Genomic DNA, 40,666 nt, shown 5'->3' with positions numbered 1-40,666 from the left:
ACACACCCGTTCCCATACCGAACACGGCAGTTAAGCTTCTCAGTGCCGATGATACTTGGCTGGTGACGGCCCGGGAAAGCAGGTCTCTGCCAGATTTATATCAGGCCTCCATGCATTAAAGCGTGGAGGCCTGTTTTTGTGCGCTTTTTTATATTATTCAAAAAAACCGTATCTTATTATGCACATTTACTGCTTACCCATATACACAGTCAAAACAATAATGTTGATAGACTCTCATAAAGACGTTATTATTTAATTGTTAGATAATTAACAATGTTCGTACGAATACGAAGATTATTGTATACAATATGCATTATAGACATTCGAGAATGTAAGCATATAAGTGTTTTGGGAGGCTTAATTATGTTGGTAAAGCAGGGAATGAAGAAGGTTGACGAAATAATAGAGATGTATGAGGGAAGGAAATCTGCTCTTATAGCTGTTCTGCAAGAGGTTCAGAAGGAATACAGATATCTTCCCGAGGATATATTGATGTATATATCGGAGGCTATGGATATTACTCCTGCAAAGGTGTATAGCGTAGCGACGTTTTATGAAAATTTCTCATTGGAGCCTAAAGGCAAGTATGTTATCAGGATTTGTGACGGAACGGCATGTCATGTGAGAAAGTCAATACCAATACTTAATGCGCTCAGAAAAGAGCTGGATTTGAGTGATAAGAAGCACACAACCGATGATTTGACGTTTACGGTGGAAACGGTATCCTGTCTCGGTGCGTGCGGGCTCGCGCCGGTTATTACTATAAATGACAAGGTTTATGCTAAGATGACACCTGAAGAGACTATAAAAATATTGAAGGAGATTCGTGAGGGGGAAGCAAAATGACAATAGCTACAATAGAACAATTACATCAGGCTTCCGAAAAGTACGGTGCTTTGTTGGATATGCAGCACAAAAAAGTGCTGGTGTGCGCCGGCACAGGATGTGTGGCAGGCGGCTCTATTGAGATATATAACAGGATAAAGGAACTGATAAGTGAAAAAGGGCTTCTTACTGAGATAGAGCTTGAAGAGGAAAAGCCCGGTATAGGTATTAAAAAAAGCGGCTGTCATGGATTCTGTGAAATGGGACCGTTGATAAGGATAGAACCGTATAACTACCTGTATCTTAAGGTGAAAATAGAGGATTGTGAGGAAATTGTTGAGACAACCCTTATAAAGGGGCAGCCTGTGGCAAGGCTAATGTATAACTGGCAGAATAAGGTTTATGAAACTCAGGAGGAAATACCGTTTTATAAAAAGCAGACTAGACTTGTGCTAGGCAACTGCGGGCATATTGATGCCGAGTCTATAAGAGAATATATAGCCAACGACGGCTACAAGGCGTTGGGGAAGTGCATCCTTGAAATGGAGCCTGAGCAGGTGTGTAAAACTATTTCAGATTCCAACTTAAGAGGCAGAGGGGGCGGGGGTTACCCTGCCGGCAGAAAATGGGCTCAGGTTGTGGCCCAGAGCAGTGACATAAAATATGTAGTATGCAACGGAGACGAGGGTGATCCCGGCGCATTTATGGATAGAAGCGTTATGGAGGGAGATCCCCATAGAGTAATTGAGGGCATGATTATTGCAGGCTTTGCTACTAAGAGCCATCAGGGCTATATTTATGTGAGAGCGGAGTATCCGCTTGCCGTAGAGAGGCTTAAGGCCGCCATTACTCAGGCAAGGCAATACGGACTGCTTGGAGATAATATACTGAATTCAGGATTTTCTTTTGACATAAAGGTAAATCAAGGGGCCGGAGCCTTTGTATGCGGTGAAGGAAGCGCCCTGACTGCCTCTATAGAGGGAGAACGGGGAATGCCCAGAGTAAAGCCGCCCAGAACGGTAGAGGCAGGATTGTGGGCTAAGCCTACAGTACTTAACAATGTAGAAACCTTTGCAAATGTACCTCAAATAATTATTAACGGAAGCGAATGGTATAAGTCGATAGGTCCTGAGAAAAGTCCCGGAACAAAAGCCTTTGCCATAACGGGAAATGTTAATAACACAGGCTTGATCGAGGTTCCGATGGGAACAACGCTGAGAGAGGTGCTGTTTGATATCGGCGGAGGAATTAAAAACGACAGAAGGTTTAAAGCGGTGCAGATAGGAGGCCCGTCGGGAGGATGCCTTACAGAGGAGCATCTGGATCTCGCCCTTGACTTCGATTCATTAAAAAAGGTAGGCGCTATGATTGGTTCCGGCGGACTGGTTGTAATGGATGAAGATACATGCATGGTAGAGGTTGCAAGGTTCTTTATGAACTTTACTCAAAATGAGTCGTGTGGTAAGTGCGTGCCTTGCAGAGAAGGAACAAAAAGGATGCTTGAGATTTTGGAGAAAATAGTTGCAGGCAAGGGTACTGTTGAGGATTTGGAGCTTTTAGAGGACTTGGCAGATACAATAACTGAAACGGCTCTCTGCGGTTTGGGAAAAACAGCCGCCAGCCCTGTTATAAGCACTCTCAAATTTTTCAGGGATGAATATCTTGCACATATTGTGGATAAAAAATGTCCTACAAAAAACTGTAAGGCTTTAAATTCCATAGAAATAGACAAAACGCTCTGCAAGGGCTGCAGTAAATGCTCAAGGGTATGCCCTGTGGGGGCTATAACAGGAAAGATTAAGGAACCCTTCAGTATAGATCAAAATAAATGCATAAAGTGTGAGGCATGCTTGGACTCCTGTCCGTTTGCTGCAATAAGGGAGGTATAATGTTTATGGGTCAAATGCTTGTAGATGGACAAAGAATAGAATTTTCCGATGAAAAAAATATACTTCAGGTCATAAGAAAGGCCGGAATAGAGCTTCCTACATTTTGCTACCACTCAGAGCTCAGCATTTACGGTGCTTGCAGGATGTGTGTGGTTGAGGATAAATGGGGAGGAATAAGCGCTTCATGCTCAACACCTCCAAAGAATGGAATGGAGGTTTATACAAACACTCCAAAGCTTCAGAAGCATAGAAAAATGATTCTTGAGCTGCTGCTGTCCGCTCATGACAGGGACTGCACCTCATGTGAGAAGAATGGAAGGTGCAAGCTTCAGGAGCTGGCTATAAGATTCGGAATTAAAAATATCCGGTTTGGAGAGAGAGAGGAAAATCTCCCTATAGACGATAGCAGCTGTGCGATTGTCAGAAATCCTAATAAATGCATTATGTGTGGAGACTGTGTCAGAATGTGTGAAGAGGTTCAGGGAATTGGGGCTCTTGGATTTGCATACAGAGGTTCGAATATACAGGTAGTTCCTGCTTTTAAGAAGAAGTTAAAGGATGTTGACTGTGTGAACTGCGGACAATGCAGAACGGTATGTCCTACGGGAGCGCTTATTATAAGAAATGATACGGCAAAGGTCTGGAAGGATTTAAATAACAAAAAGAAGAGGGTTGTTGCGCAGATAGCGCCTGCGGTAAGAGTGTCAATAGGAGAGGAGTTCGGCATGGCGCCCGGAGAAATTACAATAGGCAAAATTGCGGCGGCTCTTAGAAAATTAGGGTTTGACGAGGTATATGATACCGGTATTGCGGCGGATCTTACAGTAATTGAAGAAAGTAAGGAATTTATAGAAAGGCTTGAAAAGGGAGAAAGGCTTCCCTTGTTTACCTCGTGCTGCCCCGGGTGGGTGAGGTATGCCGAATTGAAGTTTCCTGAGCTGAAGGATAATATTTCAACCTGCAGATCGCCTCAGCAAATGTTTGGTGCCGTTATTAAGGAGCATTATAAAAAGTCTGACGCAGAGGACGGACGCGAAACTATTTCAGTTGCAATTATGCCGTGTACGGCAAAAAAATATGAGGCCGGCCGGGAGGAGTACTCCAATAACGGAGTGAAGGATGTGGATGTTGTAATAACAACACAGGAGCTTTGCCTGATGATAAAGCAGGCTGGAATTATGTTTGGAAGGCTTGAGGAGGAAGCGCTCGATATGCCCTTCGGGCTTGCGAGCGGCGCAGGCATTATATTCGGAGTAAGCGGGGGCGTATCGGAGGCAGTGCTTAGAAGATGCTACAGCCAAAAGACGTCATCTACTCTTAAGGAGATATCCTTTGTCGGAGTAAGAGGAATGGACGGAATAAAGGAAACGGTAGTAAATATTAATGGAAAAGAGATAAAGATGGCTATTGTAAGCGGGTTGAAAAATGCCGGCGAGCTTATAAAAGCAATACAAAAGGGTGAAAAAAACTATGACTTTGTCGAGGTAATGGCTTGCCCAGGAGGATGTATAGCAGGAGCAGGACAGCCTCTTCCCAGCTCCAAGTCTGTAACAAGGCAGAGAGCGGGAGGGATCTACAAGGCCGACAGCTCTTCCCAAATCAAGAGGTCGGAAGAGAACCCCATGGTTATAGCGTTATATAACGGACTTCTTAAAGGAAAGCATGGACTGCTTCACAATCATTGTGCTTGTAATAGCCACTCAAATGAAAAGGAGAGTTGATAATGCTTAACATTTACGTTTGTGTTGGAAGTGCCTGCCATATCAAGGGTTCATACAACTTGATAAGTACTATTCAACAAACTATTGACACAAGGAAAATAAGTGACAGGGTCACGGTGAAGGCTGCTCTATGCCTCGGAAATTGCACAGGAGCTGTTTCAGTGAGGGTAGATGACGAAGAGGTTCTGTCTGTGGAGGAAAAAGACATAAAAGATTTTTTTAATAAGCATATTATGAATAAATTATAAGGAGGAGAGGCGTTATGCTTAATTGCAAATATTGCAATTATTTTAAATGTGCTTCTGAGGCCGGAGAGGTCTTAAGCAGGTTTGGCTACACTAATTTTTCTATGGCGGACTCGGGGGAGCCCACGGGAGTATGTGATTACACAGGGGTCATTTTCGACAGGGAAATTGAAGAGCTGGATATTGAGTACCCCTGTAACAGCTTTGAGGCTAAAAGGTTTCCTCTCCCCGTGAAAGTAGAAGAGGCATATTGGAAATATAATTACATCAAAAATCATAAAAAAGCAGAAACTAAAAGAGTGAGTAAAATAGCGTGAACAGTTTACTAAATTATAGAGAAAGGATGTGAAGGATAATGGCAAGATTTACACTGCCAAGGGATATTTATTTCGGCAAGAACGCCATGGAGGAGCTAAAAAACCTTAAGGGCTTTAAGAAGGCTATTATAGTGACGGGCGGAACGTCAATGCAAAAGTATGGGTTTATAGATAAGCTTGAGGCCGTTCTTAAGGAGGCAGGCATAGAAACCGGCAGATTCGAAGGCGTTGAGCCTGATCCGTCGGTGGAAACTGTTATGAAAGGCGCAAAGGCAATGCAGGAGTTCCAGCCCGATATAATTATATCAATAGGAGGGGGTTCCCCCATTGACGCCGCAAAAGCAATGTGGGTATTTTATGAGTACCCCGAATTAACGTTTGAGGATATAAAGACACCCTTTACTATGCCCGGATTAAGGAAAAAGGCCATATTTGTCGCAATACCGTCTACCAGTGGAACGGCTACAGAGGTTACCGCTTTCTCTGTTATTACCGACTATTCAACCAAAATTAAGTACCCTTTGGCGGATTTTGAGATAACACCTGACATTGCAATTTTAGACAGCAGTATACCTATGACAATGCCGCAAAAGCTGGTAGCCCATACAGGAATGGATGCTCTCACACATGCTGTTGAAGCATATGTCGCGTCTGCCAGATCAAGCTTTTCAGATCCTCTTGCAATGCAGGCAATTGTCATGATATTTGAAAATATCATTGATTCATATAACGGCGGCGAGGATGCCCGTGGGGAAATGCATATAGCCCAATGCCTTGCAGGTATGGCCTTCAGCAATGCGCTTCTTGGAATAACGCACAGCCTTGCCCATAAGATAGGCGCCCAGTTTGAAATACCCCATGGCTGCTGCAACGCGATACTTATGCCTTATGTAATAAAATACAATTCCAGAGATTGCATGGACAGGTATGCAGAAATTGCACGCAGGTTAGGGCTGTCCGGGCAGACGGATAAGCAGCTTACCGATTCTCTTATAAGGGCTATTGAAGAATTAAACGATTATTTGATGATTGCCTCTACTTTAAAGGAAAGCGGTGTAAGTGAGGATAAGTTCAACTCGACGGTGGATTTTATTTCGGAAAACGCTGCGCTTGATCCCTGTACAGGCTCAAATCCGAGGAAGACAACGGCAGCGGAGATGAAAAAAATTCTGGAATGCGCCATGTACGGAAAGGCAGTAAACTTCTAATGTAAGGGGACACACCTCTCGTAAAGCTTTGTCCTTGCAGAGAAACAGCGGAGGAATCTTGGGGACGGATTAATGTGAAAACAAAGAAAAATCCGGGTAAAGAATTAACTCACCCCCGGCCCCTCTCTTTTCAAAAGAGGGGAGCTAATTTTTACCTATACTTTTTCCTGTTTGGAGCTTCCTTTCTCCCCCTCTTTTGGAAAGAGAGGGGGCAGGGGGGTGAGTATAAAAAAGTGCAAGTACGGCTAATGTGAAAACAAAGATTTTCATGCATTCTTCTGTGTCAAAAAGTCATGGTTGTTCTTATGCTTCCGTAGCGCAGCGTAGGACTGAAAGGAAAGCAGAAGAACCGTACCCCATGATGCCGCAGCGGTGGCAGGCTGCAATTTTCCAAACAATTTTAGAGTATTCACACAGCCTGACGCCCCCTGTGGCGTTCCGCTCCCATGACGTTGCCGCTTTATTTTCAAGCCAATGTCCCCAGATGGTGTCTTCTGGACATTGATAAATTTTACTCTGATTGCTAGAAAAAATGATTGACAATTATTTAACAAAGTGGTAAACTGATATTGTTAAATAATTGTCAATGGTATTATTTAAAGCGGAGGTACAATGTGTTGCAGGTATATATATGTGTTGGAAGCTCCTGTCATTTAAAAGGCTCCTATTACGTGATAAAAACCTTTCAAAGGCTTATAAGGGAGAATAATCTTGATAATAGGATTGAAATTAAAGCGTCATTTTGTCTGGGGCATTGTACTAAGGGTGTTTCTGTAAAAGTAGGGGAGGATTTTATTGAAGACCTTACGCTTGCGAACATTGAGACAAAGTTCAAAGAATGCATTATGGACAGGTTGCAAGCTTAGGGCTTGAGAAATAATAATTATCCTTCCGGGAAGTGTTTTTTAAGTATGGGGTGTAAAAAGCTATAGTTTTTATGGGGGAACATTATTATGAGCATTATACAATTTAAGGAAGCTAATTGCAAAAATTGCTATAAGTGTATAAGAAGCTGTCCTGTTAAGGCAATTGCTTTTAATAATGAACAGGCCCAGATTGTACAGGATGATTGTATGTTGTGCGGGAGGTGTCTTACTGTATGTCCGCAGAATGCCAAAAGTGTTAAAAGCGATGTCCATAAGGTCAAGTCCTTTATAAATAAGAATGAAAAGGTTTATGCCAGTATAGCACCATCCTTTATTTCGGCCTTTTCCGATTCGGACGCAAAAAAAATATTTGGAATTTTAAAAAGACTGGGATTTACAAATGTTGAGGAAACAGCTATAGGAGCTGTTCAGGTTTCGCTTGAATACGACAGGCTCATGAGAGAAAAGAAGATGAAAAATATTATTACTACTGCCTGTCCTTCAATAGTATTTCTGGTTCAGAAATACTACCCGGAATTGATAAACCAGCTGGCACCGGTAGTTTCTCCAATGATAGCTCATGCAAAAATGATGAAAAACATTTACGGTTCAAGGATAAGAGTGGTATTTATAGGACCCTGCATTTCCAAAAAAGAGGAATGCAGTGATTTACAAAATGACGGAGTTGTAGATGCTGTTATAACTTTTGAGGAGCTTGAATGGTGGATGGAGACTGACGGTGTCGGCTTTGATATAGATGATATCAGTGACATAAACAGGATAAAAAATTCAACGGCACGCTTTTATCCTGCTCCCGGAGGCATAATAAAAACTCTGGACATAGAGGCAAGAAAGAACTACAGATGCATCAGCATAGACGGAGTGGACAGATGTATAAGCATACTTGATTTTATAAAAGAAGGAAGCATAAGCAATTATTTTGTGGAAATGAACAGTTGTACGGGAGGATGTCTTGGAGGCCCTTGCATAAGGTCTTTAGACGGAGGCTTTATCGAATCAAGAGACAGGCTTATAGGATATGTAAAAAAGGCTCCAAAGGACGGGGGCTCTGAGATTGTAGAGGATGCAAGGGTTTCTCTGAGTAAAAAATTTATACCCAGAACGAGAAAATATTCTATCCCGGATGAGGAAAAAATCAGAGAAATTTTAAGCGCAATAGGAAAGGTTGACAAAGACAGGGAGCTAAACTGCGGCGCATGTGGGTATTCTACCTGCAGAGACAAGGCAATAGCTGTATATAACGGCAAAGCCGAACTGCACATGTGTCTTCCTTATATGAGGGAGAGGGCGGAGTCTTTTTCCAATATAATAATTAATTCAACTCCAAACGCCATAATAGCAATGGATACAAGCCTTGCAATACAGGAGGTAAATGCCTCTGCAAAAGAGTTATTCTATCTCAAGGACACTGACGCGGTAGGAAAAAGCATATATAAATTTTTGGAATGTCCTGATTTTCAGACTGTCTGTGAAACAGGAGAAAATATAATTGATAAAAAGTACTACTATGAAAGGTATGATAAAACAGTAGAGCAGTCGGTTCTTTTTGTAAAAGAGCATAAAATTATTATTGCAGTAATTAAGGATATTACTAAAGAGGAAAATCAGCAGCAGCAAATGTACAAGGTGCGCTCGCAGACAGTGGAAATTGCGCAGAGCGTAATAGAAAAGCAAATGAGGGTGGCGCAGGAAATAGCAAGCTTACTGGGAGAGACGACTGCGGAGACAAAAATGATTTTGACCAAGCTCAAAAAGTCAATACTGTCTGATATGGGTGAGATGAAATGAGCTTATTTATAGATGCAAGCTACGAAAGCATAAACAAATACAATGAGGAGCTGTGCGGAGACAAGGTAGAAATCTTAAGGGATAAGGATTCAGTAATAGTAGTGCTTGCCGATGGGCTTGGCAGTGGAGTTAAGGCAAATATTCTTGCAACTCTTACAAGCAAAATTATAGGCACTATGCTTATGAAGGGATCGGGCATAGAGGAGGCTGTGGAGACAATAGCCAGTACTCTGCCGGTATGCAAGGAGAGAGGGATCGCATATTCCACCTTTTCAATACTTCAGGTGTTTAATTCCGGGGAGGCATATCTGGCAGAGTTTGACAATCCCTCGGTGCTGTGCGTAAAAAGAGGAAAGGTTTTTGAAATTCCCACACAGGAGAGAGAAATAAACGGAAAGCTCGTAAAGGAAAGCAGATTCATTGTTAATGCCGAAGATATGTTTATTATGATAAGCGATGGTGTAATACATGCCGGAATAGGGGGAATACTTAATCTTGGATGGCAGTGGGAGAATGTGTCGGAATATGTCCAGAGGACATATAACAATGGGCTTACCTCAAAGAACATGACAAAGCTTTTGCTGTCGGTCTGTGAAAACCTTTACATGCAGAAGCCCGGTGACGATACAACAGTGGTTTCGGTCAAGATAAGAAAGCCCTTGAGAGTAAGTGTAATGGTGGGGCCTCCCGTTGACAGGGCGGATGACGGCAGGGTAGTGGAAAAATTTATGGACTGTGAGGGCAAAAAGGTGGTTTGCGGAGGAACTACATCACAGATATTAAGCAGAGAGCTTGGGAAGGAAATATCTACTAACTTTAATTATTTTAACCCATCCATACCTCCAACGGCCGAAATAGAAGGTATTGATCTCACTACAGAAGGAGTGCTGACGCTTGGAAGGGCTTTAGAATATATGAAGAAGTGCCTGTCTTTAGAAGGGACAATACAGGATTTTCTCAAGCTGAATAAGGAGGATGGGGCATCAAGGCTTACAAGGATACTTCTTAATGAAAGCACAAACATAAGCTTTTATGTGGGAAGGGCTATGAATCCCGCTCATCAGAACCCCGAATTTCCTCTCGCGCTTAGTATTAAGCTGAAGCTTGTGGAAGAAATGGCCGAGTGCCTGCAAAGCGTAGGCAAGCAGGTAGAAATTGAGTATTATTAAATAATATACTCACCCCCCGCCCCCCTCTCTTTTCAAAAGAGGGGGAGAAACAAAAACCTTGTTCCCCTCTTTTGAAAAGAGAGGGGCTAGGGGTGAGTTAATTACTTGCTGGAATTTTTTCTTCAATTTTATTATGTGTACGCTTTAGTATTAAAAAATAATAAATCTGCTTGTGTTAAATAATTAGCAATCATACAATGAAGGAGGATCATAATTATGACTGGTAAAAATGTTGAAAATGTAAAACAGGAAAATGTAAAAGCCACTATAGACGCTCTGGTGGCAAAAGCGCAGGTGGCTCTGGACAAATTTATGGATATGGATCAGGAACAGGTGGACAGGATAGTAAAGGCAATGGCAATGGGCGGGCTGGATGAGCACATGATGCTTGCAAAGATGGCTGTTACCGAAACGGGAAGAGGAGTATACGAGGATAAGATTACTAAAAATATATTCTCCACCGAATACGTGTACCACAGCATAAAGTACGACAAAACCGTAGGTGTTATTAATGAGAATGAATTCGAGGACTATGTGGAGGTGGCTGAGCCTGTAGGAATTGTTGCTGCTTTGACTCCCGTAACAAATCCCACATCCACTACTATGTTTAAATCCATAATTTCAATAAAGACAAGAAATCCTGTAATATTTGCATTTCATCCCTCTGCTCAGAAGTGCAGTACCGAGGCGGCGCGAATTGTAAGGGATGCCGCTATAGGGGAGGGAGCACCTGAGAACTGTATACAGTGGATAGAAGTTCCCTCGCTTGAAGCTACACGGCTTTTAATGAATCACCCCGGAGTAGCGCTTATCCTTGCAACGGGAGGAGCGGCAATGGTGCAGGCGGCATACAGCACAGGAAAGCCGGCTCTTGGCGTGGGACCTGGAAATGTACCCTGTTATATTGAAAAAACATCGGATGTAAAGAGAGCTGCGACAGATCTTATGCTTTCAAAGACCTTTGATAACGGCATGATATGTGCGTCTGAGCAGGCTGTTATTGTAGATAAGGATATTTCAAAGGAATTCGAGGCCTTCATGAAGGAGAATAAGTGCTACTTCCTTAATAAGGATGAAATCTCCAAGGTCGACAAGCTGGCAATAGATGAAGCGAAGTGTGCGATGAACCCTGCCGTTGTAGGGCAATCTGCCCATGTCATAGCCAAGATGGCGGGAGTTGATGTGCCGGAGGACACAAAAATACTTCTGGCGCACTTAAAGGGAGTGGGACCTAAATACCCTCTTTCGCGCGAAAAGCTGAGTCCCATTTTAGCCTATTATACCGTTGAAAATTCAGCGGAGGGAATAAAAAGGGCCGAGGAAATGGTCGAATTCGGGGGAATGGGACATTCTGCGGTAATTCATTCTCAAGATGAAAAGGTTATTGAGGAATTTTCAAAGAGGATTAAAGCGGGAAGGCTGATTATTAATTCCCCTTCAACGCATGGAGCCATAGGGGACATATATAATACAAACATGCCGTCGCTGACTCTGGGCTGCGGCTCATTCGGAAGAAATTCTACAACTGCCAATGTATCTGCCGTAAATTTGATAAATAAAAAGAGAGTGGCAAGGAGAAGAGTTAATATGCAGTGGTTTAAAATTCCTGAAAAAATATATTTCCAGTACGGTTCGACTCAATACCTTGAAAAAATGCCCGATATTTCAAAGGCATTTATTGTAACCGATCCATTTATGGTGAAGCTGGGCTATGTGGACAGGGTGCTGTACTATTTGAGAAAAAGACAGGAGTACGTACACTGTGAAATATTTTCAGAGGTTGAGCCAGATCCTTCTGTAGACACTATTATGAGGGGCTGTGACATGATGAACAAATTCAAGCCCGATGTAATTATTGCACTCGGAGGGGGATCGGCCATGGATGCGGCTAAGGGAATGTGGCTTTTCCATGAGCACCCTGAAACCGATTTTAGCTCTTTGAGGCTGAAGTTTATGGATATAAGGAAAAGAGTATATAAATTCCCCAAGCTCGGAAACAAGTGCAAGATGGTAGCCATACCCACAACCTCAGGCACAGGCTCAGAGGTTACCTCCTTTGCGGTTATAACCGATAAAAACAAAAATGTAAAATACCCTCTTGCGGATTATGAGCTTACCCCCGATGTTGCTATTATCGACCCTGATTTTGTAAAGAGCGTTCCGGCATCGGTGACAGCGGACACTGGAATGGATGTTCTCACACATGCAATAGAGGCATATGTATCGGTTATGGCCTCCGACTTCACGGACGGGCTTGCTATTAAGGCCATTCAGTTGGTTTTTGAATACCTGCCAAGAGCTTATAAAAACGGGGATGATCTTGTAGCCAGAGAAAAAATGCATAACGCCTCATGCATAGCCGGTATGGCGTTTACAAATGCATTTTTGGGGATAAATCACAGCCTTGCGCATAAGCTTGGAGGAGAGTTCCATATACCGCACGGAAGGGCTAACGCAGTGCTTTTACCCCATGTAATAGAATATAATGCATTAAAGCCTTCAAAATTTGCGTCATTCCCCAAGTATGAGACGTTTATAGCCGACAAAAGGTTTGCGGAGATTGCCAGAGCTCTGGGATTACCCGCAGCTACCCCGGAGGAGGGTGTAAGCAGCCTTGTAAAGGCAATAAGGGATTTAATGACGGAGGTTAATGTGCCGATGACCATAGCTGCCTGCAAGGTAGATAAGAATACATTTATGAGCAAGGTTGCCGAGCTTGCCGACAAAGCCTTTGAGGATCAGTGCACCACTGCCAATCCCAAGCTGCCTCTGGTTAAGGAATTAGAAGAAATATATATAAAGGCATATGGCCAGAAATAAACAAAGAAATGGAAATGGAGGCAGAGGAGTGAGTTAATATGGCTATGCGCACAATAACTCTCAAGCTTCATAAGCCCGGCAAGAGAAAGTCGGGAATTATTGATGAGGCTATGACAAACTATACTCTTGCCTATCAATTCCTATTGGATAAGGCTTATGGGCAGATTGACGAGATGCAGAAAAAATACAGGGATGCAAGAGGAAATTACAGAGCATCGAATATACAAAAATGGGTGGATAAGGATATAAGCAAGGAGCTTAACCGGTTTGGAGTTGAGTGCTTTAAGGACTCTTTAAAGATGGATTTCGGAATGACTATGGCAAGCTATCTCAGACTTAGAGAAATACAAAATGATGCCGGATATCCTGTCGCCTATTTGGACCCCTGTGCGTCGGAGGAGAGGTATAGCCTTATTATGCGGCAGCTTACCGAGGGAAAAAAGACGCTTGAGGAATGTGAAAAGGACATTGATAAGCTAAGTGACAAGACCTCTCTTCTAAAGCCTGTTTTTTTCTGCAGATATGCCTTAAACAGAGACTATTGCCTGCTTTATGACGCTGAAAACAACAGGTACTTTGCGAAATTCTACATGATGAATGTAAAAAGCAATGACAGAGCGGTTACAAACACCAATAAAGAAAGGAAATTGCAATACATTCATAAGAGTGAAGAGATATATGTGGGTACAGGAAGACCTGAAAGGTTTATACTGGTTCCTCTTTCCTTTGGGAGATGGCAGGAGGAATATCTTAAAAGAGCAGTAAATAACCCAGGTATACTTAAAACGGCGAGGCTTATGAAAAGAAAAAATGAGTATTTCCTTTCCATAAGCGTAGACATCGGTTGTATGCAAAGGATAAAGCCTGCTTCATACATGGGTGTGGCCAGGGGCATAAAACATGCAGTCAACTATACCGTGGTAAATCTTAAGGGAGATGTTCTGGATTCAGGGAGTATAAATGGGGATGTGCGGCATGAAAAAACAGGAGATATAATACCCGGTGATATTCATAAAATAGCAAATGCTATTGAAGGGATTGTATTGAAGAATTCCTGTCAGCTAATAATGCATACATTTACAAATAAGGGAGACAAACTTCAATGGGTTGACAGCGAAGGCTTGGGGCATGTCCCGGCGATGAATTGCCGGAGCTATAACAAACTGTGTGAGATATTAAAATACAAGCTGGTACACAAGGGATTTTCCCCTCCTGTGCAAACGAGTCCAGTGGGTCTTTTCTATACCTGTCCCGAATGCGGATTGAATTCTCTTGGAAACAGGCTGTCGGAGAGCATGTTTATATGTATTGCCTGCGGTACGGCAATGGATATTGAACAGCTTGGAAGCATTAATCTTTCAAGGAGGTTAATTAAGTATAATAAAGCAGGGATAGAGGTAAAGCTTGAACGTACCGAAAGCGGAATAAAGTTTATAAATGAGGATCTTGATTTGGATTTTACTCCTTCAGACCCATTAAACTGTATAGAGGAGTTTAAAAATGAAATCAAGAGAATAATAGAGGATTTTTATAGGAATATCCCTAAGAAGCAAAAAGATAGAGATTTCAATAAAAAATATGGTATAATAAAAAGGATTGACCGAGCAGAGGATTTTATAAAGCTCATTAAGATAGTCGAGTAGAGCGGTTTTATATGGCGTTATTTGCTGCCACACCATGATCTGGGGATGCGAGGATATGATCCTGCCTTTGGATTGAAGCTTACAGAGTAAGAATGATATTTTAAGCTATCATTAAGGTGCAGCTATCTTACAAAAATTCTTATTGATGCTATAATAAAAAGCATTCTGTTTAGCCTTAGACAGAATGCTTTTTTGTTAGTGTATACCCAAGGAAGCCTGCATATGCTATAATGATCTAAAATGTTTTGATTTAACATGAATTGTAATGCAGCCTCATTCTTAGTATTTTTATGTAACAAAAAGAGGATTTTTGTTTATAAATGCAGAATATGCATGTATAAGTATTAAATATAGCGGTTTGGAAAGCTTTATGTAGATTTGTGCGGAAGCAAATGGCATTAATAAAGAATATAAGCCTTTATATGGCCTAATTGATAATAAAAGTAGGATGTGATAAAATTATACAAGTACAATTTTGGGGGAAAGGTGTTTTCGTAAAATGAGATTAGATTTTGCTATACTTGAAGATGAAAAAGACTTGCTTAGGTACTATAAAAGTGAAATTGAAATTTTATTAAAGAAAAACGATATGGAAGGCAAGGTAGTTTGCGCTACCGTGAACCCAAATGAGTTTGTGAATTTTGTCAAGTCGTGTGAGGTAAATGTATGTATCATTGACATAAATCTCAATGCGAACATTAATGGAATGTATATTGCAAAGGAGATTAGAAAGCTGAAGATTCCTACTGAAATAGTGTTTGTTACAGGACATCTTCAATATATGAAGGATGCATTTTATGTAAGGGCTTTTGATTACCTTGAAAAGCCTGTTACCTCAGAGGAGCTGGAAAAATGCATAAAGAGGCTTAATAAGGAGATGGACATTAATTCCCTTTTAAAGCAGGAGGTAATCAAAATAAAATCGGGGACTGTTGTTTACCATATCCCCGCAGATGATATTTTATATATTGAGCACTTTGAGTTTAAGTCAATAGTGGTAACAAACAACAGAAGGATTGAAACATATGAATCTCTTACAAATTTAGCAAAGCAGCTTCCAGCAGGCATTTTTAAGCAGTGCCACAGGGCAGTGTGGATAAATGTAAACCATATAGACTTTGTAGATCCCAACAAAGGTATTATTATGTTGAAAAACGGCAACGGATGCAGTCTCGGGAAAACTTACAAGAAGGAGTTTTTGCATTATGCGATTTGATATGTTGACTGCAAATATACTTTTTACTGCTGTTTATGGAGTTATGCTGTTGCTCCTCGTAAGGATTTTCTATTCCAGAACCTTTACAGTAAAGGATGTAGCCTTCTTTTTGACGGCATTTGCAATAATAAACGGTGTCGGATCGCATTTCGCAAGATATTTAAACCCGGAATTGGGATTTATAAAAACAATTATTTTATTTTCCACCTCGGTTTTTTTGTTAAGGTATGTAATAAATACAGAATATAAAAAAAGCTTCATTTTGTTTGGGATGCTGGCAATAATTCTGGCAGTGTGTGAGGGAATATCATACTTGGTGCTTAAGAATGTAAAAATGTTTGATATGAGCAATATACTGTTTGCGTCTCCTAATGACTTCATTGCGTTTGTTTCTTCAAATTTAATTATCTGTGCAATGAGCTTTGTTATGTTGATTATTCTTAAATACTTTAAGGTGTATATATATCTTCCTAAAAACGTTAAGCCTATAATAATATCTATTGCGACAGCCTGTGTTATTGTTGCTGTCATTATGTGGTTTTATATATTTAATGTAGGGCTGGAGACAAGGGCGCCCGCTTTTGTGATATTGATATTTCTGATAGCCGCATACCTTATATACATGATTTATAATATTAATATGAGCTCCAAGTTTGAAAGGCAGAGAATTGAGCTTGAGCAGCAGAAATTTTATAATAAATCATTGGATAAAACCCTTGATAATTTAAGAAGGTTTAAGCATGGCTACAACAATAATTTAAATGTGTTATATGCTCTGGCTAAAATGGGCAAGTATGACAGGCTTATGGAGTATTTTAATGAGGTGATGGAAACAAATAATAAGCTTAACGACACCACCGCGCTTAATATAAAAAATGCAGGGCTTTATGGAGTAATAGCTTCAAAGGTGGAGTATGCGGAGAGTCTGGAGGTTAAGTTTAAGATAGATGCCGATAGCGAGGTTGAGGATATTAAAAACATAAGGATGTATGATTTATATGAGATTATGGGAATATTGCTGGATAATGCAATAGAAGCTGCCGCAGAGAGCAATGGGAAATATGTCAATTTAAGCATAGAGGAAAACGAGGAGTATATAAGAATAGTAATTAAAAATACTTTTTCACAGGCCCCTGATATTGTGAAGATTTTTGAAAAAGGGTATTCTTCAAAGGGTCAGGGAAGAGGAATGGGCTTATGGATTGTGAAGGACAGGCTGAAAAACAATAAATTTGTTTTAAATAACGCTCATTTAGAGGGAAAGCTGTTCCAGCAGGAGATTATAATAAAAAAGGGCTTTTGAGCCCTTTTTTATTAGTCCTGCTTAATCAATGAGGCCGGGCACTTGGGCTGGTGAGCAAACCAAAGGAAGCAGGCGGAGCTGGAATAAGCGGCCACAAGCATGGCTATGGCAGAAACCAGAGTTAAAAAAGGGATTTTTGTTTTACTGAGTATTTTGTTCGACATATTTAATTGACCTCCTTTCCTCCATATTCATTACCTGTTATTCTATAAACCATGGGGAGCATGGTTATACACTCTGCAACACTGACAAAAATCAACACTCTGGCGTAAACCTGCGGAACTATCAAGGCTGCCGCAAAAACCAGAGACATAAATATGAATCCGCCTGTACGAAGTCTTTTTCTTTGCTTTTTACTGACTACAGGCTTATTTAAAATATCGGCGGGAGCATATATATAAATTATTATCATACAAAACAGAAATGAGGGAGGAAGCAAAATAAATTTATCAATTTCGACAAGCAGAGAAGCGTACACGGCACCCAGCATTATGCCGGAATGCATGAGAAAGCATCCTATATGTGTTTTGGCATGGACTCCGCCGATAAAACTGCGGTGTGTTCCAAAGATTACCGTGGCTAAAATCACATACTGGAATATGCCTAAAAAAAGAGATATAATAATCAATATGGAAAGCTTTATGACCTCTGAGACAGCCATATAAATTCCATATTCAATTTGCTCTGCTTTTGTATCATCAATAGTAATGTTTCTTTTTATAGCGGCTGTTACAGCTTCACTTATGTAAGTTATTTTAATCATAAACATCACCTTATATAATAATATTACAGTTTTATTAAAAAAGCTATTAATTTTTTCTAAAACATAAAAATTATTGCTAAATATGTCGATATAAACTTTAGATAATAGAAATAAGCATTTAAATGAAAAAAATATCAAAATTCTATTGACATATAATTACAAGATGTATACTATTATAATAAAAATAAGGTTTATATGGGGTGAAATCTGATTCTTTATAAATATTATACATTTTTTTAAGTATATAATATAATAATTTTTGAAATCGAAGTATTTTGGGAGAGGTATGATATGGAAATTAAAAGAGAAAAATTGCGCGAACTGATGAACACCTATTGCGACGACAACTATAACAGGTTTGCCAGAGAGCTGGATATTAATCCTTCACAGTTATACCGGGTCATGAATACAGGCGTTGGCGGAGGCAAAAAGGTGGTTGGAGCTGTCATGAAATTTTGCAGGATGAGGGGACTGGATTTTAACACCTATATAGATATTTAGTACAGTACGATAGACCCTTTTTTTGGAATGCAGGTCACTTTGATTTGCTTCCGGAATTTTGGTGAACGGCTTTAAGAATAGATATGTCATAGGGGGCAGCATGTTTTTACTATATGCTGCCGCTTTTCTTTAAGGCAACAAAGTCTTAACAAAGTATTCATAGATTTTTCATCAAATCTTCATAAAAATTTCCTATAATAATATTAAAATCAAGATAAGATAATAGAATTAAAAAAGGTGCCTTGTCAAATATGCAAGGTGCTTATATAAGGAGGTTTTGTATATGAACGGGTATAATAATTGGGAGTATAATAATTTCAGGCCGAGACAAAGGAGAGGCCCCAAAATTTTTACTTACATATGCTTAATGCTTATTACCTCTCTGGTTACGAGTGCTGCTGTAGGTGGAGCTTTATATTCCAAATTTTCAGGTGAGCTGGAAGAGGTCAGGAATACTGCTTCGGCAAGTGCATCAGGTGTGACAAAGGTGAGCAATCCCTCGGGAAATATTGCCCTTAATGATGTTCTTTCGCAAGGCTCCTCCGTTACCTCAATAGCCAAAAAGGCCAGTCCCTCAATTGTAGGAATAAGAACGACGGTAGCAAGCCAGTCGAGCAGATTTTATGATATACCGTCATCTTCGGGAGAGGGCTCGGGGGTTATTATAAGCGAGGATGGCTATATAATGACAAACTATCATGTGGTATCCAATGCAGACCCTAAAAGCGGAATAAGCAATAGAACAACTCTCGAGGTATTTCTCCACGATAAAAGACAGGTAGAGGCAGAGTTTATAGGGGGAGACAGCCAGAACGATCTGGCTGTGATAAAAATCAATCTGGACGACATAACCCCAGCAGAGCTGGGGGACTCCTCTAAGCTTCAGGTAGGAGAGCTCGCCGTGGCAATAGGCAATCCGCTGGGAATAGAGTTTATGGGTTCGGTTACATCGGGAATAGTAAGCGCCATGAATCGTACTGTTACGATAGGAGATAACACACTTACGCTTATACAAACCGATGCCGCCATAAATCCCGGAAACAGCGGAGGGGCATTGCTCAATTCACAAGGAAAGGTCATAGGCATAAATACCGCAAAGATTTCGGTGTCGGGAGTAGAGGGGCTGGGGTTTGCGATACCCATCAACATTGCCAAGCCTATTGTAGATCAGCTTATAATGTTCGGCTATGTTAAGGGAAGGCCCATGATTGGAATAGGTGGAAATGAAATAACGGAGGTGTTCTCTCAGATTTACAATATACCCATAGGTATTTATATAACGGAGGTGTCTCGGGGAAGCGGGGCGTATAATGCCGGTTTAAAGAAGGGTGACGTGCTTGTAAGCCTTGCGGGAAAGGAAGTCAAAACAATGAAGGATGTGGATACTATCAAAAAGAAGTACAAAGCGGGGGACACGGTGGATATAGTAATCGTGAGAGACGGCAAAAAGCAAAATCTCAAGCTGACATTTTCCGAGGAGAAATAAAGACGGTACTGTTAAAAACGGGTGGCGCACTGCTTAAGGCAGAGCCACCCGTTTTATTTACAATTTCAGGTATAAATATATCGGATTTGTTGTTTGAATATAAAGACAAATGGGTAATTAAATTTATAATGCCCATAGAATAGATTGATTATAAGGGAGAAGTGCCTATGTTTGAATGGAAGGCTAACTATAGCTGCAATATTGAGGAAATAGACAATCAGCATAAAAAGCTTTTTGAAATAGCGGCGAGGCTGTATGACTTAGCGTCTTTAAAGGATGAATATGACCACTATGACGAAATAGTGGCAATTATTAATGAGCTTGAGGAGTATACGGTATATCATTTTGCTTATGAGGAAAAACTCATGCTTGAAAGCAATTACAAGGACTATGAGACTCATAAAATAGAGCATGATTTTTTTATAAAAAAGATTAAGAGGCTGGAAAAAATGGACATGGAGGAAGACCAGAGCAATTCCGTAATGAAGATGATTGAATTCGTAGCAGATTGGATTTCGGCCCATATCCTTAAAGTAGACATTAACTACAAGGAGCACTTTAATTCGAGAGGAATAGTATAATAAAAATTTAATATTAAGTATATAAATTACTTATTCAACAGAAAATAACCTGAGCTGAAAATTCTGTAATTCAAAAAATATGATTCAGAGTGGTGAGGGTTTGATGGAAAAAAGAAAAGAGCTTGAAAATGAAATTGAAAGCATGAAGAAGACCTTAAATTTGCTGATACATGAAAAAAGCGAATTGGTGGATCCTGACATTACCGCGGCAAGCCAAAGGCTTGATACTCTGCTTAACAAATACTATAAAATCAATGATGAGGGTATTTAAAAATATGCTGTTTACCCATATAATATAGATTGCTAAAGAAATTTTTCAGACGGGAGATATTATATGGGCGGAGAAACCACAGTTTCAGTTAAAAAGCTTATTGTACATATACTTGACGGCAATTTGCATATGCCGTTGCTTTCGGAAGGGGAGCATCCTGAGGACAGTGAGATAGACGAGTTTGTACAAAAGCATGTAATTAAAATACTTAAGGATGAAGGACTGAAATCTTCAAGCTTTACCGGTGAGACAAACAGAGTGCGGGAAATTTGCAGGGAAATTGCATACAATAATGAGTATTTTAAGGAGGGTACATGTGAGCTGGCAGGTATCTTTTTTGGCATTATGAAAAAAAATGCCGATATACCCTCTGCAGATATGCTGTGCTGCCTGCTTGAAATGGATGGTATAATGCATCTGGGAATTTTAAAGCTCAATTACAGGAATTCTTATATACACTACGTAACAGCTATTGATAAGGGAGCCGTAAACTCTATAATAAAGCAGAAAACAGCATTGGCCCCCGAGGGACAGAAAATAGAGGAGTGTATATTGATAAACCTTCAAAATATGGATATAAGCCTTATTGAAAAAAAATATGATATAAACGGAGAAAAGGCGTTTTATATTTCAAATCTCTTTCTAAACTGCACAAGCAGCTTATCCGGAAAGGAAAAGCTCAAGATATTTAAAAAGGCTACTGAAAACTTCAGAAAGGAATTCTTTGAGGATGACTTTGCAAAGACTGCCGAAATCAGAAGGGCGGTGTCCGACAGCATTGATGAGAATAACGGCATAAATGTCATAGAGGTGGCCGAAAATGCCTTCAGCGGCAATCATGACCTGCAAAAGAGCTATATAGAGCATGTTGAGAGGGCTGGGCTTGAAGAGAGAATAGTAAAGGTCAGCGAGACTGCTGCCGAGAAAAATTTCCGCAGGCAGAAAATAAGGACAGATACAGGAATAGAAATCAACCTCCCTGTTAACTTTTATAATGATGCACAGAAGGTTGAATTTATAAACAATCCTGACGGTACTATATCAATTATTATAAAAAATATAAGCAAAATAACCGACGTATAGCAGGCCGGGGCGGAGGCTCTAGGCCCTGAATCTGTAGCCTGCGCCCCAAACTGTTTCAATGTATTGGGGATTGGAAGGATTTGCTTCAATTTTTTCCCGTATTCTGGCAACATGTACTGTGACGGTTGAAGTGTCTCCTAGCGAATCCAAGCCCCATATTTTTTCAAACAAAAATTCCCTGTCAAATACCCTGTTTGGATTCTGCGCCATAAAGCACAGAAGCTCAAATTCTTTTTGTGCAAGATTCACTTCCTTTCCGTTTACAAATACCCTTCTGGAGTCCCTTTGTATTTCAAGCCCGCGTATATTAAGAGTGAGTCCCTTGCTGCTGCTCCCGTACTTGTTTTTAAGCCTCTCATATTTTTCTATATGGGCGGTTGCTCTGGCGACAAGCTCTCCCGGCAGGAACGGCTTTGTTATATAATCATCGGCGCCAAGTCCGAAGCCTTTTATTTTATCTATCTCATCCTTCTTTGCAGATACCAGCAAAATGGGTACATCCTTTTCATCCCGTACGTTTTGAAGTATTTTCAGGCCATCCATTCCGGGAAGCATTATATCCAATATTATCAGATCGTGCTCTTCGTCCTGGATGCTCTGCATACCCGATATGCCGTCGGAACATATTTTTACCGAAAAGCCTGCCACCTCAAGATAATCTCTTTGTAATTCGGCTATTCCCTGATCGTCTTCAATTATAAGTATTTTTTTCATAAGCTTAAGTCCCCTGCCTCCCCAATTTGCCTTTTTAGTGAAATTATTATGCTTGTACCCTCATTTTCCCGGCTTTTAGCCCATATTCTTCCGCCATGCCCTTCTATTATTTGTTTTGCTATAGCAAGGCCCAGGCCGCTTCCGTTTACCCTGCTTCTTGAAAGGTCCGCGCGGTAGAACCTGTCGAATATGTGCGATAGATGGTCTTTTGATATACCTGGACCGTTGTCGCTTATTTCAATAACTGTACTGGATTTTGTGCTCCTCAGCATTATGGAAATTTTTCCGTTGGGCTTATCCATATACTTTTGTGCGTTATCAATTATATTAGTCACTACTCTCCTTAGCTTCTCCCTGTCTATAAGAACCTCTGCCGCTGTTGGAAGCATGTTGGAAAAGCTAAGCTCTATACCTGCCTTTTCCAATTCAGGCCTGCACTCTATAACGCAATCGGTAAAATATTTTACGAGGTCTGTTTTTTCAAAATTAAAAGGCATCTGGCTTAAGTCAAGCTTTGAGTATAAAAGCAGGTCATCTATCATTATATCCATCTGGGAGGCTTTTGAATATATGGTTTTTAAGTATTTATTGACTTTTTCAGGAGTGTTTGCAACTCCGTCAAGTATTCCGTCTATATATCCTTTTATTGAGGTTATGGGTGTTTTGAGATCATGGGAGATGCTGGATATCAGCATTTTCCTGTTTTCATCATATTTTATCTGAGTATGGACGGAATCCTTGAGCTTTAGCCTCATTTGCTCAAATGATCGGCAAAGCTCGCTTATCTCCTCATCACCTTCCTCAATTATTTCATATGCAAGATTTCCGCGGCTTATTTCACTTGCGGCCCTCTTAAGCCTTCTTAAGGGGCTTGATATGCTTTTTGACAGCACAAACGAAAGCATGGTGTTTGTCAATAAAAATGAGGCGATAAAAATAACAGCTGTAAAAATTATTATATACTCCATCAGCTTATCCCCTTTATCCACAGCCGCAAGCAGTATTGCATTGCCGTTTGCCCCATCCTTAAAAATAAGGGGAACCACCCTCATTATATACGAGCTGCCGTTTAAAGTTACTGAGCTGCTGAAAAGCTGATCTGCTCCTTTAGCCAGAAGCTTTTCTATATCTATTTTGCTGAAGTCTTCTGTCGAATATATTACCTCATTCTTTTTTAGCGCTATAATGCCGGCATTTAAAGCGGTGAATCTTGAGGAAATATAATCCTGAAAATCTCCTTCTCCAAGCATATCGCAGTTCATCTGAATAAAGCTGCTGTCCTCCTTAAACAGGTTATACTGCTGCTGTGTCATGCTTTTCATATTCCTATGGCCTATATCTATATTTAAAAATCTTGAGGAAATGAAAACAAGAACAAGCGCAGAAGCGATTGTCACTAAAACAGGGATTATAAAAATTGCGGCGTTTGAAATAATTAAGCGTTTTTTTAAAAGCATAGGCCCACCCTTTAAAGGTCCTTTTTATCAAACAAATAAAATGCTGCCGTAAAGGCTGTTATGGAATATCCCAGCATTATGAGAAACAGTCTTAAGGCTTTTAATACGGGGATACTGTCAGCAATCCAGAGGTTGTACCAGTCCAGCATCGAGGTTACAAACAGGCTTGAATACTGTGGAAATACATAGCCTAAGGCCTTGAGCACTATATACAGAAGGATTGACATAAAAAATACTGCCGATCCGCTTTTTAAAATATTTGCAAAAACTGAAATAATAATGGCAAGTGTCATAACAGGAATAACTGTAACAAAATAAGAAATAAGTATTCTCGCAATTGCTGTTGCCGATATTGAAGCAGAGTTAAATAAAAAGCCTGTAAGTGTAGATAGAAGCATAACCACAATTAGGTTTGCCAAAACAAAAAAGCCTACGGCGGTCAGCTTTGCAGAGAAAATTTTCAAGCGGCTGATTGGTCTGGTAAGTATAATTTTCATATTATTATGAGAAAACTCGCCTGCAAAAACATCTATTGTAACAAGAGCAGTAAATAATGGAAGTATAGTGTTGGTAAATACCGAGAGAACCAGAATGGGAAATTCAGTTCCTCCTGCTGTTCTAAGGCCAAGCCCGTTTCTTATTCCCGTCACCATAAGCTGGCCCAGAACAATAACCACAAGAGAAATTATTACTATTACTGCTGCCTTCTTTTTTTTATACATTTTTTCCACTTCATTGGTCAATGCCGCCTTAAATGCTTCCATTCCGTTCCACCTCGCTTATAAAGTAGTTTTCCAGTGATGCATAGTTTGCCAGTATGTTATCGGTGTAATCTATACTTAGCATTTTTCCGTCAAGTATAATTCCTATTTTATTACATGTCAGCTCCACATCATGAATAAGGTGGCTTGATATTAAAAATGTGGAATTCTGTGTATCCGATAAATGCTTTATAAGCCTTCTCATTTCAACCATTCCCTCCACATCCAGTCCGTTTAAGGGCTCATCCAGTATGACAAGCTCGGGTCTGGACAGTATGGAGGAGGCTATTCCAAGCCTTTGCTTCATCCCCAGAGAAAAGTTCTTGGTTCTTTCGGCTTTATATTTTATAAGGCCTGTAATTTCAAGCACCTCGTCTATTCTTTTATCATCAATATCCCTGTAGTATCTCGAAGCCTGCTTCAGATTTTCGTATGCCGTCATATAAGGGTATGACTCCACTGTTTCAATAATACAGCCCACCTTTTCCATGGCCGATTCAAAGCTGTCATGGATGCTGTGGCCAAAAATTTTAACATCTCCGCTGTCAGCCCTCATGAGCCCCGTCATTATTTTCATTGCAGTTGTCTTCCCTGCGCCGTTGGGGCCTAAAAAGCCGAAAATTTCTCCCCTGTAAATTTCAAAGTTTATATCGTAAATACCTCTTTTATTTTTATACGTTTTTGTAAGCCCGCTTACCTCCAGAACCTTTTCCATGTTCTTGTCCATTTGCTTCCTCCAAAATTAATTTATACCCTGCAATATTATTATTACCCCTCCCCAAGGGTTCAGTCCGGGAAGGGGTAAATATATTATAAAACATCAGAGAGGGCTGTCTTAATCAAAGACTCTTGAAAACATTGAGTCAAACGAACCCGAGAAGCTGCCTCCCAGATGAAGCCTTATACCGCTGGGGTCAAAGTATATCTCCGAAAGCTCCATGAAGGAATCCTTGTATTCAAAGGTTACATTGTAAGAATTCTGAATTTCTCCGTTAATGTTGAATTCGGTAATATTAGTGCCATACTCATCGGCATATTCCTCTTTGTAGACCTCATGATATTTTGCGGACAATGTTTTTTCAGCTACGTTTTGAACATCTATAATTCTTTCTCCAATTTTGACTGGCACTCCATCCTTTTCGATTACAATGTCGCTTTTATATTTGCCTATATGCTTTGCCGATATTCTGTTCTCATCTTCTGAAGCCTGCTTGTGTGTTTGTACATTCTTACCGGACAGATCAGGCTTTTCAACAAGGGTTGTGTTAATATCGGTGAGCTTAAGCAGTATTTCCATTGTAAGGTCGTGGGAAACCCCGTCCTTATCCTTGCCTGACAATATTCCTGAGGCAAGAACGCTTTCTACTATTCCCTCCTTATTAACTAATGCGTTTCCTTTTATGCTTTTAACGAAAATATCCTCCGCTATTTGAGGAAGGGGCATGGAATCATTGCTTCTTACCCTTTCCGAAACCATCTGCTTAATCCCGAAGGAAGAAACAGCGTTTACCAGAGCAGGAATCTGAGCCTCGCTCAACGAGCCGGAAAGCTCACGGCTTCCGTCGGGCTTTTCGTCAACTACTACGTAATCCTTAAGCCCCCCTACAAGCGCGTCTATAATCTTTTCCACATCCTTTGCTCTTTCCTCATCAAAGGGATTGTTAAAAACAGAGCTGTTTTTGATAGGGGATGTAAATTCCGTTACATAATAGGTATCGTCTACGCTGTTATAATATATGCGGGAGTTTTGATCCCTGTATGAACGTGATTCTGTCTTAGAACCGTCAAACTCATGGGATACCGAAGTATGTGCTGATCGTTGGTTTGCGTTGTCTGTTTTTGATACACTGCTTTGTGAGGAAAGCACTTGATTGTTGTCCTTTAAAATAAAGGATGCCTCAAAGGTGAAGCTTTGCACCTTCTCCTCAAGAGCTGCGGCGGTTGTCTTTGCTGCATCCTTCAATTCGTCATAGCCTGTTCTTGACGCTATATCGGCAAAGGCGGTTGTACCCAGAAGTGCAAATCCCACACAAAAGCTTACGGCCATAACAAGCTTTTTGTTTTTTTTCATTTTAATATTCTCCTTTCCTAAGAATATACATAAGTACTTAGTATAATACTATCTTATATTATACTTGTTGATTTAGTCTAACGTAAGTATTAATAAAATATTAACAAAACAATTTATGACCAGGTAATATAACTTCTTGACAATTTAATTTTATATGATAGACTATTAATAGTTTGAAGGAAATCGAACTGTAAGGATAAAGCGGATGGATGAGACAAAGAGCAGTGACAGGGCATTGAGTATATTCAGTGCTTTGTCGGATAAGACAAGACTTAGCATTATAAGAGAGCTTTTAAAAGGGGATAAGCCCTGTGCGGAGCTGATTTCGGGCTTTGGCCTGAGCAAATCCACCTTTTCGCACCATGCAAAGGTTCTTGCCAGAAGCGGGCTGGTTAAATTCAGAAGGGAAGGCAAATTTCTCTTTTTTTCTCTGGAAAGGGATCTTCTTAAGGGGTCCATTGAGGTATTTATAGAAGGAGAAGGGCATTAGGGGAAATAATTAAAAGGGAGAAATATTTTATTTTAAGAGGAAGAAAGGATGGAAGCTATATGGGCACACTGTTAAAAAACAAGAACATACTTATAATGGGTGTAAGGAACAAATGGAGTATCGCATGGGGGATAGCCAAGGCTGCTCATGAGGAGGGTGCCAATCTTATATATACATATCTCGGAGAGCGCGAGAAGGAGGGAGTGGAAAGCCTGGTTTCTTCGCTTGGGGAGGCGGGAATTTATAAGTGCGATATAACCTCTGATGAGGAGATTGACAAATTGTTCGAGGATCTGAAAGCTAAGTATGGAGTTATTCACGGAATAGTACACGCTATTGCTTACGCAAAGGGCGAGGATATACAGAACGGGTTTGTAAACACCTCAAGGGACGGATTTGCACTGGCTATGGACATCAGCGCGTATTCTCTGACTGCGGTAAGCCAGAGGGCCAAGGACATAATGACTGAGGGCGGGAGCATTGTTACATTGACATATATGGGGGCAGAAAAGGTATTCCCGGGCTACAATATAATGGGTGTGGCCAAGGCGACTTTAGAGGCGGGTGTAAGGTATCTTGCTTCCGATGTGGGGCCTGCAGGAATAAGGGTCAATGCCATATCTGCGGGGCCTATAAAAACTCTTTCCGCAAAAGGAGTTAAGGATTTCAACAGCATACTGGATTCGGCCGATCAGAAGGCACCTTTGAGAAGAAGGATAGACCATGAAGATTTAGGGGGCCCGGCGGTATTTTTCCTTAGCAATATGTCAAAGGGTGTAACCGGGGAGATAATGCATGTCGACTGCGGGTTTAACATAATGGGAGTATAAGCAGCCGGAGATTAATATACTAGCTCTGCCGCCTTTTTAAATGAGGCCGCAGGGCTTTTTTATTTTTAGATATATGAATTAAATTTGCTTATGGGCAGATAATAATAATACTATATAAATTACAGGAGGAGCTTATTATATGAGCCGTAAGGATATACTTCAAGAAATAAACAGGCTGATTGAGGAGGATGGGGGAGCACTTGGGATACATGATCTGGCAGGCCTAAAAGCTTTTTTGGGAGAGGACTCAAACAAAAGGCTGGAGGTGTACGACCGAATCGAGGAACTGGGAAGCATTCTCATAATGGGCCAAGGAATGTGGTAGGGGGACGCTTCTTAATAAAACACATTTTTAGTTCAAATAAAAAAGCTAAAACCATATTTTTCGGTACCGTAGATTTTTCTTGGGTACCGAATGAATAGAGGAAAATAGGAAATGGCGGGCGTTTCTGTTTTGCAACTTGGCGATGCTCCTTTTATTAAACGCCTTAGGCGTTTTAATATTGTTTTGGGCACAACAAAAATAGACCGTTGCGTACTATGCATGGCCTATTTAGAAATTTAAATCGTCTTCAAAGCTTTACCTTAAAGGCTATCCCATTTGAATTAATGAATTGAAGGCATTGTTATACTGCATGTTCTCTTTAAGCAGTTTAAATCCCTCATTTGACAGCCTTGATACGCCGCCCACCGACATATTGCCTATATACCTGCATATGCTTTTATATGTATACCCGCACAACACCCTCATTATATAAGTCACAAAAGCTCTATTACTGCTGGTTTCCCGGCTGTGCTTCCTTCTTAGGCCTTCTTCCAGTCTCTCTCCAAGAAATTGGCCCACCTTTAGCATTATCTCCTCAGGAACTCTATTCCTTACAATATAGTGTTTTTCACTGTTGTATACATTTTCAGTGTATGCCCTTATAATACTGTCATCCACTTCCTTCATTATGCCGGTATCTCTCATTGACTCTGTAAAAGCCCTGTACTTTTCCCGGGCTGCTTTTTTGTCCACGCCAAAGTGAGCGAGTATAAAGTTTACGTCCACTATTTCCTCAAGATCCTTCCTCAGGCCCGTATATATTCCATAGGATGAATACCTGTAGAGCGCCTCTCTTCCGGCGTATTCGGGCAAATCCTTAGCGTTGTTGTGTATATATGCCGACAGTGTCAGGCTGTATGTATCGCTGTCTACTATCGAGCTCGCGAACCTGCCCTGATACAGGTGCCCGTGGCGGTTGTATTTTCTGTTGAAGTAAGCTACATAAGCATTGTTAAGGCAGCGCATGAATAACGATATGTCATATCCGCAAGGGTTTATATAAATATGTACATGATTATCCATAAGGGTATAAGCGTATATTTTACAGCAGTATTTGTCTTTATACCGCTTAAGCAGAGCAAGATAATAGTCCTTATCCTCGTCGCACTGGAAAAGGTCTATTTCGCTTATGCTTCTGGACATGATATGATACATGCATTCTTCAGATTTTTTCCTTGCTGCTCTTGGCATTATACCCACCTCTTGGGGCTATTATATAATATCAGGCATAATTTGTCAAGAACAAATGTTCTAAGGGCGGGAGCGTCCCCCTAACCCCCTTGCAAAAATACAATACTTTACAACAAATTAAATAAAAATATAAAAATTGACAAATAGTGCATAAATAGATATAATTACAAGGAGATAATATACAGAACTAGAAAAGTTTATATTTGTTTACATTTTAAATCGCGGGGGGATGTTAATGGGGTGCATAAGCCTTGTTATTGCTGACACTGACGAGTCGTATATTGAGGCTCTTTCCGTATATCTTATGGAGGAGCACTCACAGAGGTTTGAGATAAGCTGCTTTACAGGGCGGGAGCCATTGGAGAAGTTTATATCGGAAACTGCTAAGAGAATACAGATTCTTCTAATAACCCCACAGTTGCATAAAGGTATTGAGTACTCACATAAGGTGGACACGGTGATTTTGCTTCATCCAGGAAATCCTCCCTGTGAGGAGGGGGAACTCCCCGGGGTGTGCAAGTATCAGAATGGGGGCAAGTTGGCGGCGCAGATCGCAAATATTCATTTTGAGAATACCAGCGAAAAGTTTTTTATGCCGGACGGCGGAAAGCAAGCAAGGGTTATTGCGGTATACTCACCTTCGGGAGGTGCGGGTAATACCAGCGTTTCCATAAGCTTAAGCATTTGCGGAGTTCAAACGGGATTGTCGGTATTTTATTTGAATCTTGAGGAGATAAGCTCTATACCGTCATATTTTAATTCGGAAAATCCTCAGAATTTGTCAAATATATTTTACTACCTCAGGGAAAAAAATAAAAACATGGCACTGAAAATTGAAGGCGCCAGATGTATTGATGTAAGATATGGAGTACACTATTTTCTGCCTCCCGACAGCAGCATGGAATTTGATGAGATAAGCGCGGAAGAGCTCAGAGAGCTTGTGAGTCAGCTTAAAAGAACGGGAAAATATGACGCTGTTGTGATAGATATGCCTCACGGGCTGAATCCCAGCTGCCGGGAGCTTATGAAGCTGTGCGACAAGCTGGTTTTTGTGACCTCCCATGATAATATGTCCATTGCAAAATTCCGCACCTTCAACTCGCAGCTGGATCTGCTGTGGGATGGCAGCGGAAGTGAAATTGCAAAAAAGTCATTGCTTGCAGTAAATAAATATAATGCTCTTATAGCGCAGGGAAATGCAATACAGGGAAATGACATGCCTGCCGTAACCGTCCCGCTCATTACAGGGCACAACGTAATGCGTGCGGTGATGCTTACACCGGGGATGGATACCCAGTATATGAGGACTGTTCGCAGCCTTGCGGAGCGGTGCTTCCGGCAATAGATGGGGGGATGCGATATGGATGCCTCTGAAAGAAGCCTTTTGATAAACGACATCAGAAGCGCGGTGAGCGAGGGCCTTGATTTAAAAAAGGACATAAAGGATGATGAAATCAAGGAGGCTATTGAGAGCGAGGTGTTTGAAAGAGCACGGCGAAGGCATTTGACCGCCTCTGAGAAGCACGACATAATAAGTGCGGTGTTCAACTCCATGAGGAGGCTTGACATACTTCAGCCCATCCTTGATGACAGCTCCATTACAGAAATTATGGTCAATGGCACCAGAGGAATTTTCATTGAAAAGGAGGGCAGGCTTATAAAGCTTGAGGCACGCTTTGAAGACATGGGCAGGCTTGAGGATGTTATACAGTCCATTGTTTCAAAGGTAAACAGAATGGTAAATCAGGCCTCCCCCATTGTAGACGCGCGCTTGAAGGACGGCTCGAGGGTAAATGTGGTTCTCCCTCCCATATCTCTGGACGGGCCGGTTATAACAATAAGGAAGTTTCCTGACAAGCCAATAAGCATGAAGCAGTTGATTGAATACGGCTCCATTACGTATGATGCCGCGGAATTTCTCAAAAAAATGGTGGCGGCCAAGTACAATATATTTATATCGGGGGGGACGGGCTCGGGAAAGACCACCTTTTTAAACGCGCTTTCCTCCTTTATTTCCTCAGATGAGAGGATAATAACCATTGAGGATTCCGCTGAGCTTCAGATTACCGGAATAGATAATATTGTAAGACTGGAGACGAGAAACGCCAATACCGAGGGAAAGGGCGAGATAAGCATAAGGGATTTGATAAGGACGGCGCTTCGAATGAGGCCGGAAAGGATAATCGTCGGGGAGGTGCGCGGAGCGGAAGCTATTGATATGCTGACAGCTATGAATACAGGGCATGACGGCTCTCTTTCAACAGGACATGCCAATTCCACGAGGGACATGCTAAAAAGGCTGGAAACCATGGTGATGAGCGGCGCTATGATGCCGGCAGAGTCTATAAGGCAGCAGATATCCTCCGCTATTGATATTGTGATACACCTTTCGAGGCTGAGGGACAGGACAAGGCGTGTAGTGGAAATAAGCGAGGTAGGGGACTGCGAGGAAGGAAAAGTTGTCTTAAACCCTCTGTTTATATTTAAGGAGGAGGGGCAAGCTCCGGGAAACGATATAATGGGGGCGTTAAAAAGGACAGGAAATAAAATGACAAGGCTTAATAAGCTAACCATGGCAGGAATGGGGACAGAATATCCCCAGGGGGTGGTTTGATGGACAGAGAAGAAGGCAAGCTTACCGACTATAACAGCTATAAAATGCAGTTTAAGGAAAAAGTCCTTTATACTCTTATATGCGGAGCAGGGATATTTGTCGTAGCATATATTTTTTACCGAAGCCTTATAGCGTGTGTTCTGTTGTGCCCTCTCGCTCTTTTTTACCCCCGGATGAAGACCACGGACATTATTATTAAAAGGAAAAGTGAGCTGAACATACAGTTTAAGGACATGCTTTATTCTCTCTCCTCCTCGCTTGCTGCGGGAAAATCTGTTGAAATGGCTTTTACAGATGTGCGAAGGGATATGAGTGTAATATATCCTGATGACGGCACAGATATAATTAAAGAGATTGAATGCATATTAAGAAGGCTGGAAATGAATGAGACAATTGAAGGCATACTTTTTGACTTTGCACAGAGGTCTCATCTTGAGGATGTGGAAAATTTTGTGGATGTGTTCCATACCTGCAAGAGAACGGGGGGAAATATAATTGAGGTAATTAAAAACACCTCCAACATTATCAGCGATAAAATTGAGATAAAGCAGGAGATAGATACACTGCTTGCACAGAGAAGGCTTGAGCAGAGGATACTAAATGCCATGCCAGTCGGGATGGTGCTTATACTTACTGTAAGCGCAGAGGACTACATAGCGCCTGTATTCAGCCATCCCGCAGGCAGGGCGGCAATGACGGCGGCGTTGCTTCTTCTGGCTCTGGCATTCTATATTTCTAAAAAAATAATAGATATAAGGGTTTAACGATGTGAGGTGTAAGTAATGATATTTGCTTTTTTTGTTGCTGCCGGAGGTATGACGGTACTGCTTATTATATCCCGGGACAGGTATAAGGAGCTTATTAGACCTGTGGATCGAAGGATATACGCGCTGAAGGAGCTGATGCCCATAGGCCTGTATGTCATGGAGCTTATACGGTATAAATATTCAACACGGTATGACCGCGGGCTTCTCGACAAGCTCACGGAGCTTTACGGAGCGAGGTATTCACAATATTATCTTAGAATTCACTGGGCAAACAAAATATCGGCTCTTATTGCCGTCACTGTGATTACGATGCTTTTTGGAGCGGCAACGGGGCCGGACAAAGGCCTTGCCGTGTTTGGCGCCGTGATGCTGGGGGCGGTATTCTATCTTACCGATAGGGAGCTCTATAAAAGAGTCAAAAAAAGGCGGATAGATATACAGCTTGATTTCCCTGATTTTATAAACAAGCTTACTCTTCTTATCAATGCGGGGATGACGGTTTCAGGGGCATGGAGGCGCATTTCGGAAGACAGCAAAAGAGACGGGCCTTTATATCAGGAGCTTAAAGAAACGCTTGCCGAGATAGCGGGAGGAAAGCCTGAAATTCAGGCATATGAGAATTTCGCAAAGAGGTGCAGAATACCTCAGGTAACTAAGTTTATATCCATTATTATTCAGAATCTCAAAAAGGGAAATTCAGAGCTCATTCCCATACTCAGGCTTCAGGCGGGAGAGTGCTGGGATATGAGGAAAAGTACTGCCAGAAGATTGGGGGAGGAAGCGTCTACTAAGCTTTTATTTCCTATGATGATAATGTTTTTAGCCATTTTAATTATTGTGGCGATGCCCGCAATGCTGGCGATGCAGGGAATTTAGCGCGGAGCCTGACTTGAAAAATACAGTAATACAGCAGTTAAAGGGGGTGAGAGAAATGCTTACGATGTTTAAAAGGTTTATCAAGGAGGAGGATGGTCTGGGCACGGTGGAAATAGTGATAATCATAGCTGTTCTTGTTGGAATAGCACTGATATTTAGGAGCACTATTATAGATTTTGTAAAGGGAATGCTGACCAAAATTTTTAGTGATGACAAGATTAAGGATGCCGGCAATGTGGATCTGGGGACAATCAGTACCGATTGAGGAAGGGCGGCTATGAAGGCATTAAGGAGATTTTCCCCGGACAGGGGAAGCACCACGATAGAGGCTATATTGGTGGTATGGTGCATAGTTATAGTGCTTGCGGCGGTTATTTACTCTTTTTTGATAATGAATCAAAGGGTGCTGCTTGCTTCCATAGCGTCTAAGGCGGCACAGCAGGGCGTGGAGGTATGGCTGGACGAAGCGCGGTCAATGGAGGATGGCTTTCTGGACACAACCAGAAGAACCGGGCTGAAGAGCTTATACAGCCAGCTTACCGACGGGATGCTTTTCAGAGGCGGGGAGTACGAGGAATTTCTGGATGCCGGAACTATAAACGGCAATAGCCCGGCGGCTGAAGGGGATATTAAGGTTTTGAAAATAAGGAATTGTGTGGTGCGGGATATGAAAAAAGGCCTGTTAAAACCTTTATCTACATATATGAAAGTTGAATTTAAAAATATTTTAATACAGAGAGAGATAAAGGTGACCCTTCAGCAGGAGATAAGCATTCCCCTTGGAGGGATAAAGGCGATATTTGACGGGAAAAGCACCCTTACCCTGGTTGCAGTGGGCACGGCAGATGTATCGGAGCCTGCCGAGTATATAAGGAATATTGATTTGCTTGCCGAATACTCCTCCAAGGGTTTTAAGGCATCAGGCATTTCCGCAAAGCTGGAGCAGCTTAAGGAGAGGTTTAAATAGCTTGGGGGAGGGTATGAAATGGGGGTGTTTGGAAGCAACCGGGGCGCAATTACAGTTTTCCAATGTATTATACTGATGGCACTTTTAATATTCAGCGGTGTAATGGTTGATGTGTGCAGAATAGCTGTTGCCGAAAGGCGGGTGCACAGCAGCTTAAACAGTGCGTCAAGGTCGGTGCTTGCGGGATACAGCCCTGAATTGGCGGGAGATTACGGGATATTTGCTTTAAATGCCTATCAAGGTGCAGATGCCGCTAAACAAGAGCTTATTAAATACCTCTCTGTGAATTTAAAGGAAAATCACAAAAATTTTAAATTTATAGACTATGCTATTGAGGAGAATAAAACGGACGTTCACGCAAGGAATAATCTTGCAGACAGTGATGATAATGCTCTGAGAGAAGAAATTTTAAAATACATGAAGTACAGGACACCCATTGCAGTTACCGAAACTGTTATTAAGAAGTTCAATATGTCAGGAATATTTGACAAAAAGGATTCTGCACGAAGTGAAGAGAGTGTGAGGAAAGAGTTTAAGGAGTGGGAGAAAAGCATTGAGAGTGAGGGGGACGAGACAGAAGATTCCCCGGCCTCTGAGCAAGACTTTGAGGCATGGGAGGAGGAGCCTCCTTCGGCGGATGAGGACAGCATTACCAAGCTTAATGATCTGGAGAAGGTCTTGGGGGAATTTTTAGGTCTGAAATCCATAAATGAAGCATGGCTTATAGATTTTGACGAGGTTAGAAAGATCATGGGGATACGAGACATTGAAATGGGAGATTTGAGGAAGGGAGTAATACAATACTCTGAGGATTCGGCAGAGCTTGCGGAAAAGGACAGTGAAAACATTCTGGCATTTTTGGACAATGTAAAAAATGCTATGGAGGCCGGCACCGAGAACATATATGTTACAGAGTACATAATGGACAGATTTACTTATCATAGCTCGAGCGTAAGAAGGGACCACTTTTTTGAAAAGGGAGAGGTGGAGTATATTCTGTGGGGGGACAGACGGGAAAATCTCAATATTTCAAATACTGTTGCGGCAATAGGGTTTTTAAGATTTGCTATAAACTCAGTGGATTATTTTGCCACAAGCAAGATTCCCCATCCCATATTTCGCCTTGTGTATGCCATAGCAAGGGGAATGGTAAGAGCGGGAACCGACTGTTATGAATTATATAAAGGAGGCTCCATAGACATCTGCCCATCTCTTAAAAATTCATTTATAACGCTGGATTATGCAGACCATCTCAGGGTGTTTTTACTTTTGCAGGCGGCGATGGACAGGGACGGGCAGCTAAACAGGGTGAGGCAGCTTATGCAGGTAAACTGCAAAAGACCGGGTACCGACTATGTTTTGCAAAATCCCGATTTCGAGCTGTCGGATTACAGCACCTCCATACATTGCAGAGCGGTTGTTAAAATCAATCTGTGGTTTTTGCCCTTGCTTCAGACGGACAAGCTGGGAATTAAGGGCTTTGAGGGAGGTAAATATGTCATAGAGAAGGATTTTTATGCTGCGTATTGATAGATTGAAGAAGGGCATTAAAAATAATTCAAGAGGCTCGATTACTGTAGAGGCGTGTATATCGTTTCCTGTGCTGCTGTTTTTCCTTTTGCTTTTTATATTTTTTATAAGGATAGGATATGTGAGCATTGCTCTAGGCCATGCTGTAAATGAGACAACAAAGCAGCTTGCGGCTTCCGCTTATCCTATAGGTATGCTGAACTGTCTGGAGGATGAGCTGTTTTTGGACGCCGCCGAAGGGTATACCCTTCCGTCCTTTGAGGATGAGATAAGCGCACTTAAGGATAAAACTTTGAGTGATGCGGGGGCTTCTTTAGCTGCCTCATTGCTTTCGGGAAATGCCGAGGACAGCACTCATGACGGAATGACGGAAATTTTGGAGGTATTTGAGGCGGCTTTAAAGGATTACGCTGTGAAAAGGCTGGGAGAGGGCTACTACCATACAAAGCACAAGCTGAAAAACGTAGTGGTAATTTATTTTCTAAACAACTTTATCGATCAAAAGTCCGTAGATCCCGAAAAAGTGAGATGCTCTTTCATACAAATACCACAAAGCAATGCGGAACGCATGTTGAGGCTGTCGAATGCGGAATATCTTAAGGCATGTGAGCAAATAGGCTATACTCCTGAGAAGGATGATGTTGTAATTTCCGTAGAGTATGCCGTAAATATTCCCGTCCCTTTTTTTAAAAGGCAGGTGCTTCTTAGATATACGAGTGTGGAAAGAGCATGGATGAATGGAAGAAACGGAGTATATGGAGGAGAAGCCGACAGTTCTGTAGAGGAAAGCTATGGCAGCCTTAAGGAGGATATTGTATACATTACCAAGACGGGAAGCAAATATCATAAGAGTGATTGCCCGTGCCTTTCCTCAAGCAAAATCCCCGTTTATATTAAAGAGGCATTGGAAAAGGGGTATGGAAGGTGCGGAGTTTGCAGCAATAAGGGAAAATGGAATTTCTATAAATAGGGGGAGGCTGTGAAAGGATATGATGAATTTGATCGAGGGGAGATTTAAGTTTGGCTTTGAGAGCGGAGGCTCATCCAGCTATATGGTGGCGAGGATTTTAGGAAATGAGGCTGTGAAAGGCTATCAGCTTGAAATGATATCATACAGCCCGTCAAGCAGTATGCTTCCCGTGCATATGAGGAGCAAGGATAACTCTTGCGCGCTGTATTATGATATAACCTCTAAAATAACTCTTTCCATGTTCTTAGAGAGGACAAGGCTTGGCAGGAATGAACTTATAGCAATTCTTGAAGGCATAGCCAAGGCAGTTTTGGGATCAAAGGAATACCTTTTGCAGCAAAACGGATTTCTTATGCATGAGGACTATATTTATATAAATACAGACACCCGACAGATATTTATGGCTTATCTGCCGGTAAATATTGACGTTGACATATCCAAAAGCTTTAAGGAGCTTATAATCAGGATTATTACGATGCTGGCGGATATAGAGGAAGCTGCCGGCGATAATTATATACAAAGGATTTTAGGGTGCATAAAGCAGGAAAGCTTCAGCATTAAAATGTTTGCCGCGCTTTTAACGGAACTGAGAAGCGGCGCAGCGCACGGCGAAGCCGCGCAGGGAGAAAAGAGGCAGGCAGAAAAGGTGAGGGAGCCTGAGAGCGTACAAGGCGATAGTGAGCGTCAGTCCTTTTGGGCTGGCAAGGAAAAGGGAAAAAAGCAAAAGGGTTCTGGCGGGTTATTCCAGATCCCTCCTGTACCTTTTTCAGACCTTGAGGCAAAGCCAAAGAACAAGGAAGGGGTACGCACGGAACCAAGGGAAAGCGCCCAAAGGGCAGGAACGGCTCTGGTGCTGTCACAGACGGCGATTATAGCTGTTTTGGCGGTAATATTTGCGTCAGGTATTCTTAATGCTTTAAATGACGGGCATACGGCGGCGACATACGCAGGACTTATTATGATTGCCGGAGCGGCTGATTTCCTCATAATAAGAAGGATTCTAGGTAAAAAAGATGCTTCCGGGCATGGCGGGGAGGAGGAAGCTGTGACTCCTTCTGCCATAGAAAATCTGCGGGCAGAAGCGGAGGATATTGAGGTTGAAATGGCTGAAAATGCTGCACCGCCTGCAAGAGAAAACCTGCTGTGGCAGAGCAATACCGTGTTTTTGAGGGGGGAGAGGAACGGCGAGCCGTATTTGCTGGGTTGTGGGGAGGAAGGAGAGGAAAGGATCAGAGTGACAAAGAACAGCTTTATAATAGGGAGGCTTAAGGGGCAGGTGGATCATGTGTGCGTTAATAATACAATAGGCAAGATACATGCCCAGATAGTAAAACGGGGATCGCTGTTTTATATAAAGGATTTGAATTCCAGAAACGGCACCTTTATAAACGGTGTCAGAATGACCTGCAATATTGAGTATGAGCTTAAGGACAGCGACAGGGTTACGCTTGCAAACAGCGACTATGTATTCAATGTGCCGGGGCGCAAGATATTGAAGAGGTAGTTGGCTAAGGCTATACGTGAAAACTTATTCTATAAATCACTTTCTACCGCCAATGTAGCAAAGTGCTATTAAGCTTTTTTATTATAATTGACAAACAAAATACATTAGGCTATTATAAATATTAAAAATGCAATTCCAATTGCATTTTTAATATTTATAATAGGACGGAAGTGATAGTATTGAGACGTTTAATATTAAATGAACTAATAAAGTGGAAGAAGCGAAAGGATAGAAAGCCTTTAATTCTAAAGGGAGTGCGGCAATGCGGCAAAACTTATATTCTAAACGAATTTGGCAGAGAAAATTATGATGAAGTGTCGTATTTTAATTTTGAGGGAAATCCGTCTTTAGCTGAGCGTTTTGAGCAGGATCTGGATCCTAGGCGCATTATTACGGAGCTGGGTATATTAGGTAAAAAAGCTATTAAGCCCATGAAAACCCTTATAATTTTTGATGAGATTCAGTTTTGCAACAAGGCATTGACCTCCTTGAAATATTTTTATGAAATGGCTCCCGAATATCATATTGTATGTGCCGGTTCTCTTTTAGGGATTGCACTGTCAAAACCGCTGTCTTTTCCCGTGGGAAAGGTTGATTTTCTGACTCTTCGGCCTATGTGCTTTTATGAGTTTGCACTCGCCAATGAAGAACAAATGCTGCTTGATTATATTGAAAGCTTAAGCTCTTATGAGACTGTTCCGCAAATGTTTGCAGATAAGCTGTCAGCTCTTCTTAAGACCTATTATATAACCGGGGGAATGCCGGAGGCTGTTGCTAAGTGGATTGAAACTAAAGACGTTTCTGAGGTTGAAAGAATACAGGATGTTATTTTGGACTCATACGAGGTGGATTTTGCCAAGCATGCCCCGGCAGCAGACTTTCCTAAGATGTCTTTAATATGGAAAAGCATTCCCGGACAGCTAGCCAAGGAGAACGGAAAATTTGTATATGGTCATGTAAAGTCCGGTGCAAGGGCTAAGGATTTGGAGGATGCCATGCAGTGGCTTGTGGATGCGGGAATGGTGTATAAGGTATGCAAGATCGAAAAGCCGGCGATACCATTGTCTGCTTACTCAAGCACAGGATTTTTTAAGCTTTATATTTCAGACACAGGCTTGCTGAGAAGAATGTCAAGACTTCCTGCGGCTTCAATATTTGAGGACTCAAGGCTTTATGAGGAGTTTAAAGGTGCGTTGACGGAAAATTATGTTTTAGCGGAGCTTGTTAATGTTCAAGGAGATATGCCATTTTATTGGAAGTCAGGGAATACCGCCGAAGTTGACTTTGTAGCTCAATTTGATGAAAGGATTGTACCCATTGAGGTTAAGGCTTCAACAAACGTGAAGGCTCGCAGCCTGGGTGTATATAGACAAAAATACTCGCCGGAGGTGTCTGTCAGGACTTCAATGCTTAACCTGAAAAGGGATGACAACCTGTTAAGCATCCCGCTATATATGCTCTGGACAATTGACAGGATGGTTAAACAGGGGTAGTAGATATCGGGTCTAATTATTCAAGCCCGCATAAAAAGAAATAAAGAAAGCCGGAACACCTCTGATTTGTCTATATACTCCCTTAAGTCCACAGGCAACGGGGGATTAGGGAGTTAGAAAACAAAATATATGCATCACAACAGACTGAAACATTAAGCCCGTCTCCCCCGAAATCCTGTGTCCTAAGGAAAACAAAAGTGCTGTATACGGGTTCACCCATACACAGCACACATATTTCTAAACCATGTGCAATACAGACGTACATACAAAATCATAAACACCTCCTTGCTATAAAACCTGTCTTTAGGAGTAAAAAGAGAAAAATGGTGCTAAACCTCAAAATGCGTAGTTTAGCATCATTTTTATTTGTGAGTCATTAAGAAAGTAATT

At 41.4% G+C, this 40,666-nt stretch carries 40 protein-coding genes and 1 rRNA gene; 32 read left to right on the top strand and 9 right to left on the bottom strand.

The window, feature by feature from the left end; translation table 11 throughout:
* The 7 genes from rrf to DFR58_RS19430 form a co-directional block, all read left to right on the top strand.
* Positions 1-95: ribosomal RNA gene (gene rrf, locus DFR58_RS19460) — 5S ribosomal RNA — on the top strand; the annotation flags it as partial.
* Between the two features lie 268 nt (positions 96-363).
* Positions 364-846: an NADH-quinone oxidoreductase subunit NuoE family protein gene (locus DFR58_RS19455; RefSeq protein WP_114299805.1), complete on the top strand. Its 483-nt coding sequence runs from the start codon at positions 364-366 to the stop codon at positions 844-846.
* Positions 843-2,714, top strand: a complete 1,872-nt coding sequence (locus DFR58_RS19450; RefSeq protein WP_114299803.1) for an NADH-quinone oxidoreductase subunit NuoF — start codon at positions 843-845, stop codon at positions 2,712-2,714. Before DFR58_RS19455 ends, DFR58_RS19450 begins: the two co-directional genes overlap by 4 nt.
* A gap of 5 nt (positions 2,715-2,719) precedes the next feature.
* On the top strand, positions 2,720-4,435 hold the full coding sequence (locus DFR58_RS19445) for a [FeFe] hydrogenase, group A (RefSeq protein ID WP_114299812.1): 1,716 nt from the start codon (positions 2,720-2,722) through the stop codon (positions 4,433-4,435).
* 2 nt (positions 4,436-4,437) lie between these two features.
* Positions 4,438-4,683, top strand: a complete 246-nt coding sequence (locus DFR58_RS19440; protein WP_114299801.1) for a (2Fe-2S) ferredoxin domain-containing protein — start codon at positions 4,438-4,440, stop codon at positions 4,681-4,683.
* 14 nt (positions 4,684-4,697) lie between these two features.
* Entirely contained in the window at positions 4,698-4,997 is a 300-nt protein-coding gene (locus DFR58_RS19435; RefSeq protein WP_114299799.1) for a hypothetical protein, read from the top strand.
* A gap of 38 nt (positions 4,998-5,035) precedes the next feature.
* Positions 5,036-6,205 (top strand): iron-containing alcohol dehydrogenase, encoded by a 1,170-nt coding sequence (locus tag DFR58_RS19430; RefSeq protein WP_114299797.1) that lies wholly within the window; start codon positions 5,036-5,038, stop codon positions 6,203-6,205.
* Between the two features lie 266 nt (positions 6,206-6,471).
* Here DFR58_RS19430 and DFR58_RS21985 read toward each other — a convergent pair whose 3' ends face one another.
* Positions 6,472-6,618: a hypothetical protein gene (locus DFR58_RS21985; RefSeq protein WP_170138236.1), complete on the bottom strand. Its 147-nt coding sequence runs from the start codon at positions 6,616-6,618 to the stop codon at positions 6,472-6,474.
* Positions 6,619-6,819: 201 nt separating this feature from the next.
* Between DFR58_RS21985 and DFR58_RS19425 the strand changes: the two genes are divergently transcribed.
* From DFR58_RS19425 to DFR58_RS19395, 7 genes are all read left to right on the top strand, one after another.
* The gene (locus tag DFR58_RS19425; RefSeq protein WP_114299795.1) at positions 6,820-7,071 is read left to right on the top strand and encodes a (2Fe-2S) ferredoxin domain-containing protein; all 252 of its coding nucleotides are present in this window, start codon (positions 6,820-6,822) and stop codon (positions 7,069-7,071) included.
* A gap of 87 nt (positions 7,072-7,158) precedes the next feature.
* Positions 7,159-8,880: a [Fe-Fe] hydrogenase large subunit C-terminal domain-containing protein gene (locus DFR58_RS19420; protein WP_114299793.1), complete on the top strand. Its 1,722-nt coding sequence runs from the start codon at positions 7,159-7,161 to the stop codon at positions 8,878-8,880.
* On the top strand, positions 8,877-10,049 hold the full coding sequence (locus tag DFR58_RS19415; RefSeq protein WP_114299791.1) for a SpoIIE family protein phosphatase: 1,173 nt from the start codon (positions 8,877-8,879) through the stop codon (positions 10,047-10,049). The genes DFR58_RS19420 and DFR58_RS19415 overlap by 4 nt, the downstream gene beginning before the upstream one ends.
* 216 nt (positions 10,050-10,265) lie before the next feature.
* Positions 10,266-12,869 carry a bifunctional acetaldehyde-CoA/alcohol dehydrogenase gene (gene adhE, locus DFR58_RS19410; protein ID WP_114299789.1) on the top strand — a complete coding sequence of 868 codons (2,604 nt, stop codon included), beginning with the start codon at positions 10,266-10,268 and terminating at the stop codon, positions 12,867-12,869.
* A 38-nt stretch (positions 12,870-12,907) separates the two neighbouring features.
* Complete coding sequence (locus DFR58_RS19405; RefSeq protein WP_114299787.1) at positions 12,908-14,512, top strand: transposase; 1,605 nt, start codon at positions 12,908-12,910, stop codon at positions 14,510-14,512.
* Positions 14,513-15,011: 499 nt separating this feature from the next.
* Positions 15,012-15,728 (top strand): LytR/AlgR family response regulator transcription factor, encoded by a 717-nt coding sequence (locus tag DFR58_RS19400; RefSeq protein ID WP_114299785.1) that lies wholly within the window; start codon positions 15,012-15,014, stop codon positions 15,726-15,728.
* Complete coding sequence (locus tag DFR58_RS19395; protein WP_114299783.1) at positions 15,718-17,031, top strand: sensor histidine kinase; 1,314 nt, start codon at positions 15,718-15,720, stop codon at positions 17,029-17,031. The genes DFR58_RS19400 and DFR58_RS19395 overlap by 11 nt, the downstream gene beginning before the upstream one ends.
* A gap of 11 nt (positions 17,032-17,042) precedes the next feature.
* Here the strand turns inward: DFR58_RS19395 and DFR58_RS19390 are convergent, their stop codons facing one another.
* On the bottom strand, positions 17,043-17,195 hold the full coding sequence (locus DFR58_RS19390; protein WP_114299781.1) for a cyclic lactone autoinducer peptide: 153 nt from the start codon (positions 17,193-17,195) through the stop codon (positions 17,043-17,045).
* 2 nt (positions 17,196-17,197) lie between these two features.
* Complete coding sequence (locus tag DFR58_RS19385) at positions 17,198-17,794, bottom strand: accessory gene regulator ArgB-like protein (protein WP_170138235.1); 597 nt, start codon at positions 17,792-17,794, stop codon at positions 17,198-17,200.
* A 291-nt stretch (positions 17,795-18,085) separates the two neighbouring features.
* Between DFR58_RS19385 and DFR58_RS19380 the strand changes: the two genes are divergently transcribed.
* The 5 genes from DFR58_RS19380 (at position 18,086) to DFR58_RS19360 (ending at position 21,716) form a co-directional block, all read left to right on the top strand.
* Positions 18,086-18,295: a hypothetical protein gene (locus DFR58_RS19380; protein WP_114299777.1), complete on the top strand. Its 210-nt coding sequence runs from the start codon at positions 18,086-18,088 to the stop codon at positions 18,293-18,295.
* Positions 18,296-18,578: 283 nt separating this feature from the next.
* Positions 18,579-19,781 (top strand): S1C family serine protease, encoded by a 1,203-nt coding sequence (locus tag DFR58_RS19375; protein ID WP_242987736.1) that lies wholly within the window; start codon positions 18,579-18,581, stop codon positions 19,779-19,781.
* Between the two features lie 167 nt (positions 19,782-19,948).
* Positions 19,949-20,362 carry a bacteriohemerythrin gene (locus DFR58_RS19370; RefSeq protein ID WP_114299775.1) on the top strand — a complete coding sequence of 138 codons (414 nt, stop codon included), beginning with the start codon at positions 19,949-19,951 and terminating at the stop codon, positions 20,360-20,362.
* 103 nt (positions 20,363-20,465) lie between these two features.
* Entirely contained in the window at positions 20,466-20,633 is a 168-nt protein-coding gene (locus DFR58_RS19365) for an aspartyl-phosphate phosphatase Spo0E family protein (protein WP_114299773.1), read from the top strand.
* Positions 20,634-20,696: 63 nt separating this feature from the next.
* The gene (locus DFR58_RS19360; RefSeq protein ID WP_114299771.1) at positions 20,697-21,716 is read left to right on the top strand and encodes a nucleoid-associated protein; all 1,020 of its coding nucleotides are present in this window, start codon (positions 20,697-20,699) and stop codon (positions 21,714-21,716) included.
* Positions 21,717-21,734: 18 nt separating this feature from the next.
* Here the strand turns inward: DFR58_RS19360 and DFR58_RS19355 are convergent, their stop codons facing one another.
* The 5 genes from DFR58_RS19355 to DFR58_RS19335 all read right to left on the bottom strand — a co-directional run bounded on the left by DFR58_RS19355 (position 21,735) and on the right by DFR58_RS19335 (position 26,719).
* A complete protein-coding gene (locus tag DFR58_RS19355) occupies positions 21,735-22,430 on the bottom strand; it encodes a response regulator transcription factor (protein WP_114299769.1) in 696 nt (231 codons plus the stop codon).
* The gene (locus DFR58_RS19350) at positions 22,427-23,887 is read right to left on the bottom strand and encodes a sensor histidine kinase (RefSeq protein ID WP_114299767.1); all 1,461 of its coding nucleotides are present in this window, start codon (positions 23,885-23,887) and stop codon (positions 22,427-22,429) included. The genes DFR58_RS19355 and DFR58_RS19350 overlap by 4 nt, the downstream gene beginning before the upstream one ends.
* An 11-nt stretch (positions 23,888-23,898) precedes the next feature.
* On the bottom strand, positions 23,899-24,651 hold the full coding sequence (locus tag DFR58_RS19345; protein ID WP_114299765.1) for an ABC transporter permease: 753 nt from the start codon (positions 24,649-24,651) through the stop codon (positions 23,899-23,901).
* Positions 24,638-25,363 (bottom strand): ABC transporter ATP-binding protein, encoded by a 726-nt coding sequence (locus tag DFR58_RS19340; protein WP_114299808.1) that lies wholly within the window; start codon positions 25,361-25,363, stop codon positions 24,638-24,640. The genes DFR58_RS19345 and DFR58_RS19340 overlap by 14 nt, the downstream gene beginning before the upstream one ends.
* 120 nt (positions 25,364-25,483) lie before the next feature.
* A complete protein-coding gene (locus tag DFR58_RS19335; RefSeq protein WP_114299763.1) occupies positions 25,484-26,719 on the bottom strand; it encodes a hypothetical protein in 1,236 nt (411 codons plus the stop codon).
* 205 nt (positions 26,720-26,924) lie between these two features.
* Between DFR58_RS19335 and DFR58_RS19330 the strand changes: the two genes are divergently transcribed.
* The 3 genes from DFR58_RS19330 (at position 26,925) to DFR58_RS19320 (ending at position 28,364) form a co-directional block, all read left to right on the top strand.
* The gene (locus DFR58_RS19330; RefSeq protein WP_114299761.1) at positions 26,925-27,209 is read left to right on the top strand and encodes an ArsR/SmtB family transcription factor; all 285 of its coding nucleotides are present in this window, start codon (positions 26,925-26,927) and stop codon (positions 27,207-27,209) included.
* Between the two features lie 59 nt (positions 27,210-27,268).
* Complete coding sequence (locus tag DFR58_RS19325; RefSeq protein ID WP_114299759.1) at positions 27,269-28,039, top strand: enoyl-ACP reductase FabI; 771 nt, start codon at positions 27,269-27,271, stop codon at positions 28,037-28,039.
* Positions 28,040-28,178: 139 nt separating this feature from the next.
* The gene (locus tag DFR58_RS19320; protein WP_114299757.1) at positions 28,179-28,364 is read left to right on the top strand and encodes a hypothetical protein; all 186 of its coding nucleotides are present in this window, start codon (positions 28,179-28,181) and stop codon (positions 28,362-28,364) included.
* A gap of 267 nt (positions 28,365-28,631) precedes the next feature.
* Here the strand turns inward: DFR58_RS19320 and DFR58_RS19315 are convergent, their stop codons facing one another.
* Positions 28,632-29,555 carry a transposase gene (locus tag DFR58_RS19315; protein ID WP_114299755.1) on the bottom strand — a complete coding sequence of 308 codons (924 nt, stop codon included), beginning with the start codon at positions 29,553-29,555 and terminating at the stop codon, positions 28,632-28,634.
* A 235-nt stretch (positions 29,556-29,790) separates the two neighbouring features.
* Here DFR58_RS19315 and DFR58_RS19310 point away from each other — a divergent pair, with 235 nt between their 5' ends.
* From DFR58_RS19310 to DFR58_RS19265, 10 genes are all read left to right on the top strand, one after another.
* Positions 29,791-30,900: an AAA family ATPase gene (locus DFR58_RS19310; RefSeq protein ID WP_170138234.1), complete on the top strand. Its 1,110-nt coding sequence runs from the start codon at positions 29,791-29,793 to the stop codon at positions 30,898-30,900.
* A gap of 15 nt (positions 30,901-30,915) precedes the next feature.
* Positions 30,916-32,169, top strand: coding sequence for a TadA family conjugal transfer-associated ATPase (locus tag DFR58_RS19305; RefSeq protein ID WP_114299750.1), 1,254 nt, complete (start codon positions 30,916-30,918; stop codon positions 32,167-32,169).
* Positions 32,169-32,933, top strand: a complete 765-nt coding sequence (locus DFR58_RS19300; RefSeq protein ID WP_114299748.1) for a type II secretion system F family protein — start codon at positions 32,169-32,171, stop codon at positions 32,931-32,933. Before DFR58_RS19305 ends, DFR58_RS19300 begins: the two co-directional genes overlap by 1 nt.
* A gap of 18 nt (positions 32,934-32,951) precedes the next feature.
* Positions 32,952-33,812: a type II secretion system F family protein gene (locus tag DFR58_RS19295; RefSeq protein ID WP_114299746.1), complete on the top strand. Its 861-nt coding sequence runs from the start codon at positions 32,952-32,954 to the stop codon at positions 33,810-33,812.
* A gap of 55 nt (positions 33,813-33,867) precedes the next feature.
* Entirely contained in the window at positions 33,868-34,077 is a 210-nt protein-coding gene (locus tag DFR58_RS19290; RefSeq protein ID WP_114299744.1) for a Flp1 family type IVb pilin, read from the top strand.
* 12 nt (positions 34,078-34,089) lie between these two features.
* Complete coding sequence (locus DFR58_RS19285) at positions 34,090-34,779, top strand: TadE/TadG family type IV pilus assembly protein (protein WP_114299742.1); 690 nt, start codon at positions 34,090-34,092, stop codon at positions 34,777-34,779.
* An 18-nt stretch (positions 34,780-34,797) separates the two neighbouring features.
* Positions 34,798-36,309, top strand: a complete 1,512-nt coding sequence (locus DFR58_RS19280) for a Tad domain-containing protein (RefSeq protein ID WP_114299739.1) — start codon at positions 34,798-34,800, stop codon at positions 36,307-36,309.
* A complete protein-coding gene (locus tag DFR58_RS19275; RefSeq protein ID WP_114299737.1) occupies positions 36,296-37,279 on the top strand; it encodes a TadE/TadG family type IV pilus assembly protein in 984 nt (327 codons plus the stop codon). Before DFR58_RS19280 ends, DFR58_RS19275 begins: the two co-directional genes overlap by 14 nt.
* 19 nt (positions 37,280-37,298) lie before the next feature.
* Positions 37,299-38,783: a DUF6382 domain-containing protein gene (locus tag DFR58_RS19270; protein WP_114299735.1), complete on the top strand. Its 1,485-nt coding sequence runs from the start codon at positions 37,299-37,301 to the stop codon at positions 38,781-38,783.
* A gap of 170 nt (positions 38,784-38,953) precedes the next feature.
* Positions 38,954-40,276: an ATP-binding protein gene (locus DFR58_RS19265; protein WP_341457417.1), complete on the top strand. Its 1,323-nt coding sequence runs from the start codon at positions 38,954-38,956 to the stop codon at positions 40,274-40,276.
* Positions 40,277-40,666: the final 390 nt, after the last annotated feature.

The sequence above is a fragment of the Anaerobacterium chartisolvens genome, assembly GCF_003337415.1.
Taxonomy (GTDB): domain Bacteria; phylum Bacillota; class Clostridia; order Acetivibrionales; family DSM-27016; genus Anaerobacterium; species Anaerobacterium chartisolvens.
Note: the sequence above shows the minus strand (reverse complement) of the source record. Positions and strands in the feature narration are given on the sequence as shown.

Excerpts from the sequence above, each read along its gene's own strand:
- DFR58_RS19455 (WP_114299805.1), top strand. The coding sequence starts at position 364 with ATGTTGGTAAAGCAGGGAATGAAGAAGGTTGACGAAATAATAGAGATG.
- DFR58_RS19450 (WP_114299803.1), top strand. The coding sequence starts at position 843 with ATGACAATAGCTACAATAGAACAATTACATCAGGCTTCCGAAAAGTAC.
- DFR58_RS19445 (WP_114299812.1), top strand. The coding sequence starts at position 2,720 with ATGGGTCAAATGCTTGTAGATGGACAAAGAATAGAATTTTCCGATGAA.
- DFR58_RS19440 (WP_114299801.1), top strand. The coding sequence starts at position 4,438 with ATGCTTAACATTTACGTTTGTGTTGGAAGTGCCTGCCATATCAAGGGT.
- DFR58_RS19435 (WP_114299799.1), top strand. The coding sequence starts at position 4,698 with ATGCTTAATTGCAAATATTGCAATTATTTTAAATGTGCTTCTGAGGCC.
- DFR58_RS19430 (WP_114299797.1), top strand. The coding sequence starts at position 5,036 with ATGGCAAGATTTACACTGCCAAGGGATATTTATTTCGGCAAGAACGCC.
- DFR58_RS19420 (WP_114299793.1), top strand. The coding sequence starts at position 7,159 with ATGAGCATTATACAATTTAAGGAAGCTAATTGCAAAAATTGCTATAAG.
- DFR58_RS19415 (WP_114299791.1), top strand. The coding sequence starts at position 8,877 with ATGAGCTTATTTATAGATGCAAGCTACGAAAGCATAAACAAATACAAT.
- adhE (WP_114299789.1), top strand. The coding sequence starts at position 10,266 with ATGACTGGTAAAAATGTTGAAAATGTAAAACAGGAAAATGTAAAAGCC.
- DFR58_RS19405 (WP_114299787.1), top strand. The coding sequence starts at position 12,908 with ATGGCTATGCGCACAATAACTCTCAAGCTTCATAAGCCCGGCAAGAGA.
- DFR58_RS19400 (WP_114299785.1), top strand. The coding sequence starts at position 15,012 with ATGAGATTAGATTTTGCTATACTTGAAGATGAAAAAGACTTGCTTAGG.
- DFR58_RS19395 (WP_114299783.1), top strand. The coding sequence starts at position 15,718 with ATGCGATTTGATATGTTGACTGCAAATATACTTTTTACTGCTGTTTAT.
- DFR58_RS19390 (WP_114299781.1), bottom strand. The coding sequence starts at position 17,195 with ATGTCGAACAAAATACTCAGTAAAACAAAAATCCCTTTTTTAACTCTG.
- DFR58_RS19385 (WP_170138235.1), bottom strand. The coding sequence starts at position 17,794 with ATGATTAAAATAACTTACATAAGTGAAGCTGTAACAGCCGCTATAAAA.
- DFR58_RS19380 (WP_114299777.1), top strand. The coding sequence starts at position 18,086 with ATGGAAATTAAAAGAGAAAAATTGCGCGAACTGATGAACACCTATTGC.
- DFR58_RS19375 (WP_242987736.1), top strand. The coding sequence starts at position 18,579 with ATGAACGGGTATAATAATTGGGAGTATAATAATTTCAGGCCGAGACAA.
- DFR58_RS19370 (WP_114299775.1), top strand. The coding sequence starts at position 19,949 with ATGTTTGAATGGAAGGCTAACTATAGCTGCAATATTGAGGAAATAGAC.
- DFR58_RS19365 (WP_114299773.1), top strand. The coding sequence starts at position 20,466 with ATGGAAAAAAGAAAAGAGCTTGAAAATGAAATTGAAAGCATGAAGAAG.
- DFR58_RS19360 (WP_114299771.1), top strand. The coding sequence starts at position 20,697 with ATGGGCGGAGAAACCACAGTTTCAGTTAAAAAGCTTATTGTACATATA.
- DFR58_RS19355 (WP_114299769.1), bottom strand. The coding sequence starts at position 22,430 with ATGAAAAAAATACTTATAATTGAAGACGATCAGGGAATAGCCGAATTA.
- DFR58_RS19350 (WP_114299767.1), bottom strand. The coding sequence starts at position 23,887 with ATGCTTTTAAAAAAACGCTTAATTATTTCAAACGCCGCAATTTTTATA.
- DFR58_RS19345 (WP_114299765.1), bottom strand. The coding sequence starts at position 24,651 with ATGGAAGCATTTAAGGCGGCATTGACCAATGAAGTGGAAAAAATGTAT.
- DFR58_RS19340 (WP_114299808.1), bottom strand. The coding sequence starts at position 25,363 with ATGGAAAAGGTTCTGGAGGTAAGCGGGCTTACAAAAACGTATAAAAAT.
- DFR58_RS19335 (WP_114299763.1), bottom strand. The coding sequence starts at position 26,719 with ATGAAAAAAAACAAAAAGCTTGTTATGGCCGTAAGCTTTTGTGTGGGA.
- DFR58_RS19330 (WP_114299761.1), top strand. The coding sequence starts at position 26,925 with ATGGATGAGACAAAGAGCAGTGACAGGGCATTGAGTATATTCAGTGCT.
- DFR58_RS19325 (WP_114299759.1), top strand. The coding sequence starts at position 27,269 with ATGGGCACACTGTTAAAAAACAAGAACATACTTATAATGGGTGTAAGG.
- DFR58_RS19320 (WP_114299757.1), top strand. The coding sequence starts at position 28,179 with ATGAGCCGTAAGGATATACTTCAAGAAATAAACAGGCTGATTGAGGAG.
- DFR58_RS19315 (WP_114299755.1), bottom strand. The coding sequence starts at position 29,555 with ATGCCAAGAGCAGCAAGGAAAAAATCTGAAGAATGCATGTATCATATC.
- DFR58_RS19310 (WP_170138234.1), top strand. The coding sequence starts at position 29,791 with ATGGGGTGCATAAGCCTTGTTATTGCTGACACTGACGAGTCGTATATT.
- DFR58_RS19305 (WP_114299750.1), top strand. The coding sequence starts at position 30,916 with ATGGATGCCTCTGAAAGAAGCCTTTTGATAAACGACATCAGAAGCGCG.
- DFR58_RS19300 (WP_114299748.1), top strand. The coding sequence starts at position 32,169 with ATGGACAGAGAAGAAGGCAAGCTTACCGACTATAACAGCTATAAAATG.
- DFR58_RS19295 (WP_114299746.1), top strand. The coding sequence starts at position 32,952 with ATGATATTTGCTTTTTTTGTTGCTGCCGGAGGTATGACGGTACTGCTT.
- DFR58_RS19290 (WP_114299744.1), top strand. The coding sequence starts at position 33,868 with ATGCTTACGATGTTTAAAAGGTTTATCAAGGAGGAGGATGGTCTGGGC.
- DFR58_RS19285 (WP_114299742.1), top strand. The coding sequence starts at position 34,090 with ATGAAGGCATTAAGGAGATTTTCCCCGGACAGGGGAAGCACCACGATA.
- DFR58_RS19280 (WP_114299739.1), top strand. The coding sequence starts at position 34,798 with ATGGGGGTGTTTGGAAGCAACCGGGGCGCAATTACAGTTTTCCAATGT.
- DFR58_RS19275 (WP_114299737.1), top strand. The coding sequence starts at position 36,296 with ATGCTGCGTATTGATAGATTGAAGAAGGGCATTAAAAATAATTCAAGA.
- DFR58_RS19270 (WP_114299735.1), top strand. The coding sequence starts at position 37,299 with ATGATGAATTTGATCGAGGGGAGATTTAAGTTTGGCTTTGAGAGCGGA.